At 60.3% G+C, this 56273-nt stretch carries 55 protein-coding genes (1 of these 55 running past the window's edge); 10 read left to right on the top strand and 45 right to left on the bottom strand.

Annotation, left to right across the window (positions count from 1 at the left end):
* From mraZ to tyrS, 10 genes are all read right to left on the bottom strand, one after another.
* On the bottom strand, positions 1-249 hold the 5' portion of the coding sequence (gene mraZ / locus AC07RZ_RS11875; RefSeq protein WP_061534628.1) for a division/cell wall cluster transcriptional repressor MraZ. 180 nt of this gene lie to the left of the window's left edge; the window shows 249 of its 429 coding nt (coding positions 1-249); it begins with the start codon at positions 247-249; its stop codon lies off the left edge, out of view.
* Positions 250-738: 489 nt separating this feature from the next.
* Complete coding sequence (ruvC, locus tag AC07RZ_RS11870) at positions 739-1281, bottom strand: crossover junction endodeoxyribonuclease RuvC (RefSeq protein ID WP_494668057.1); 543 nt, start codon at positions 1279-1281, stop codon at positions 739-741.
* 61 nt (positions 1282-1342) lie between these two features.
* A complete protein-coding gene (purH, locus tag AC07RZ_RS11865) occupies positions 1343-2908 on the bottom strand; it encodes a bifunctional phosphoribosylaminoimidazolecarboxamide formyltransferase/IMP cyclohydrolase (RefSeq protein ID WP_494668056.1) in 1566 nt (521 codons plus the stop codon).
* 118 nt (positions 2909-3026) lie between these two features.
* Positions 3027-3260 carry a Fis family transcriptional regulator gene (locus AC07RZ_RS11860; protein WP_014007929.1) on the bottom strand — a complete coding sequence of 78 codons (234 nt, stop codon included), beginning with the start codon at positions 3258-3260 and terminating at the stop codon, positions 3027-3029.
* Between the two features lie 111 nt (positions 3261-3371).
* Entirely contained in the window at positions 3372-4388 is a 1017-nt protein-coding gene (gene dusB / locus AC07RZ_RS11855; protein ID WP_494668055.1) for a tRNA dihydrouridine synthase DusB, read from the bottom strand.
* An 84-nt stretch (positions 4389-4472) separates the two neighbouring features.
* Positions 4473-5579, bottom strand: a complete 1107-nt coding sequence (locus AC07RZ_RS11850) for a GGDEF domain-containing protein (protein ID WP_494668054.1) — start codon at positions 5577-5579, stop codon at positions 4473-4475.
* Positions 5580-5754: 175 nt separating this feature from the next.
* Positions 5755-6414 (bottom strand): histidine phosphatase family protein, encoded by a 660-nt coding sequence (locus tag AC07RZ_RS11845; protein ID WP_494668053.1) that lies wholly within the window; start codon positions 6412-6414, stop codon positions 5755-5757.
* Between the two features lie 22 nt (positions 6415-6436).
* Entirely contained in the window at positions 6437-7072 is a 636-nt protein-coding gene (locus AC07RZ_RS11840) for a YbhB/YbcL family Raf kinase inhibitor-like protein (protein ID WP_494668052.1), read from the bottom strand.
* Positions 7073-7116: 44 nt separating this feature from the next.
* Positions 7117-7575 carry a D-aminoacyl-tRNA deacylase gene (gene dtd / locus AC07RZ_RS11835; RefSeq protein ID WP_494668051.1) on the bottom strand — a complete coding sequence of 153 codons (459 nt, stop codon included), beginning with the start codon at positions 7573-7575 and terminating at the stop codon, positions 7117-7119.
* Positions 7572-8843 (bottom strand): tyrosine--tRNA ligase, encoded by a 1272-nt coding sequence (gene tyrS, locus AC07RZ_RS11830; RefSeq protein ID WP_494668050.1) that lies wholly within the window; start codon positions 8841-8843, stop codon positions 7572-7574. Before tyrS ends, dtd begins: the two co-directional genes overlap by 4 nt.
* 242 nt (positions 8844-9085) lie before the next feature.
* Between tyrS and AC07RZ_RS11825 the strand changes: the two genes are divergently transcribed.
* Positions 9086-10489 carry a peptidoglycan DD-metalloendopeptidase family protein gene (locus AC07RZ_RS11825; protein ID WP_494668049.1) on the top strand — a complete coding sequence of 468 codons (1404 nt, stop codon included), beginning with the start codon at positions 9086-9088 and terminating at the stop codon, positions 10487-10489.
* A gap of 95 nt (positions 10490-10584) precedes the next feature.
* The gene (locus AC07RZ_RS11820) at positions 10585-11742 is read left to right on the top strand and encodes an anhydro-N-acetylmuramic acid kinase (protein WP_494668048.1); all 1158 of its coding nucleotides are present in this window, start codon (positions 10585-10587) and stop codon (positions 11740-11742) included.
* A gap of 121 nt (positions 11743-11863) precedes the next feature.
* Here AC07RZ_RS11820 and erpA read toward each other — a convergent pair whose 3' ends face one another.
* The 6 genes from erpA to rplM all read right to left on the bottom strand — a co-directional run bounded on the left by erpA (position 11864) and on the right by rplM (position 15659).
* On the bottom strand, positions 11864-12226 hold the full coding sequence (erpA, locus tag AC07RZ_RS11815; RefSeq protein WP_014007938.1) for an iron-sulfur cluster insertion protein ErpA: 363 nt from the start codon (positions 12224-12226) through the stop codon (positions 11864-11866).
* A gap of 74 nt (positions 12227-12300) precedes the next feature.
* Positions 12301-12696: a bactofilin family protein gene (locus AC07RZ_RS11810; protein WP_092397105.1), complete on the bottom strand. Its 396-nt coding sequence runs from the start codon at positions 12694-12696 to the stop codon at positions 12301-12303.
* Between the two features lie 12 nt (positions 12697-12708).
* Positions 12709-13416, bottom strand: a complete 708-nt coding sequence (locus tag AC07RZ_RS11805) for a DUF6776 family protein (protein ID WP_494668047.1) — start codon at positions 13414-13416, stop codon at positions 12709-12711.
* Between the two features lie 75 nt (positions 13417-13491).
* Entirely contained in the window at positions 13492-14529 is a 1038-nt protein-coding gene (gene argC, locus AC07RZ_RS11800; protein WP_494668046.1) for an N-acetyl-gamma-glutamyl-phosphate reductase, read from the bottom strand.
* A gap of 299 nt (positions 14530-14828) precedes the next feature.
* Positions 14829-15221: a 30S ribosomal protein S9 gene (rpsI, locus tag AC07RZ_RS11795; RefSeq protein WP_061534642.1), complete on the bottom strand. Its 393-nt coding sequence runs from the start codon at positions 15219-15221 to the stop codon at positions 14829-14831.
* Between the two features lie 9 nt (positions 15222-15230).
* On the bottom strand, positions 15231-15659 hold the full coding sequence (gene rplM / locus AC07RZ_RS11790) for a 50S ribosomal protein L13 (RefSeq protein WP_061944550.1): 429 nt from the start codon (positions 15657-15659) through the stop codon (positions 15231-15233).
* Between the two features lie 517 nt (positions 15660-16176).
* On the opposite strand from rplM, the gene AC07RZ_RS11785 reads away from it, so the two are divergent.
* A complete protein-coding gene (locus tag AC07RZ_RS11785; RefSeq protein WP_092397109.1) occupies positions 16177-16623 on the top strand; it encodes an OsmC family protein in 447 nt (148 codons plus the stop codon).
* A gap of 2 nt (positions 16624-16625) precedes the next feature.
* Here the strand turns inward: AC07RZ_RS11785 and coq7 are convergent, their stop codons facing one another.
* The 17 genes from coq7 to AC07RZ_RS11700 all read right to left on the bottom strand — a co-directional run bounded on the left by coq7 (position 16626) and on the right by AC07RZ_RS11700 (position 34141).
* Positions 16626-17252, bottom strand: coding sequence for a 2-polyprenyl-3-methyl-6-methoxy-1,4-benzoquinone monooxygenase (gene coq7 / locus AC07RZ_RS11780; RefSeq protein WP_144739452.1), 627 nt, complete (start codon positions 17250-17252; stop codon positions 16626-16628).
* Positions 17253-17301: 49 nt separating this feature from the next.
* On the bottom strand, positions 17302-18111 hold the full coding sequence (locus tag AC07RZ_RS11775; RefSeq protein ID WP_494668045.1) for a DUF3025 domain-containing protein: 810 nt from the start codon (positions 18109-18111) through the stop codon (positions 17302-17304).
* Between the two features lie 32 nt (positions 18112-18143).
* Positions 18144-18914: a uroporphyrinogen-III C-methyltransferase gene (gene cobA, locus AC07RZ_RS11770; RefSeq protein ID WP_494668171.1), complete on the bottom strand. Its 771-nt coding sequence runs from the start codon at positions 18912-18914 to the stop codon at positions 18144-18146.
* A gap of 19 nt (positions 18915-18933) precedes the next feature.
* A complete protein-coding gene (locus AC07RZ_RS11765; RefSeq protein WP_494668044.1) occupies positions 18934-19746 on the bottom strand; it encodes an ABC transporter ATP-binding protein in 813 nt (270 codons plus the stop codon).
* A gap of 23 nt (positions 19747-19769) precedes the next feature.
* The gene (ntrB, locus tag AC07RZ_RS11760; protein ID WP_494668170.1) at positions 19770-20564 is read right to left on the bottom strand and encodes a nitrate ABC transporter permease; all 795 of its coding nucleotides are present in this window, start codon (positions 20562-20564) and stop codon (positions 19770-19772) included.
* A 161-nt stretch (positions 20565-20725) separates the two neighbouring features.
* Positions 20726-22018 carry a CmpA/NrtA family ABC transporter substrate-binding protein gene (locus tag AC07RZ_RS11755; protein ID WP_494668043.1) on the bottom strand — a complete coding sequence of 431 codons (1293 nt, stop codon included), beginning with the start codon at positions 22016-22018 and terminating at the stop codon, positions 20726-20728.
* Between the two features lie 277 nt (positions 22019-22295).
* Positions 22296-22916, bottom strand: coding sequence for an ANTAR domain-containing response regulator (locus AC07RZ_RS11750; RefSeq protein WP_494668042.1), 621 nt, complete (start codon positions 22914-22916; stop codon positions 22296-22298).
* A gap of 142 nt (positions 22917-23058) precedes the next feature.
* A complete protein-coding gene (gene pyrC, locus AC07RZ_RS11745; protein WP_494668041.1) occupies positions 23059-24105 on the bottom strand; it encodes a dihydroorotase in 1047 nt (348 codons plus the stop codon).
* Positions 24098-24847: an AAA family ATPase gene (locus AC07RZ_RS11740; RefSeq protein ID WP_144739464.1), complete on the bottom strand. Its 750-nt coding sequence runs from the start codon at positions 24845-24847 to the stop codon at positions 24098-24100. Before AC07RZ_RS11740 ends, pyrC begins: the two co-directional genes overlap by 8 nt.
* 160 nt (positions 24848-25007) lie before the next feature.
* On the bottom strand, positions 25008-25733 hold the full coding sequence (locus tag AC07RZ_RS11735) for an amino acid ABC transporter ATP-binding protein (RefSeq protein WP_092397125.1): 726 nt from the start codon (positions 25731-25733) through the stop codon (positions 25008-25010).
* Positions 25734-25816: 83 nt separating this feature from the next.
* Positions 25817-26512 carry an amino acid ABC transporter permease gene (locus AC07RZ_RS11730; RefSeq protein ID WP_494668040.1) on the bottom strand — a complete coding sequence of 232 codons (696 nt, stop codon included), beginning with the start codon at positions 26510-26512 and terminating at the stop codon, positions 25817-25819.
* 2 nt (positions 26513-26514) lie between these two features.
* Positions 26515-27267, bottom strand: a complete 753-nt coding sequence (locus AC07RZ_RS11725; protein ID WP_144739468.1) for an amino acid ABC transporter permease — start codon at positions 27265-27267, stop codon at positions 26515-26517.
* 134 nt (positions 27268-27401) lie between these two features.
* A complete protein-coding gene (locus AC07RZ_RS11720) occupies positions 27402-28355 on the bottom strand; it encodes an amino acid ABC transporter substrate-binding protein (RefSeq protein ID WP_494668039.1) in 954 nt (317 codons plus the stop codon).
* A 157-nt stretch (positions 28356-28512) separates the two neighbouring features.
* The gene (locus AC07RZ_RS11715; RefSeq protein WP_494668038.1) at positions 28513-29367 is read right to left on the bottom strand and encodes an amino acid ABC transporter substrate-binding protein; all 855 of its coding nucleotides are present in this window, start codon (positions 29365-29367) and stop codon (positions 28513-28515) included.
* Positions 29368-29671: 304 nt separating this feature from the next.
* Entirely contained in the window at positions 29672-30958 is a 1287-nt protein-coding gene (locus tag AC07RZ_RS11710) for a Glu/Leu/Phe/Val family dehydrogenase (protein WP_144739472.1), read from the bottom strand.
* Positions 30959-31196: 238 nt separating this feature from the next.
* Positions 31197-32177, bottom strand: a complete 981-nt coding sequence (locus AC07RZ_RS11705) for a LysR family transcriptional regulator (RefSeq protein WP_144739474.1) — start codon at positions 32175-32177, stop codon at positions 31197-31199.
* Between the two features lie 83 nt (positions 32178-32260).
* The gene (locus AC07RZ_RS11700; RefSeq protein ID WP_494668037.1) at positions 32261-34141 is read right to left on the bottom strand and encodes an ABCB family ABC transporter ATP-binding protein/permease; all 1881 of its coding nucleotides are present in this window, start codon (positions 34139-34141) and stop codon (positions 32261-32263) included.
* Between the two features lie 72 nt (positions 34142-34213).
* Between AC07RZ_RS11700 and AC07RZ_RS11695 the strand changes: the two genes are divergently transcribed.
* Entirely contained in the window at positions 34214-34621 is a 408-nt protein-coding gene (locus tag AC07RZ_RS11695) for an acyl-CoA thioesterase (protein WP_144739478.1), read from the top strand.
* On the opposite strand, the gene AC07RZ_RS11690 is transcribed toward AC07RZ_RS11695, so the two are convergent.
* Entirely contained in the window at positions 34597-35448 is an 852-nt protein-coding gene (locus AC07RZ_RS11690; RefSeq protein ID WP_494668036.1) for an IclR family transcriptional regulator, read from the bottom strand. The two genes, AC07RZ_RS11695 and AC07RZ_RS11690, sit on opposite strands and share 25 nt — an antisense overlap.
* A gap of 143 nt (positions 35449-35591) precedes the next feature.
* Between AC07RZ_RS11690 and AC07RZ_RS11685 the strand changes: the two genes are divergently transcribed.
* From AC07RZ_RS11685 to dgoD, 3 genes are read left to right on the top strand one after another with little or no spacing between them, the layout of a single operon-like run.
* Positions 35592-36605, top strand: a complete 1014-nt coding sequence (locus tag AC07RZ_RS11685; RefSeq protein WP_494668035.1) for a 2-dehydro-3-deoxygalactonokinase — start codon at positions 35592-35594, stop codon at positions 36603-36605.
* A 24-nt stretch (positions 36606-36629) separates the two neighbouring features.
* Positions 36630-37289, top strand: a complete 660-nt coding sequence (locus AC07RZ_RS11680) for a 2-dehydro-3-deoxy-6-phosphogalactonate aldolase (protein ID WP_494668034.1) — start codon at positions 36630-36632, stop codon at positions 37287-37289.
* A gap of 16 nt (positions 37290-37305) precedes the next feature.
* Positions 37306-38454 carry a galactonate dehydratase gene (gene dgoD / locus AC07RZ_RS11675; protein WP_120234255.1) on the top strand — a complete coding sequence of 383 codons (1149 nt, stop codon included), beginning with the start codon at positions 37306-37308 and terminating at the stop codon, positions 38452-38454.
* A 127-nt stretch (positions 38455-38581) separates the two neighbouring features.
* On the opposite strand, the gene AC07RZ_RS11670 is transcribed toward dgoD, so the two are convergent.
* From AC07RZ_RS11670 to AC07RZ_RS11625, 10 genes are all read right to left on the bottom strand, one after another.
* Positions 38582-40276 carry a long-chain fatty acid--CoA ligase gene (locus AC07RZ_RS11670; protein ID WP_144739488.1) on the bottom strand — a complete coding sequence of 565 codons (1695 nt, stop codon included), beginning with the start codon at positions 40274-40276 and terminating at the stop codon, positions 38582-38584.
* Positions 40277-40373: 97 nt separating this feature from the next.
* Positions 40374-42989, bottom strand: a complete 2616-nt coding sequence (locus AC07RZ_RS11665) for an alpha/beta fold hydrolase (protein ID WP_494668033.1) — start codon at positions 42987-42989, stop codon at positions 40374-40376.
* A 24-nt stretch (positions 42990-43013) separates the two neighbouring features.
* Complete coding sequence (locus tag AC07RZ_RS11660; protein WP_494668032.1) at positions 43014-44066, bottom strand: aminopeptidase; 1053 nt, start codon at positions 44064-44066, stop codon at positions 43014-43016.
* Positions 44063-46150, bottom strand: a complete 2088-nt coding sequence (locus AC07RZ_RS11655) for a molybdopterin-containing oxidoreductase family protein (protein WP_494668031.1) — start codon at positions 46148-46150, stop codon at positions 44063-44065. The genes AC07RZ_RS11660 and AC07RZ_RS11655 overlap by 4 nt, the downstream gene beginning before the upstream one ends.
* A gap of 73 nt (positions 46151-46223) precedes the next feature.
* Complete coding sequence (gene argE / locus AC07RZ_RS11650; protein WP_144739496.1) at positions 46224-47417, bottom strand: acetylornithine deacetylase; 1194 nt, start codon at positions 47415-47417, stop codon at positions 46224-46226.
* A gap of 10 nt (positions 47418-47427) precedes the next feature.
* The gene (locus AC07RZ_RS11645) at positions 47428-48468 is read right to left on the bottom strand and encodes an ABC transporter ATP-binding protein (protein ID WP_494668030.1); all 1041 of its coding nucleotides are present in this window, start codon (positions 48466-48468) and stop codon (positions 47428-47430) included.
* A complete protein-coding gene (locus AC07RZ_RS11640) occupies positions 48465-49448 on the bottom strand; it encodes an ABC transporter ATP-binding protein (RefSeq protein WP_494668029.1) in 984 nt (327 codons plus the stop codon). The genes AC07RZ_RS11645 and AC07RZ_RS11640 overlap by 4 nt, the downstream gene beginning before the upstream one ends.
* Positions 49449-49455: 7 nt before the next feature.
* Positions 49456-50367: an ABC transporter permease gene (locus AC07RZ_RS11635; RefSeq protein ID WP_494668028.1), complete on the bottom strand. Its 912-nt coding sequence runs from the start codon at positions 50365-50367 to the stop codon at positions 49456-49458.
* Position 50368: 1 nt separating this feature from the next.
* Positions 50369-51346 carry an ABC transporter permease gene (locus AC07RZ_RS11630; protein WP_494668027.1) on the bottom strand — a complete coding sequence of 326 codons (978 nt, stop codon included), beginning with the start codon at positions 51344-51346 and terminating at the stop codon, positions 50369-50371.
* A 69-nt stretch (positions 51347-51415) separates the two neighbouring features.
* Positions 51416-52987 carry an ABC transporter substrate-binding protein gene (locus tag AC07RZ_RS11625; RefSeq protein WP_494668169.1) on the bottom strand — a complete coding sequence of 524 codons (1572 nt, stop codon included), beginning with the start codon at positions 52985-52987 and terminating at the stop codon, positions 51416-51418.
* A gap of 141 nt (positions 52988-53128) precedes the next feature.
* Here AC07RZ_RS11625 and AC07RZ_RS11620 point away from each other — a divergent pair, with 141 nt between their 5' ends.
* The 3 genes from AC07RZ_RS11620 to AC07RZ_RS11610 all read left to right on the top strand — a co-directional run bounded on the left by AC07RZ_RS11620 (position 53129) and on the right by AC07RZ_RS11610 (position 56046).
* Complete coding sequence (locus tag AC07RZ_RS11620; RefSeq protein WP_494668026.1) at positions 53129-54322, top strand: M20 aminoacylase family protein; 1194 nt, start codon at positions 53129-53131, stop codon at positions 54320-54322.
* 97 nt (positions 54323-54419) lie between these two features.
* Positions 54420-55307 carry an SMP-30/gluconolactonase/LRE family protein gene (locus AC07RZ_RS11615; protein WP_494668025.1) on the top strand — a complete coding sequence of 296 codons (888 nt, stop codon included), beginning with the start codon at positions 54420-54422 and terminating at the stop codon, positions 55305-55307.
* A 190-nt stretch (positions 55308-55497) separates the two neighbouring features.
* Complete coding sequence (locus AC07RZ_RS11610) at positions 55498-56046, top strand: acyloxyacyl hydrolase (protein ID WP_092397195.1); 549 nt, start codon at positions 55498-55500, stop codon at positions 56044-56046.
* Here AC07RZ_RS11610 and AC07RZ_RS11605 read toward each other — a convergent pair.
* Positions 56043-56273: hypothetical protein (locus AC07RZ_RS11605; protein ID WP_494668024.1), on the bottom strand; the 231-nt coding region annotated here is incomplete at its 5' end. The two genes, AC07RZ_RS11610 and AC07RZ_RS11605, sit on opposite strands and share 4 nt — an antisense overlap.

Here is a 56273-nt window from a genome sequence, read left to right as displayed (position 1 = left end):
GTCAAGCTCGACGTCGGAGGCGTTGCCAAGGAAAATCCGCTGCCAGGCGCGCGCCGACATCGGCCACGCAGCGATCTGTTCGCGGTGGCTCTCCCAGGTCGGACGGGGAAACAGCAGCAGGCAGCCATGCGGGTGCTTGGTGAGCGTCAAGCGCCCCTCGCACTGAACGGTGAGCGCGTCACGATGCTTGGACGGCACTGCCATCCGCCCTTTCGCATCGAGATTTAATGCTGACGCCCCCTGAAACACCGCACACGCTCCTTAATCAATCTTGAAAAAATTCTCTGGCAGCAAGTAAAAATGCCCCACAAAAAAACACTTTTCCACACTTCCACCCACTTTAGAGGATGCACTATTCTAGGTCAAGCCATTTAGCTGCCTGCAATTGCAAGATATCCGAGTAAAGTCAATGACTTAGCGCTGGTACCTCACAATCGGCCGAGAGTGCCCTTATTTTGAATTGCTAAATAAATGAAGGACTTAGCGCTATATGTAAATGTCAGCTCTCAGATATACACATGTGTTTGCCGTAATTTTGCGGAAACAAAGGTTCACAATTGAACGAAGCTTCCGATACGCAAAATGAGACAAATCGCAGATAAAGCGAGGAGTAGGCGGCTTGATAGCGCGGGATAAACGGCTGCGGATGGCGGAATAGAATTAATTCCTATTGTAGCGACAAGAACCAGCATCAAACAATGCACCAGAATCGGGAACAGACGGGACAGCAATAGCGGCTCAACCCACCAGCCGTCCGCCGCGCACCCTTAACCCCTTCTTGGCCAGGCCCGGCGCCAGCGCACTCAGATGCGCCAGTGCCTCGCCGCTGTGGGCATGGCAGATCGCCACCGCCAATGCATCGGCGGCATCGGTGCCAGGCAGCCCGGGCAGCTGCAGCAGCCGCTGCACCATGTCCTGCACCTGCTGCTTTTGCGCCTTGCCATGGCCGGCGACCGCCTGCTTGATCTGCAAGGCGGTATATTCAGCCACCGGCAAATCCGCGCTGACCAAGGCGCAAATCGCTGCGCCGCGGGCTTGGCCGAGCAACAGCGTCGATTGCGGATTGACGTTGACGAAGACTTTTTCGATCGCCGAGCAATCCGGCGCATAGGTGCGGATGACTTCCGAAACGCTGGCCAGGATCACCTTCAGGCGTTGCGGCAGATCGGCATCGGGGGTCTTGACGGTGCCCGAAGCAATATAGCTGAGCTTGCTGCCCTGCTTGTCGATGACGCCAAAACCGGTGGTCCGCAGACCGGGGTCGATACCGAGGATTTTCATATGACCAGACGATGACCGAAGTGTCGCGCGGTGACAAGCGCCGCACCCCGGTCGCTGCTACTTAGTGACGGAAGTGGCGGGTGCCGGTGAGCAGCATGACGACGCCATGTTCGTCGGCGGCGTCGATCACTTCCTGGTCGCGCATCGAACCGCCCGGCTGCACCACGCAGGTGGCGCCGGCGTCAACCACGACATCGAGGCCGTCGCGGAACGGGAAAAACGCATCCGAGGCCACCGCCGAACCAACCAGCGACAAACCGGCATTCTGCGCCTTGATCGAAGCGATGCGGGCGGAATCGACCCGGCTCATCTGGCCGGCGCCGACGCCCAAGGTCATGCCATTGCCGCAAAACACGATGGCGTTCGATTTGACGAACTTGGCGACGCGCCAGGCAAACATCAGGTCCTGCAGCTGTTGCTGGGTCGGCTGCTTCTTGCTTACTACCCTGAGTTCGCTCAGGGCGACGTTGCGCGCATCCGGCGATTGCACCAGCAGGCCGCCGCCGACCCGTTTGAAATCATGCAGGTTGATAGCGTGCGCTAGCGGGATTTCCAGCAAGCGTACATTCTGCTTGGCGGCAAAAACCTGCTTCGCCTGTTCCGTGAAGGACGGCGCGATGATGACTTCGACGAACTGCTTGGCGACGGCTTCGGCGGCATTGCCGTCGAGCTCCTGGTTGAAGGCGATGATGCCGCCAAAGGCTGAAGTCGGATCGGTTTGCAGCGCCTTGCTGTACGCTTCCAGCGGATTGTTGCCGATGGCGACGCCGCAGGGATTGGCGTGCTTGATGATGACGCAGGCGGTTTCGTTGAAAGTCTTGACGCATTCCCACGCCGCATCGGCGTCGGCGATATTATTGTAGGACAGCTCTTTACCCTGCAACTGCTTGTAGTTGGCCAGCGCGCCTTCAACATGGCGGGTATCGCGGTAAAACGCCGCCGACTGGTGCGGGTTTTCGCCGTAACGCATTTCCTGCACCTTTTCGAAATGCAGGTTCAGCGTCGCCGGATAGGCGCTGCGGGTAGTGTGCTGCTTGTCTTCGCCCAGCGAAGTGAAATAGTTGGTGATGGCGCCGTCGTACTGGGCGGTATGGGCAAACACCTTCTTCGCCAGCGCAAATTTGGTGCCGTAGCCGACTTCGCCGTCGTGCGCCTTGAGCTCGGCCAGCACGCCGGCGTAATCGCTGGGATCGCACAGCACGATCACATCCTTATGGTTCTTGGCCGATGAACGCAGCATGGCAGGACCGCCGATATCGATATTCTCGATCGCGTCTTCCAGCGAGCACTGCTCCTTGGCGATGGTCTGCTGGAACGGGTAGAGATTGACCACCACCATGTCGATCACCGGGATCTGGTGCTGCGCCAGGGCCGCGACATGCTCGGGGAAATCACGGCGGGCCAGGATGCCGCCATGCACTTTCGGATGCAGGGTCTTGACGCGGCCGTCGAGCATTTCCGGGAAACCGGTGTAATCCGCCACTTCGGTCACCTTGATGCCGTTATCGGCCAGCAGCTTGGCGGTGCCGCCCGTCGACAGAATGTTCACACCCAGCGCCGACAGCTCTTTTGCGAAATCAAGTATCCCGGTTTTGTCGGATACGGAAATGAGGGCTTGTTTAATCATGATGAAAACTCTGGAAGGGAAGGGGAAACGGATAAATACAGCCTGGGTGCCTGTCTCGGCGAGAACTGCGGCCTGCTGTGGGTTCTGGCTTGGCGCCGCGGATCCTTGGAACTGCCTGTTACAAAAGACCGTGCTGCTGCAATTTCTTGCGCAGGGTGTTGCGATTGATGCCCAGCATTTCGGCTGCATGCGACTGGTTACCTTCGGCGCGCGCGATCACGGCTTCCAGCACCGGTTTTTCAACCGTGGAAATCACCATGTCATACACGTTCGACGGCGGCTGCTCGCCCAGGTCCTTGAAATATTTTTCAAGGCTTTGCTTCACCACGTCTTGGATACTTTCTTTGCTCATTCTTTTTTACTATTCTTTTTTTCAGGATTTCGGCATTCCATCAGCGTTCCGTCGACGGCGTCATGCCCGCCTTGCTGGGGAAATCCTGGTCCTGTTTCTTGTTGATCTGATTCAGGCCGCCAGCATCTGCTCGGCCACCCCGTATTGTAACCGCTCCCCAAACGCAAACTGCGATTCGAAGAAGCTATTTACTGCGGCCAGCTGCTGGCCGCAATCTTCCAGCAGGTTCATGCGTTGCCGGAATGCCTCCCCGCCAGGCAAATCGCGCACATACCAGCCAATATGCTTGCGGGCGGTACGCACCCCCAAGTAGTCGCCATAAAATCCATAATGCGCACGCAGATGTTCATCCATCAGCTGTTGCACTTCCGTCACCAGCGGCGCCGGCAAATATTCCCCGGTGCGCAGATAGTGCTCGATCTCGCGGAAAATCCATGGCCGGCCCTGCGCCGCGCGCCCCACCATGATGGCGTCGGCCTTGGTGTACTCCAGCACTTGCCGTGCTTTTTCGGGCGTCGTGATGTCGCCGTTGGCCACTACCGGGATCGTGACCGCTGCCTTGACTGCGGCAATGGTCTGGTATTCGGCGTCGCCGCTATAACCGTCGGCGCGCGTACGGCCGTGCAAGGTCAGCATGGCGATGCCGCTGGCTTGCGCCAGCCGCGCGATACGCAAGGCGTTCTTGTTGAGACGGTCCCAGCCGGTGCGAAACTTCAACGTGACCGGGACGTCGACCGCGTCCACCACCGCTTCCAGTATCCTTGCCACCAGTTGCTCATCCTGCAATAAAGCCGAACCGCACCAGCTGTTGCACACTTTCTTGACCGGGCATCCCATGTTGATGTCGATGATTTGCGCACCGTGGTCGACATTGTATTTTGCGCATTCCGCCAGCATCAGCGGATCGGCGCCGGCGATCTGCACCGCCCGCGGCTCCATCTCGCCGTCGTGGTTGATGCGGCGCGAAGTCTTCTCGGTCTGCCACAGGCGCGGATTGGAGGCGGCCATTTCCGACACCGCATAGCCGGCGCCCAGCTCTTTGCAGAGCTGCCGGAACGGTCTGTCCGTGACGCCCGCCATGGGCGCCACAAAGACGTTGTTACGAAGGAAATAAGGGCCAATATTCACGGCGGCGTCGCTGACTCGGGATGAAATCGCAAGGGAAAGGCGTCATTTTATCCCGATTGCCGAAGCAAGCGGGGTTTTGCACAATCAAAGTTCGTCTTCGGCGGAGCTGCGCAGGTGCTGGGTGGCGTAATGGATCAGTTCATCCAGGCCGCGGCCGTCGGCGCCGTAAGTGGCCACTCCTATCGACAGCGCGAGCCGGATCGACCAGTTTTCGATGTTCACCGGATGGTGCTTGAAATGGCCGAGAAAAGTCTCGGCGAGGTTGTCGGCATCGACGGTGTCGGTTGCCGGCAACACATACAGGAATTCGGTGGCGTTCCAGCGGCCGCCGCTGTCGGTCTTGCGCAGCTGGCAGCCGGTATCCTTGGCGAATGCCGCCAGGATATTGTCGGCCACTGCCCAGCCGTACAGGTCGTTGATCTTGTGGAAATCGTCCAGCTGGCAATACAGGATGGACAGCGGCGACTCATCGATAGCGGTGGCGGCTACCGCTTCCTCATAGACATGCACGATGCGGCGCCGTGTCAGCAGGCCGGTCAGCGAATCAAGCTGCACCTGGCGCGTGAGCAGGTGCGACAAATTGGATTGCTTCCAGATCACTTCGCACACATGGCCGAAAGCCTGGAACGAAGCAAACCCGGTTTCTGAAAAATAATCCTCGCTATCGGCATAAAACACCATCATGCCGTGCATGCGGGCTTTTTCCGAACGCAGCGGTATGGCCAGCGCCGCCTTGGCGGAGCAGTGCTCAGGGTGCGCTTGCCAGGGTGTAAAGAGCGCATGGAAGTCGCTGTCGTGGCCGGCCTCCCAATCGGCGACCTGGGCAAACGGCGCCACGTAGTCAAAACAATCCTTGGCCAGCTGCCAATGATCCGACTCGCCCCGCGCCGGGCCGACAATCGCCGCCGGCTTGATGGTCGCCTCCGAATCGTCCTGGCAGAATCCCACCCACACCAGCCGGATATGCGGACTGGCAGGCAGGATCATCTGGCACAGGCGCTTCACGCTTTCACGGCCGCTATAGGCTTGCGGCAGGGTTTGCAGCAGCTGGTGCAATACGCCGACCAGCGCCAGCTGCTCATCGTTCAGCGCCGGCGCAGCGGGCGCGCTCTGTTTCCCCGCGGCCGCTTCGACCAACGGTTCAGGCTCTGCGGCACGCTGAGTCCAGGAGGGAAAGAGATTAAGTTTCATGCTGGCAGTCCCGCTGTTGTTTTAATTCTTGTCAGCAAGATTAGCACAAGCACACTGCTTTTATCGCAACTGTTTTTGCAAGAGCTTATACAGATTTATAGCGATTTTCGGGACTTGCCGCCGAAGCCCAACATAAGCGGCAAAACACTGGCTGCATTGGCGCGGCAAGCCGGGCTCATTGATCGATTTCGTCCAGCGACAAGGCGTCCAGGTGCGCCACGTCGCCCCAGCCGTCCACCCGCAATGGCTGCGGCCATTCGGGGTTCCAGCTCAGGCGGTTGATGCTGGCGTTGAATATATCGCAACTGCGCGCCTGCTCCAGCGGCAGCTGATGGGCAAGGCGGTATATGCAGTCGAGTACGCCGCCATGCGTCACTATCGCGATCTGGCGCAGATCGCCCGCCGCCAGCAATGCCGGCAGGACCGCCGCCACCCGTGCGTAGAATTCGCGCATGGTTTCCGCCACGTGCTGGCCGGCCGGATAACGGACATCGATATCGCGCGCCATCAACGCCGCGTAGGCATCAGGAAAGCGTTCGGCTGCTTCCGGGTAACGCAAGCCTTCCAGCGCGCCGTAGCAACGCTCACGCAGTCCGCTTTCGAGGCGCAGGGCCGTGCCGCGCGCCTCGGCCAAGGGCGCCGCGGTTTGTTGCGCGCGCAGCAGGTCGCTGCAAAAAATGGCGTCCAGGGCCAGGCCATCCAGGCTGCGCGCCAACGCCAGCGCCTGGCGCCGGCCGGCCGGATTGAGCGGGATATCCAGGTGGCCCTGCAGGCGGCGCTCCAGGTTCCAGTCGGTTTCGCCGTGGCGTATCAGCAGGATTTCAGTGGTTGGCATGGGCTTTCTGCAGGGGTGCTGCTTACAAGGCGGGATTCAGGGTGTACAGGCCGACGATGAATGTCTCGGCCAGGATGTGTCCGTGCATGGCGGCCAGCGCCTGCTGCCCGGTGAATTTGCCCTCTACGGGCAGGCGCGCGATGTCCAGCGCGTACAGGGTAAAGACATAACGGTGCACGGTCTCGTCGTTCCATGGCGGGCATGGGCCGTCGTAGCCGAAATAATCGCCGCCCATCGCCGTATCGTCGGCAAACCAGCCGGTGTAGTCGTTCAGGCCGTGGCGCGCGCCAGGGATCGGGCTGCCATAGATTTCCGGGCCGGGCTTGCCGCGCGAGATGACGCGGTCGCTGAAGGTTCCGGCTTCTATCGAAGTCGCATGCGGCGGCAGGTCGACCAGCACCCAGTGGAAAAAATCGACGCGCGGCAGGTCGGCCGGCACGATCTTGCCGTCCTGGTTGACGTCGTCGCCGCGCGACGGCACATCGGGATCGTGGCAGATAAGCACCAGCGATTTCGTGCCGGCCGGCGGTTCGTCCCAGCCCAGGTGCGGGTTATGGTTGGCGGACAGCGTGACATGGGTCTCGGGATGCACTACCGCGAAAGCAAATTCGCCGGGGATATATGCACCGTCGTTGAAAGAATGGCTCCAGAGGTTCACGGTAAGCTCCTGTCGTAAAGTTGTCAGGCTACAGCAAAAACGGTTTACGCTTTGGCGGCCGGCGGTTTTACCTGCAGCCAGAAAGTCACCGGGCCGTCATTGGTCAAAGACACTTTCATGTCGGCGCCAAAACGGCCGGTCGCGACCTGCTTGTGCCGGCTTGCCGCCTCGCGGACGAAATAATCGAACAGGCGGCGGCCGTCTTCCGGCGCCGCCGCCGGCGTGAACGAGGGCCGGGTTCCCGACTGGGTGTCCGCCGCCAGCGTGAATTGCGGCACCAGCAGCAAGCCGCCGCCGATGTCGCTCAGGCTGCGGTTCATCTTGCCGGCGTCGTCGGCGAACACGCGATACGCCAGCAGCTTGGCCAGCAGCGCATCGGCTTCCTTTTCGCGGTCGCCGCGCTCGGCGCACAGCAGGACCATCAGGCCGCCCTCGATAGCGCCGACCGTGGCGCCGTCCACCACCACGCTGGCGTGGCTGACCCGTTGCAGCAGGCCGATCATGCCGTCAGGTTGACCCGGGCGAACTTGCGCTTGCCGACCTGTATCACGAAGGTGGCTGCCTCGACTTTCAAACCCTTGTCGCTGACCACGGCGCCATCGATCCGCACGCCGCCCTGCTCCACCATGCGCAGCGCTTCCGAGGTCGACGGACAGAGATTGGCCTGTTTCAGCAACTGGCCGATACCCAGCGGCGCACCGCTCAGGGTCAGCTCGGGAATGTCGTCCGGGATGCCGCCCTTGGCGCGGTTATTGAAATCGCTCAAGGCGTCTTCCGCCGCCTGCTGGTCATGGAAGCGCGCCACGATTTCCTGCGCCAGCGCCACCTTGATGTCGCGCGGATTCTGGCCGCCTTCGACCTGCGCCTTGTAGCCGGCGATCTGCGCCAGCGACTTGAACGACAGCAGCTCGTAATAACGCCACATCATGACGTCGGAAATGCTCATCACCTTGGCGAACATGGTGTTGGCCGGCTCCGTGATGCCGATGTAGTTGCCCTTGGACTTGGACATCTTCTCGACGCCGTCCAGCCCTTCCAGCAAAGGCATGGTCAGGATGCATTGCGGCTCCTGGCCGTAATCCTTCTGCAGCTCGCGGCCGACCAGCAGGTTGAATTTCTGGTCGGTGCCGCCCAGTTCCAGGTCGGACTCCAGCGCCACCGAATCGTAGCCCTGCATCAGCGGGTACAGCAGCTCGTGCACCGAAATCGGCGTACCGGCCTTGAAACGCTTGGTGAAGTCTTCGCGTTCCAGGATCCGCGCCACCGTGTATTTGGCGGACAGCTGGATCATGCCGCGCGCGCCGAGCTTGTCCGACCATTCCGAGTTGTAGCGGATTTCGGTACGGGCCGGGTCCAGCACCAGGCTGGCCTGGGCAAAATAGGTCTTGGCGTTTTCCTCGATCTGCTCACGGGTCAGCGGCGGCCGCGTCGCATTGCGTCCGGACGGATCGCCGATCATCGAGGTAAAGTCGCCGATCAGGAAAATCACGTTGTGGCCGAGGTCCTGCAGCTGCCGCATCTTGTTCAGCACCACCGTGTGGCCAAGGTGCAGGTCAGGCGCGGTCGGGTCCAGGCCCAGCTTGATGCGCAGCGGCTTGCCGCTCTGTTCGGAACGCTGCAGCTTACGCGCAAAGTCGCTCTCGATCAGCAGTTCGTCGACGCCGCGCTTGGTGATCGCCAGCGCCTCCTGGGTCCGGTCCGACAGGACCAGGGGGGTGTTTTCAACAGCAGCGGCTGCCTTCGGTGATGCGTTGTGGGAATCGTGAGCCATATGGGAAATAAAAATCCAGCGAAAATGAAATCTGAAAAGCTGTGCCTCTGCCTGCACGGAACGGAGATTACGGATGTAAAGGGAAACGAATACAAAGGGTTACCATAAAATCGGACCAATCCTGCAGTCGCACAAGGTACCCTAGGGTATAATCCCTGATCCTTTTAACCCGCCGCAAGTCGTTCAATCAAACAAACAACAACACAAGAATCGGTAGCAAACGGCAAATTTTAACGTATTGCATGTCTCTCAAAGATAAAATCATCAACTTGCGGTCCAGTATCAAGCCGTTTTTCAAGCAGATACCCGCGTTGTTTACTGATTCCTCGCGTAAAACCCGTATCGTCTCCGCTTCTGCCGTGGTGCTGACCCTGATTGCGTTTGGCGCAGCCGGCGTTGCTCCGTTGCCAACGGATCCCGACGAAGTCTCGGTGCGGGCGATTTCCGCCGAACTGGAATTGCCCAGCCTCAGCGAGCAGATCGCAAAACTTGAAGCTCAGCAACAACTTTATGTTGCCGAAGACAAAATGCGCGCCGGCGACACCCTGGCAGCTTTGCTGACGCGGCTCGGCGTGGACGACGACGAAGCCAGCAATTTCATCAAGTCGGACAGCCGCGCGCGCGCCATGCTGCGCCTCAAGGCCGGCACCTCGGTGCAGGCGCAGACCAGCAACGACGGCGTGCTGCAGATGCTGCGCGCAACCCTCGTCGACGGCCGCGACGATAATACCCCCACCAACCTGCTGATCCAGCGCGACGGCGATAAATTCACCGTGACGGAAGAAACCGCCACGGTCGAGCGGCGCGTCGAAATGCATACCGGCGTGATCCGCTCCTCGCTGTTCGCCGCCACCGACGCCGCCGATATCCCCGACAGCGTAGCTTCGCAAATCGTCGCCATGTTCGGCACCAACATCAATTTCGCTTCCGACCTGAAGCGCGGCGACCACTTCAATGTCGCCTATGAAACATTTTGGCAAAACGGCCAATTCCTGCGCGCCGGCCGCATCCTGGCCGGCGAATTCGTGAATGGCGGCAAACCGTTCCAGGCAGTATGGTTTGACGAGCCCGGCGGCGGCCAGGGCGGCTACTACGGTTTCGACGGCAAATCGCTGAAAAAGGCTTTCCTGAAATCGCCCCTGACCTTTACCCGCATTTCTTCCGGCTTCTCGATGCGCGTGCACCCGATCCTGGGCAAATGGAAAAAGCACACCGGGGTCGACTTCGCCGCCGCCGCGGGTACGCCTATCCACGCCACTGCTGACGGCGTGATCGACTTTGCCGGCGTTGAAAGCGGCTATGGCAATGTGGTCATCATCAAGCACGATAGCAAATACTCAACGGTGTATGCGCACATGAGCCGCTTTGCGCCGACCTCGCGCAAAGGCGGCAAGGTCAGCCAGGGCGACGTCATCGGCTATGTCGGCATGACCGGCTGGGCTACCGGCCCGCACCTGCATTACGAGTTCCGCGTTGCCAACGAGCCGCGCGACCCGATGTCGGTGGTGGTGCCGACCGCCAGCCCGCTGGCCGGCGCCGAACTCGAACGTTTCAAGGCGGTCGCGGCCGATATCACCCATCGTTTTACGCTGTTGAGCGGCAGCGAAGCAGTGTCCTTGCCGGCCGCCAAACTGGCGTCGAAATAAGCCTCCGGCAAGCCTGGGCCTTGCTGACTTTGGAATTAATTTAGAACCGTTGCCGAGTCGCTAGTAAAATCAGCTGATCTCACAACGGTTTTATTATGTCATCTCCAACTATCCATAGCAGCCTGTTCATTGGCCTGATGTCCGGCACCAGCCTGGACGGCGTCGATGGCGTCATCGCAGCATTTCCCAGCGCCCCGGCCCAGCATCCGGTGGCCACGCTGGCATCGGCCTACATGCCGTTTTCAGCCTCGCTGCGCGCCGAACTGATGGCGCTGCAAACCGCCGGCCAGAATGAAATCGAACGCGAAGCGCTGGTCGCCAATACCTTGACTTCACACTATGCGGCTTGCGTCGAGCGCTTGCTGGCGGACGCCGGTTTGCGGCCCGACCAGATCCGCGCCATCGGCGTCCATGGCCAGACCATCAGGCATCGGCCTGAACTGGGCTTCACGCGCCAGGCCAACAACCCGGCCCTGCTGGCCGAACTGACCGGGATCGACGTCATCGCCGATTTCCGCAGCCGCGACATCGCCGCCGGCGGCCAGGGCGCACCGCTGGTGCCGGCGTTCCACCAGGCCGTCTTCGCCAATCCGGCGCAAACCCGGGTGGTGGTGAATATCGGCGGCATCGCCAACATCAGCGTGCTGCATCACCATGCGACGCCGGGCCAAAGCCGCGACGTCATCGGCTTCGATACCGGGCCAGGCAATGTCCTGATGGATTTATGGATCAAGCGCCATCACGGCAAGGACTACGATGAGAACGGTTTGTGGGCGGCCAGCGGGCAGCCGGCGCCGGCCTTGCTCGACGCCCTGCGCAAGGAAGACTATTTTGCCGCCGCGCCGCCCAAAAGCACCGGGCGCGACCTGTTCCATGAGGCCTGGCTGGCGCGCCACCTCGCCAGCTTGCCCCAGCTTGCCGCAGCTGACGTGCAGGCAACGCTGGCAGTGCTGACCGCCAGCACCATCGCCGATGCGATCGCACAGCATGCGCCGGCAGCGCAAACCGTGTATGTCTGCGGTGGCGGCGCCTACAACCCGTACCTGATGCAACAGCTGGCGCAAGCGCTGCAAAAGCGCCATCTGGCAGCAGCCGTGCAATCCACCGAGGCGCTCGGGATTGCTCCCAACCATGTCGAAGCGGTTGCTTTCGCCTGGCTGGCGCTGCGTTTCGACCAGCGCCTGCCTGGCAACCTGCCGCTGGTGACCGGAGCCCGCGATTTACGGATCCTGGGGGCGCTGTATCCTGCCTGACGGAGTCCTGCCGGAAGCGCAATCAACCATCCGCGCCATGCAATAAAAAAGGACGCCCGAGGATTTCTCCTCGGCGTCCTTTTTTCCAGGAGCCGCGTATCGGGACTGCGTGGTTATTTAATCAGGCTGAGAAAGAAGAACCGCAGCCGCAGGTAGTCGTCGCATTCGGATTCTTGATCACGAATTGCGCGCCTTCCAGGTCGTCCTTGTAGTCGATTTCAGCGCCGACCAGGTATTGATAGCTCATCGAATCGATCAACAGCTGTACACCGTTCTTGCTCATGGTGGTGTCGTCTTCGTTGACGATTTCATCAAAGGTGAATCCATACTGGAAACCGGAGCAACCGCCACCCTGCACGAAAACGCGCAATTTGAGGTCTGGATTGCCTTCTTCTTCGATCAGTTGCGCAACCTTGGCGGCAGCGCTATCGGTAAACACGATCGGAGATGCGACTACATCTTGAATTTCAGCGACAGCATTCATTTTTGGCTCCTGCGGGGTACATACAATACTGCATTATAGGCGCTTGCCCGGATTCATGCAGGCAATGCCCAAATCTAGGCAGATTGCGACATGGCAAGCTTCAGCACCGGCTCGGCCACATTCTGTTCATGGGTCAGTTTGCCGCTTACCAGGGCGCCGCTATGCATTTCCAGCGCCTTGTAATTGACATCACCGGTTATGCGGGCTTTCGGCTGCAATTCAAGCAGTTCGGCGGAGTAGACATTGCCGCAGATCTCGCCGTTGACCACCAGATGGGCAACCCGCACGTCGCCTTCCACCTTGGCGCTCTCGGAAATCACCAGGACGCTGGTTTCGCCAGCCTCGGCCACGACATTGCCCTTCACATTGCCGTCGATGCGCAGACCGCCCTTGAAACGGACATCGCCCTCAATGCTGGTCGACGAACCAATCAAGCTATCGATAGTGCTCTTTGCTTTACGGTTGAACATGATGTTTCCTTTTTACAAATTAGAAGTTTGCTGCGCCCGTATCTGGCCCTTTTCCATGACCTTCGCCTGAATCGCCTTGACCACGGCGCCTTCCGGCAAAGTCAGTTCAGCCTCGACGCGCTGGTAGTACTTGAAATCCAGCTGGGAGGCGGTCTTTTCTGCCGCCGTGGCGCTGGCGCCGGGGAAAATCAGCACCGTGCTTTTGCCTGCCACTGTCGCGGTCACCAATAGTTGCACATTTCCAACAAAATTGGCACCCTTCCCGCCCTGCATGATCAGCATCCGGTAACGCAATTGCGTCGGCGTCAACAGCTCTGCGGTCAGGCGCTGGATCGTGATGCCCTGGCTGCCGGTTGCATTCGGCAACAGGCCCTCGAAAAACGCCAGGTCTTCTTTCAGCTTCGCATTCTGGGTTTCCAGCACCTTGATCTGCTGGCCCAGTTGCTCTTGCGCCGCCTTCTCGATATTGAGCCGGCTTTCGGCCGCATTGACGGTGCTCGAGAAACGGTCGCGCTCCGCCGTCAAGGCGTTCACTTTTTCATTCAGTTCCGCCAGCTGCTGTTTGCTGACCATCGGACTATGCCCGGTAAAATCGCGCCCGAGGTCATATATCCACATTGCAACCGCGCCGCCGAAACCCAGCACCAGCACCAGGAAAAGCGCTTTCAGCGGCCACGGGTAATGGCTCTTCACCGTCATTTTCGGCGCCGAAATCGACATGCGCCGAACCCACAATTTATACTTCATCGCTGCCGGCCCTGTCGCTCAAGGACGGATACGAACGAAACACTGGGATCATGGCATGACCGGCACATGCAGCAGCCCGGTGGTCTCTTCAAGGCCGAACATCAGGTTCATGCATTGCACGGCCTGGCCGGCCGAGCCCTTGACCAGGTTGTCCTGCACTACCAGCACCACCACGGTGTCGCCGTTGTCCGGGCGGTGCAAGGCGATCCGCAACATGTTCGACGCGCGGGTGGAGCGGGTTTCGGGATGCGAGCCGAACGGCATCATGTCGACAAACGGCTCATCCTTGTACGCATCTTCAAACAGCGCCTGCAAGGCCGCATTGTCGATATCCTTGGTCAGGCGCGCGTAGATGGTGGAATGCATGCCGCGGATCATCGGCACCAGGTGCGGCGTAAACAACAGGCCGACTTTCTGATCGGTCAGCTTGCCGAGCTGCTCCAGCGTTTCCGGCGAATGCCGGTGGCCGGATACGCCGTAGGCCTTGAAATTGTCGCTGGCTTCCGAGAACAGCAAGCCGATTTCAGCCTTGCGGCCGGCGCCGGATACGCCCGACTTGCAATCGGCGATCAGGTGCGAAGCATCAACCGCGCCGGCCTTCAGCAACGGCGCCAGGCCGAGCTGCATGGTGGTCGGATAACAGCCGGGATTGCCGATGATGCGCGCTTCCTTGATGGCGGCGCGGTTCAGCTCCGGCAAGCCGTACACGGCTTCCTTCAGCAGCTCGGGGCAGCTGTGCGGCATCTTGTACCATTTCTCGAACACCGCGGTGTCCTGCAGGCGGAAATCGGCAGCCAGGTCGATCACCTTGACGCCGGCGGCCAGCAGCTCAGGCGTCTGCGCCATGGCGACGCCGTGCGGGGTGGCGAAAAACACCACGTCGCACTCGGTCAGCTTGGCTTTTTCCGGAGCAGAAAACGCCAGCGCAACGCGGCCGCGCAAGGACGGGTACATGTCGGCGATCGGCATGCCGTCTTCCTTGCGCGAAGTCACCGCCTGCAATTGCGCATGCGGATGGCTTGCCAGCAAACGCAGCAGCTCGACTCCGGTGTAACCCGTACCACCCACAATCCCGACTTTGATCATTTTTTTTCCTTGCATGGAGCTGTACATCTTTCCCATCCGGTTTTTCAAACCCGATATGGAAACCGTACGATGTTGGACCCGGTGCCTTGGGTAAATTGCCGCCAAGAGCTGGCTATTTTATCAGCCAATGAATCGTTGAGGAGGCTTAACATTGAAATCGGAAATTCCTTGCAGGCACAGGCGCTGCAGTGCTTTTCCCAATGTTACCTTTTGATAAAGAGCGCAACAAACGACCCGGAAAATGGCAAAAAGCCGCCAGGCGCAAACCTGGCGGCTTTTCGATATTCTGAAAGCGTAGATTAGCGCTTGGAGAATTGTTTTGCGCGACGTGCCTTGCGCAGACCGACCTTCTTACGTTCAACTTCACGTGCATCACGTGTAACGAAGCCGGCTTTGGACAGCTCCGATTTCAAAGTTGCATCGTAGTCGATCAGTGCACGAGTGATGCCGTGGCGAACTGCGCCAGCCTGGCCGGATTCACCGCCGCCGCTGACATTGACCTTGATGTCGAAAGTTTCGACATGGTTGGTCAGTTCCAGTGGCTGGCGAATCACCATCAGGCCGGTTTCGCGCGAAAAGTATTCATTCGCTGGCTTGCCGTTGACGACGATCTGGCCGGAGCCGGACTTGATGAAGACGCGAGCCACTGCACTCTTGCGACGGCCGGTTCCGTAATTGTAGTTACCGATCATGTCTATTCCTTAGAGTTCAAGTGCTTTAGGTTGCTGCGCAGTGTGCGGATGGGTGCCATCTGCGTACACTTTGAGCTTCTTGATCATGGCGTAGCCAAGCGGACCCTTAGGCAGCATGCCCTTGACCGCTTTTTCCAGCGCACGACCTGGAAAACGCTGTTGCATTTTCTGGAAATTTGTTTCGTAGATGCCGCCTGGGTAACCGGAGTGACGGAAATATGTCTTGTCGGTTGCCTTGGCGCCAGTGACGCGCAGTTTGCCTGCATTGATGACGACGATGAAATCGCCGGTATCAACGTGTGGAGTAAATTCCGGTTTGTGTTTGCCGCGCAGTCGGAGTGCCACTTCGCTGGCAACACGTCCGAGGACTTTGTCCGTCGCGTCAATCACGAACCAATCGCGCTGGACTTCATGGCCCTTAGCGGAAAAAGTTTTCATGTTGACTTCCTAACTAGTTTAATTCGCTCAAATGGTGGTTCCGCCGCTATCGAAAACCGGCTTTTACACCGGAGCTTCGTCCCGCATCAGCGGCAGACTCTTCCTTGTTATCTTTTCCTGAGCAAACGGAAAAGCCGCAAATTATAGCCTTTTCAAGGACTTGGCGTCAAATTGATTGAAAAAAATCGCCGTTTGCGCTATGCGATGTTGTAAATACGCTTGCCGATGCGCCGGCTGCCGCTCTTGCGGATAAAAGAAAACCCGAACTGCGCACTTGGGCATCGGGTTTAAATCCACTCCTGTGGAGGGTGGAGGAGACATGGCGTCAATTGCCGGAAATCAATTCCGCAACCGTCAGATTGATCTTAGCAAACGGAATTGTGCATCGCAAGGTAAAGAATCGCGGTTTCATCCAAAAACATCGCCCTCGTTTTCTTTTTGCCAACCAGCCCCGTCCAGGCTACATCCGCCAAGAGCAGTTAGAATATTGCGACACAATCACTTCCCACGAGATCATATGGAATGCACAGTTCGCTGGACCGGTTCGTCCGGCATGACATTTTTGGCAGAAACCGGCTCCGGCCATGTATTGGCGATGGACGGCGCTCCTGACGGCGGCGGCCGCAACCTGGCGCCGCGCCCTATGGAAGTGGTGCTGGCAGGCACCGGCGGCTGCACCGCTTACGACGTCGTGCTGATCCTGCGCAAAAGCCGCCAGGATATCCGCGGCTGCGACGTCACGCTGAAATCGGAACGGGCGGAAACCGAACCCAAGGTATTCACCAAGATCCACTTCCATTTCACCGTACGCGGCCGCAACCTGAAGCCCAACCTGGTCGAGCGCGCAATCAAGCTGTCGCACGAAAAATACTGCTCAGCCTCGATCATGCTGGAAAAAACCGCCGCGATCACCCATTCCTTCGAGATCGTCGACGACCTGGCAGAAGCGGCCGCCGAAGCCTAGTTTCAGATGTGGTAAGCGACCGTTGTCATCACTTTCGACATCGCCTGCATCACCTTTTGCACCGGGCGCGGCATTTCAGCTGCGCCCAATGACCGCGCCGCCTCGCCATGGGCGATTTCATCGTCGCGCATCTGTTCGACGATAGCGCGCGACTTGGCGTCCTGCAGCGGCAGCTGTTCCAGGTGGCTGCTGAGATGCGCTTCAACCTGGCGCTCGGTTTCCGACACAAACCCCAGGCTGCGGGCATCGCCCAGGCGCGCCGCCAGCGTTCCTAGCGCATAGGATCCGGCATACCACAGCGGATTGAGCAAGCTGACGTGCGAACCCAGCTCGCGCAGGCGTTCCGCGGTCCAGGCCAGGTGGTCTTCCTCTTCCCTGCCCGCCGCGGCGAATTGCTGCTTGATCGGATCGCCCTGGGCGAAGCGGCCCTGGGCGTCGTACAGCGCCTGCGCGCAGACTTCGCCGACATGATTGACTCGCATCAGGCCGGCGCTGTGGCGCTGCTCGGCCGCATCCAGCACGCCGTCGGCCGCCTGCAACGCCGGATTCGGGCGCGCAGCCGAAGCTTGTCCGGTGATCACCCGCAAGGCGTTGTCGAAATCGGCGATGGCTCTGTCCAGGAATAGCATGCGAAGAATCACTTTTAAAATTGGGTAGGTGGATTTTATCAGGCTGGCTTCATTTGCCGCGCTTGGGGCGGAACACCGCGGCGTCGGCATAAAAAGCCTGGTCCTGTCCCTGGCTCCAGCCCGGCACGCCGAGCACCGGCAGCGGCGTCAGGCGGCCGATCAGCGCGTCTTGCTGCGCCAGCTCGGCGGCGACGTGCCGGTCGATCCATTCGCGCCGCAGGTTATCGCTCAGTCCGAAATAAGATTCCGGCGCACGCAGCAGCAGGGTATGCGCGGTTATCGCCTTGTATGGCTGCACCAGTTTTTCCAGCAAGGCGTGGCCAAACAGCCAGACCTCGGCTGCGCCGCCAAACATGGCGCCGTGTTCGATGAACACCTGCTGCCATTGGTGCTGGCGCAATGCCATGCTAAGCGACTGCCCCGCAGCATTGTCCGGCACCAGCAGCAAGGCGGCATTTTCGTCAAAGATGGTGGCGGCATCGCGCGCCGCGCCGCGCGCCTTGCTGCTGCCGGAGACGGTCCCGGCCTTGGCCAGCTCGGCGGCCTGCAGCGCATTCAGGCGCGCCTTGACGGCCGGGAACGACAGCCAGATCAAGGCGTTCAGGAAATCGTGGAGATTGTCGCGGGTCGGCACCTTGCCGCTGCTGCCGATAAATGACTCGTAGGCGGTCGCCGCCGGCAACTCGGCCTGCGCCACAAAACTGACCGGCAAACCCTGGTAGTTGCGGATGTCGCGCTCCCGGGCGGCCGTATTCAAGGCCTGCCGCCAGTCATCGGCGACGCTCAGCCGCTGGCCAAGCAGGCGAAACGGCTTGAGCCAGGGTTGTGACCAATCGACGAGGGCGGCAGGAGTAGGCATTTGCCGCGCATTTTACCTCGCGCGCACGCGGCTCAGCCCACCGCCCGCTGCAAATTGCCCAGGCCGATATTGGCGAAAGCGTCAGCGCAACGCACCACTTCGCCGATAACGATAATGCTGGGGCTACCGAGCCCGCTGTCATGCAAGGCTTGCGGCAACTGCGCGAGAGTGGTCAGCAGCTGCGCCTGCGTAGCCAAGGTCGCCGACTGGATCACCGCCACCGGCATGGTTGCGGCCATGCCGGCCTGCAGCAGGCTGCGCTGCAACTGCGCGCAGCGGGCGACTCCCATGTACACCACCAGCGTCATGCCGGCCGCCGCCAGCGCCGTCCAGTTCGGCTGGCTACTCTCGCTCTTGCCATGGCCGGTCACGAAAATCACGCCCTGGCTATGGTCGCGATGCGTCGCCGCAATGCCGATGCTGGCAGCGGCCGCCATGCCGCTGGTGATGCCCGGCACCACTTCGACCGCCACCCCTTGCCGCTGCAAATGCGCGCGCTCTTCGCCGCCGCGGCCGAACAGATAAGGATCGCCGCCTTTCAGGCGCACCACGCAATGGCCCGCTTGCGCTTCCAGCACCATCAGGCGTTCGATGAATTCCTGCGAGGTCGACTGGCAGCCGCCGCGCTTGCCGACATGGATCACCCGTGCGCTGTCTTGCGCATGCACCAGCACCTCGGGATTGACCAGGTCGTCCACCAGCAGCACATCGGCTTGCGCGATGGCCTTGGCAGCCTTCAATGTCAGCAGGTCCGGATCGCCTGGCCCGGCGCCGACCAGCATCACTTTGCCTTGCGGTTTCATCATAGGTTCTTGGTTTCCCTCAAGCCGCCTGCGCGGCCGGATGGACTTGTTTGCGATATAGGAATTCCAGCACCGAGGTCCGGTACTCGGCATACAGAGGATCCTGCGCCAGCGCCACGCGTTCACGCGGCCGCGCCAGCCTCACCTGTACGATATCGCCGATGGTGGCGGCCGGACCGTTGGTCATCATCACGATGCGATCGGACAGCAGCACCGCTTCGTCGACATCGTGGGTCACCATCACCACCGTCGATCCGGTCTTGGCGACGATCTTCAGCAGCTCGTCCTGCAAATGAGCGCGGGTCAAGGCGTCCAGCGCGCCGAACGGTTCGTCCATCAGCAGCACCTTGGGCTCCATCGCCAAAGCGCGGGCAATGCCGACCCGCTGTTTCATGCCGCCGGAAATTTCATGCGGGCGTTTTTGCCCGGCCGCCGTCAATCCCACCATCGCCAGCGCGGCCTTGGTGCGCTCCTTCAAGGCACTCTTGTTTTCGGTGGCGGCAAACACGCGCTCCACGCCAAGATAGATATTTTCGTGGCAGGTGAGCCAGGGCAGCAGCGAATGGTTCTGGAACACTACCGCCCGTTCCGGCGACGGTCCGCCGATTTCACGGCCGGCGCAAATCAGCACGCCGTCGCTCGGCAGCAGCAAACCGGCGATCAGGTTCAGCAGGGTCGACTTGCCGCAGCCAGAATGGCCGATCAAGGTCACGAACTCGCCCTTGCGCACGGTCAGGTTGATGTCGCGCAGTGCGTGGAACTGGCCTTTGCTGGTGCTGAACACCATTTCGGCCTGGTGGATATCGATGAATTTGGCGTCGCGCTGTTCCATGTTTTCCTCGATGTCGATGTCAGTTAGTTCGATACTTGCTCATAGGTAAACGCCTTGGCCAGGGCCACCAGCAATTGCTCCAGCAGCAGCCCGACCACGCCGATCACGACAATCGCGATGATGATGTGCGGCACGTTGAGGTTGTTCCATTCATCCCAGACCCAGAAACCGATGCCGACGCCGCCGGTCAGCATTTCGGCGGCGACGATCACCAGCCAGGCAGTGCCGATCGCCAGCCGCACGCCGGTCAGCATGTACGGCAATACCGAAGGAAACAGGATCCTGGTGATGATTTTCCATTCCGACAGGTTCAGCACGCGCGCCACGTTCATGTAATCCTGCGGCACCCGCTGCACGCCGACTGCGGTGTTGATGATCATCGGCCAGATCGAGCAAATGAAGATGGACCAGATCGCCGCCGGATTGGCCGACTTGAACACCAGCAGGCCGATCGGCAGCCAAGCCAGCGGCGATACCGGTTTCAGCAGGCTGATGATGGGGCCGAACATGCTGGAGAGGAATTTGAAGCGGCCGATCATGAAGCCCAGGGGAATCCCCACCAGCGCCGCCAGGCCGAAGCCGATGCCGACCCGCTGCAGCGAAGCCAGGATATTCCAGCCTATGCCCTGGTCGTTAGGGCTGGTCCGGTAGAACGGATCGGCAAACAGCTTGAGCGCTTCCTGCAAGGTCAGCAGCGGCGTCGGGAACTGGCTGTTGCTCATCGCGATGAGCTGCCACACCAGCACCAGGAACGCCAGGCCCAGCAGCGGCGCAACGATGCTCATCAACCAGGTCGGCATGCTGCTGCGGCGGTTCATTTTCGACGGCGTGCGCGGGACGGCGACCGCGGCTTCGGCCACAGCCTCGCTTGCCTTGTTATCCATTGCCGCCGCCTGGCGATGGGCATTTGCCGCCGTGTCCATGATTGCGCTCATAGTGACTCTCCAATAAATCGCGGTTCATAAACGTCTGGATTTATTTATGCGTGGATCTTGAAAGATGCGGCATAGGCTTGCGGATTCTTGCCGTCCCATACCGTGCCGTCCATCAGCTTCGAGCTCCGCAGCGGGTCTTTCGGCACCGGCGTGCTTGTCATCGCCGCCGCGTCCTTGTAGAGCGCGATCTGGCTGACCGACTTGGCCACCGCCAGGTAGTCCGGGTCGCTTTTCAGCAAACCCCAGCGCCGGTGCTGCGTCATGAACCACATGCCATCCGACAGGTACGGGAAATTGACCAGGCCGTCGTTGTAAAACTTCATGTAGTTCGGATCGTCCCAGGTCTTGCCCAGGCCGTTCTGGTAACGCCCCATGATGCGCTGGTCGATCACGTCCTTGCTGGTGTTGACATAGGATTTGTCGGCGATCGCTTCGGCCATCTTGTTCTTGTTGGCAAGCGAGGCATCGATCCATTTCCCCGCTTCCAGCACGGCAGCGATCAGGGCGCGGCAGGTGTTCGGATTCTTGGCGGCAAACTCGGCGGTGGTGCCCAGCACTTTTTCCGGATGGTCTTTCCAGATTTCCTGGGTCGTGATGGCGGTAATGCCGATGCCATCGACGATCGCCCGGTGGCCCCAAGGCTCGCCGACGCAAAAGCCGTCCATGTTGCCGACCCGCATATTGGCCACCATCTGCGGCGGCGGCACGGTAATTACTTTGGCGTCCTTGAGCGGATTGACGCCGTTGACGGCCAGCCAGTAGTACAGCCACATGGCGTGGGTGCCGGTCGGGAAAGTCTGGGCAAACGTATATTCGCGCTTGTCGCTGGCCATCAGCCTGGCTAGCGATGGTCCGTCGACAGCGCCCTTGTCGGCCAGCTTCCGCGACAGCGTGATCGCCTGCCCGTTATTGTTGAGCCCCATCAGGATCGCCATGTCTTTCTTCTGGCCGCCTATGCCCATCTGCACGCCGTAGATCAGGCCCGACAGCACATGCGCGGCATCGAGCTCGCCGTTGGCCAGCTTGTCGCGCACGCCGGCCCAGGAGGTTTCCTTGCTGAGGATGATCTTGATGCCGTATTTTTTGTCGAAACCGAGCAGCGATGCCATCACCACCGACGCGCAATCGGTCAGGGGGATGAAGCCTATCTTGACCTCGGTTTTTTCCGGCTTGTCCGAGCCTGCGGCCCAAACACCGGTGCTGGAAAGTCCTAGCATGCTGGCTCCTGCCGCGAGAGTCGCGGTTTGTAATAGTTGACGGCGCTTGCCGTCGACAAGCGTGTTCGGCGTTTGCTCGGTGCCTAGGGTGTCTAGCTGCAGTGCATTGCTTGGTTCCATCGCATGGCTCCAGATTGTTTCCGGCAACAAAAAAGGCGTCGTCCCGCGCTGGACAAGCCATGCGGGAAGACACCTTTGTCTTATGCGGAAACGGCCGCCGTTAGCCGATTCCAGCAGCGCCAGCGTTGGCGCCTGGAATGGACTATGCAAACCACGTGCCAGGAATTTTTATCGGGAAAATGCAGGAACGTGCCGGTTTTTCGCTCAAAAAGCGCACCGGCCTTGTGCAACGCACCAAACCAGATCGTGGCGACCGCGCGCCCGCTCGACGGCTTGATCAGCCCAGCAGGTCGGCAGCGTCGATAATGCGTTGCGCCACTTCGGACAGCTTGAGGTTCTTGTCCATCGCCAGCCGCCGCAGCTTTTGATACGCCTCCTGCTCCGTCAGCTTATGGTGATCCATCAGCAAACCCTTGGCCCGGTCCAGCAACTTGCGTTCAGCCAGCTTCAGCTTGGTGTCGGACAGCTCCGCCAGCAGCTTCTGCTCTTGCCGGAAGCGCGCCAGCGCGACCTCCAGCACCGGCTTGATGCGCGCCGTCTGCAGGCCGGCCACGACATATGCAGAGACGCCCGCCGCCATCGCCGCATCCATGCTGGAAGTTTTTGCATCCTCGGTAAACAGGACGATCGGGCGGCGCGCATCGCGCGTGGCGATCACCACATGCTCAAGCACGTCGCGCGCATCGGATTCGGCGTCGATGATGACCATGTCTGGTTGTAACTGGGCAATTCTCTCAGGCAGGTACAGGTCGGCCGGAAGTGAAGCAACGATGTTGTAGCCGGCCTCCAGCAAGCCGATGCGCAAAGCCTTGCCGCGCGCGGCCTGCGCCTCGAACGCGGGATCGTCGTCACCCTCGATGGCGACCGGATTGACAACAACGATACGTAGACTTTGCATGCTTGAACCTGGATCCGAAGACGAATCGGTGAGCTACGGTTAGACAGGATGGAAGGCCGGTTTTATCCTTTCCTGCCATTCAAGCAAGCAAAAATCGCACCATGTCGATGCAAAAGGTAAAGAGCGGAGGTGCTAAATCACCCTACGCCAGTTGCCAGTCTATCGTCTCGCCGCCGTTCAGCGGCACCACGGTAGTCTCGCCCAGCGGCAGTTCCGCCGGCAGGGTCCACGACTGGCGCTTCAGCGTGACCGTGCCCTGGTTGCGCGGCAGATTGTAGAAATCGGGGCCGTTGAAGCTGGCGAACGCCTCCAGCTTGTCCAGCGCGCCGGCCTGGTCGAATGCCTGCGCATACAGCTCCATCGCATGCAGCGCGGTATAACAGCCGGCGCAGCCGCAAGCGTGCTCTTTCAAACCCTTCGGATGCGGCGCTGAATCGGTGCCGAGGAAGAACCGCGTGCTGCCCGACGCCACTGCCTGCACCAATGCTTGCCGGTGCTCTTCTCGCTTCAGTACCGGCAGGCAATAATAATGCGGCCGGATGCCGCCCTTGAAGATTTCGTTGCGGTTATACAGCAGGTGATGCGCCGTGATGGTGGCCGCCACCGGCCCGCTTGCGCTCTCGACGTATTGGGCGGCGTCCTTGGTGGTGATGTGCTCGAACACCACTTTCAGTTCCGGCATGTCGCGCCGCAATGGCTGCATCACGCGGTCGATGAAAACCGCTTCGCGGTCGAAGATGTCGACCGCCGGATCGGTCACTTCGCCGTGCACCAGGAATGGCATGCCCAGTTCCTGCATGACTTCCAGCGTCTTGTAGCACTTGCTCAGGTCCGTTACGCCGGCATCGGAATTGGTGGTGGCGCCGGCCGGATACAGCTTGACCGCGTGCACGAAGCCGCTGTCCTTGGCGCGCCGGATCTCGTCGGGCGGCGTATTGTTGGTCAGGTACAGGGTCATCAGCGGCTCAAACGCCAGCTCCTGCGGCAAGGCTGCCAGGATGCGCTCGCGGTAGGCCGCCGCCTGCGCCGTGGTGGTAACCGGCGGCTTCAGGTTAGGCATCACGATGGCGCGGGCGAACTGGCGCGCACTATGCGGCAAGACGGCAGCCAGCGCCACGCCGTCGCGCAGGTGCAAGTGCCAGTCGTCGGGGCGGGTGATGGTCAGTGTATCGGTCAAGGCATCAGTCATGTTCATTCTCTTCTGCAAAAAGTCGCTCCAGCATGGCTGCCGGATTGTTCAGGAAATGGCGCGTGGTCGTATAGTGTTCGGTATCTTCGTAGCGGGTCTCGGCCAGGCCGCTCTGGTCCAGCAGGTAAATCCTGGCGTGCGGATAAGCCAGCAGGATAGGCGAATGGGTGGCGATGATGAACTGGCTGCGATTTTGCGCCAGCTTGTGGATAATCGCCAGCGCCGCCAGCTGGCGGTTGGGCGATAACGCGGCTTCCGGTTCATCCAGCATGTAAAAACCGTCGGGCTGGAACTTGTTTTGCAGCAGCGCCAGGAAAGACTCCCCATGCGATTGCCGGTGCAGACCTTTGTCGCCATAGGACGGATGCTGCCCATCATCCATGTTTTCCTCGTAGGTGGCGAGGTTGAAGAAACTTTCGGCGCGCAAAAAATAGCCGGTCCTGGGCCGCTTGAAGCTCTTCACTGTCCGTATGTAACGGTGCAGGTCGGAATGCGCTTGCGCGGTCGAGAAATTTGCATTCCTGGTGCCGCCTTCCGCATTAAACCCCCAGGCAACCGCGATCGCTTCCAGCAAGGTCGATTTGCCTGCGCCGTTTTCACCGACCAGGAACGTGACGTCAGGATGAAAATCGATCTGCTCCAGTTCGCGCACGGCCGGGATGCTGAAGGGATACGCATCAAAATCGATCGCCAGCTCGGGATTGAGTTTCAGGCTGCGCAGGTAAGGTTTGGTGGCTAGCATGGTGCGGCGGGGGTTCGGATGACCGTCATTTTACCGCAGGCCGGAGGCGGCGCCGCGCCGGATGCTCCCGGCCTGCCCTTCCGCGCCCGACAACCAGGCAACAAAAAAGCCGCCCGGATAGGCTCCGGAGCGGCTTCTTGCCTCGCGCAAAACGCAGCGGTCAGTGAATGATCTTGGCCAGGAAATCGCGGGCGCGGTCGGAACGCGGCGCGCCAAAGAACTCGTCCTTGGTGCAGTCTTCCACTACCAGGCCCTTGTCCATGAACACCACACGGTTGGCGACCTTCTTGGCGAAGCCCATTTCATGCGTCACCACCATCATGGTCATGCCTTCTTGCGCCAGGCCGACCATCACGTCCAGCACTTCATTGATCATTTCCGGATCGAGCGCTGAAGTCGGTTCGTCGAACAGCATCGCAATCGGATCCATCGACAACGCACGGGCAATCGCCACGCGCTGCTGCTGGCCGCCGGACAGCTGGCCAGGGAACTTGTCTTTCTGTGCGATCAGGCCTACGCGGTCCAGGTACTTCAAGCCTTTTTCATTGGCTTCGTCCTGGCTGCGGCCCAGCACCTTGACCTGGCCGATGGTCAGGTTCTCGCGGATCGACATGTGCGGGAACAGTTCGAAGTTCTGGAACACCATGCCGATGCGCGCGCGCAGTTTCGACAGGTTGGTCTTGGGATCGCCGACCGAAACGCCGTCGACCGTGATCTCGCCCTTCTGGAACGGCTCCAGGCCGTTGACGGTCTTGATCAGCGTCGACTTACCGGAACCCGACGGCCCGCACACCACCACCACGTCGCCTTTGGCCACTTGCGTGGTGCAATCGGTCAGGACTTGAAATTGGCCGTACCATTTGCTGACGTTGTTAAGCTTAATCATGAGTATTTCTCCTAATTCCTGAATTCTGTTTTGCAGTCCAGGCCCAATCCTTCCTTGGATCGGGCCTGGATCTTATCGAACAATTATCGAATAATCGCAACCCTTTGCTGCAGCTTCTTGACCAGCGACGACAAACCGAAGCTCATCACGAAGTACACCACGGCGACAAACATGTACATCTCCACCAGGCGGCCGTCGCGCTGCGCGATCTTGGATGCGACAGTAACGAAATCCGGCACCGAGCCCAGCACATAGACCAGCGAAACGTCCTGGAACAAGACGATGGTCTGGGTCAGCAGGATCGGGATCATGTTGCGGAACGCTTGCGGCAGCACCACATTGCCCATCATCTGCCAGTAATTCATGCCCAGCGCGTAGCCGGCAGAAACCTGGCCGCGCGGGATCGACTGGATCCCGGAACGCATGATTTCGCAATAATAAGCTGCTTCAAACAAGATGAACGTGATCAATGCCGACGAGAATGCGCCGACCTGCACCGGCTGCGATGCGCCGATAATCCAGGCGCCGATGTACGGCACCAGGAAGTAGAACCAGAAAATCACCAGCACCAGCGGCACCGAGCGAATCAGGTTGACGTAGCTGGTGGCGACCAGTGAAATCGTCTTGTTGTGCGACAGGCGCATCATGGCCAGCACGGTGCCGAACAGGATGCCGCCTATCATCGCCACCAAGGTCAGCGTCAGCGTGAACTTCATGCCGGTGGTGAACAGGTAGAGCCAGGAGCGCTGGATGACGTCAAAATCGAAATTCGAAAACATGATTAATGACCTCCCGTATTAGCGCTGCCGGCAGCAATGAAACCTGGAATCGCAATCGCTTTTTCAAGCCAGCGCGCCAGCAGCAAGGCAATCGCCGAGATGATCACGTAGATCACGGTAGCGCCGGTGAGGGCTTCGAAAGTCTGGAAGGTAAATTCACGCATCGAATAAGTAGCGGCGGTCAGTTCCACCAGGCCGATCGTCAGTGCGACCGAGCTGTTCTTGATGATTGCTGCGAATTCGTTGGTCAGGGACGGGATGATGATCCGGAACGACATCGGCAGCAAAACGTAGCGATATGTTTGTGGCAACGTCAGACCAAGTGCAGTACCCGCCAGCTTTTGGCCACGGGGCAATGCATTAATGCCAGCGGAGACTTGTACGGCAATCCGCGACGACGTAAAAAAACCCAGCGCCAGGAAGGCGGTGATGAATGATGCGTTCGGCAGGCTCTTGAGCCAGCCGCCGATGCTCGCAGGGACGATTTCCGGCATCACGAAATACCAGAGAAACATCTGCACGATCAGCGGGATGTTGCGGAATAATTCAACATAGCCGTTGGCTACGCGTACTGCCCATTTGTTCGGCATGGTACGGATCGTACCGATCACCGTACCGATGATCAATGCCATGATCCAGGCCGATGCGGACAGCGCAAGCGTCCACTTCAGGCCGGCCAGCAAGGTGTCCATGTAAGTGCTGACACCGTCGGGAGACTCTTGCCAGAAGATGCCCCAGTTCCAGTTGTAATGCATATTAAGTCCCCTCTATTACTCAAATCTCCATTGCTGCGCCAGCCGTCGGCAAGCGCCGATTGTGCGGCGCAGCAATTCAATTTCAGAAACAAAACGGGAGGCTTGCGCCTCCCGTTCCGTTCTTATCGCCTATCTTATTTTTTCTTCATCTTCAGCGATTGCTTTTGTGCTTCAGGGACGGCAGCATAGGCAGCCGGATCACCCGAATCGGTTGGCTTGGCGAACGCAGCCTTCAGCTCTGGGCTGACTGGCACGTTCAGGTTGATGCCCTTCGGCGGAATCGGCTTCAGGAACCATTTTGCGTAGATGTCGTTGATCTGGCCCGAGGTGTAGACATTGCTCAGCGCAGTATCGACCGCTTTCTTGAAGGGCAGGTCGTCCTTGCGTTCGATAATGCCGTACGGCTCAACCGACAAGGCTTCCTTGGTGATTTCGTAGTCGGCGGGCGCTCTGGAGCTTGCCGCCAGCGACGCCAGCAGGATGTCGTCCATGACAAACGCTGTAGCGCGGCCGGTTTCCACCATCAGGAACGCTTCAGCATGGTCTTTGGCGGCCAGGATGTTCATGCCGAGGCTGCGCTCGCCATTGAGGATCGTGACTTGCTTCAGGTTCGACGTGCCGGAAGTGGAAACGATGGTCTTGCCCTTGAGGTCGTCCAGCGTCTTGATGTTGGACGATTTCTTGGCCAGGATACGGTTCGCGGTCACGTACATGGTCGGCGCAAAGGAAACAACCTTTTGACGCTCTGCATTGTTGGTGGCGGAATCGCAGGACAGGTCGATGGTGCCGTTCGAGATCAGCGGGATGCGGGTCGCCGAAGTCACTGGAACCATCTTGACGTTCAAGGCAGTCATGCCGAGCTGTTTCTGAACGGCGGTCGCAGCTTTCAGGCACAAGTCGATCGAGTAACCCTGATACGATTGTTTGTCATCAAGGTAAGAGAATGGAATGGACGAATCGCGCACGCCCAGGGTGATGGTGCCGGTATCCTTGATTTTCTTGAGTGTTCCGGTCAGTTCTTGCGCTTGTACGGAGCCAACCATTACTCCCAAGCCAACCAAAGCGACAACTAATTTCGATGACATCATAACAACTCCCGTAAAAAAATTATCTGTATAGTTTAACAAACTCACTGCCTCAGCAGCAGACTTAAACTCATGCTTATTTATTATTCTTACTTCTCCTCCGAAAATGCCTGTCCCCACCTTTGCATAAATTAAAAATTACAGTCAATTCTGATTACTTTCAGTTGCCAACCTGGTCCGACGGGAAACGTAAAGACTCCCTGAAAAGATAGCCCATGGGCATGTTCAGCACGAGATTATTTTTTGCCGGAATCGGACTCAGGAACCACTTGGTGTACAGCTTGTTGATTTCGCCATCGTGGATAATGCGGCCCATTTCACGGTCGACCACAGCCTTGTAGTTTGTGTCGCCTTTCGGCAACATGATAGCGTAAGGTTCGGTTGTCAAAGGCTCGCCGACAATCGCGTACGCTGCGGGATCCTTGGCGGTAGCCTTCAATCCGTACAGCAGCACGTCATCCATCACAAATGCATCGGCCGCTTTGTCTTCCACCATCTTGAACGATTCGTTGTGGTCGCGTCCTTCCAGTATGGTCATGTTCAGGGAGCGGACCTGGCCCCGGTCGACCAGGGATTTGACGCTGGTCGTACCCTTGGTCGTCACCACCTTCTTGTCGCGCAGGTCCGGCCAGTTCTTGATCTTGTCCTCGGTCCGCACCAGCATCCGCGACGACGCCATGAAATGCGCAATGGTAAAGCTGACCTGCTTGCGCCGCTCTGCATTGTTGGTGGTTGACCCGCACTCCAGGTCGATTTTTCCGCTTGCGATCATGTCAATGCGATTAGATGACGTCACTGGAACATACGCGATATTCAATTGCTGCAGTTTCAATTGCTGCTTCACCGCGTCGGCTATCTTGAGGCACAGGTCGACCGCATAGCCAACCGGTTTTTTATCCTGGTCCACAAAAGAAAACGGGAACGACGCTTCCCGGTAACCGATCGTGATGGTCTTGCTGTCGCGGATTTTCGCCAGCACATCTTCCGCATGCGCGGCTGCCGCTGCGATACTCAACGTTACCGCTAACACAACTCCCAGACCTGCATTGCACCGCGCGGCCGCATTGCTGCCCTGGCCGCCCTTACCGTCCTTGATTCCCACGCTGCTCTCCCCTTGATGTGCGCTGTCGATAATGTTTTTATGCAATGAATATGCTTAATGCAATATTCAAGCCAGCTGTTTGCTTGTCGGCGGCGACTGCTATAGCGTCGCTCTTTTGCAGACAAGTCCCCGGATACGCCCAGGGCCAGATGACACGCGCTCAGCCGGCCAGCAGCTTGAGCGCGCGCAAAACATCCCGACTATAACGCAACATCAATCAAGGATACAAACCACGCATTTCACGCGCTTGCAGGACACGGGTACAGGCAACGATAAATGCAGCGGTGCGCAGCGATACTTTCTTCTCTTCAGCCAGCTGCCAGACCGCGGTAAACGCTTCGCGCATGATGCGGGTCAGGCGCAGGTTGATTTCATCTTCGGTCCAGAAGAAGCTGGAGAAATCCTGCACCCACTCGAAATAACTCACCGTCACACCGCCGGCATTGGCGATCACATCGGGCACTACCAGCACGCCCTTTTCATGCAGGATGTCGTCCGCAGCCGGGCTGGTCGGACCGTTGGCGCCTTCCAGGATGATCTTGGCGCGGATGGTCGGCGCATTCTCCACGGTGATTTGTTGCTCCAAAGCAGCAGGCACCAAAATATCGCAATCGACAGCCCAAAACTGCGCACGGTCGCTGATTTCTTCGCCGCCCTTGAAACCGGCAACGCTGCCGGTTTCATTGACGTGGGCTTGCAGCGCCGCCACGTCCAGGCCGCTGGAACGCACCACGGTCGAGATATGGTCTTGCACCGCCACCACTTTTGCGCCGGCTTCCGAGAACAGGCGCGCGGCAATGCCGCCGACGTTACCGAAACCCTGCACCGCAACCTTGGCGCCGTGGATGTCCAGGCCGCGCTTGACCGCTGCTTCGCAACCCACCACGAACACGCCGCGGCCGGTGGCTTCGCGCCGTCCAAGGCTGCCGCCCAGTGAAATCGGCTTGCCGGTGACGACGCCCGATGCGGTGCTGCCCTGGTTCATGGAATAGGTATCCATCATCCAGGCCATGATTTGTTCGTTGGTGTTGACGTCCGGCGCCGGGATATCCTTGTTAGGGCCGATGATGATGCCGATCTCGCTGGTATAGCGGCGCGTCATGCGTTGCAGTTCGCCTTGCGACAAGGTCTTCGGGTCAACCCGGATACCGCCCTTGGCGCCGCCGTACGGCACGTTGACGGCGGCGTTCTTGACCGTCATCCAGGCCGACAGGGCCATCACTTCGGACAGGGTCACGTCCTGGTGGAAACGCACGCCGCCCTTGCCTGGGCCGCGCGAGGTGTTGTGCTGCACGCGATAGCCTTCGAAGTGGGCAATGGTGCCGTCATCGCGCTCGATTGGGACGTCGACGATCAGCATCCGCTTCGGACGCTTCATGGTTTCGACCCAGCGGGCCAGATTGCCGAGATAAGGTGTTACGCGATCGATTTGTTCGAGATAGTCGCCCCATGGGCCGATGCCATGTTGCGAGAGATAGGATGGAACTTCGTGCTTGATAGTCATATTTTTGCGCGCTCCTGGAAGTTGCAGACCGGCCCCCTGGATAAGGACGACAGGGGTACTGACAGCGGGGGCGAAATCGATCTAGTGGCGAATCGTAGGACAACGGCATGGGGCAAAGCCAATGCTTTGTGCGCATGTAACTATGCATTTTTTGCATTGATATCAAAAAATACAATTACCTTGTGGCAACATGATTTTCACGCGGCTTCCGGCGCCAGGAACCTGGCGGTTCCGGGTTTTATGCGAGCGCCGCCGGCGTTTTGCGTTTGGCGTTTTTGGCTGCTTCCTTGGCGGCGTTTTCCTGCTGTTGCAGCAGGTAAGCCCACAGCCGCGCGACCACCGGCTTGCCCGGCCTTTGCACGGTAGGACGTTCACGGTACAGGCGGATTTCCATGGTGGCTTCCCATTCCGGCGCGTTGTGGTCGACGCTGGCCAGCTGTTTCAACTTGACTTCGCGGGTTACCGCGGACTCCGGCAGGAACGCCACGCCGTGTCCTTCCAGCGCCATCATTTTCAAGCCTTCCGCCATATCCGTCTCATAGCGTTTTTCCAGGTAAAGCGGCTTCTTGGCGTCGGCCAGGATCAGCTCCACCATGCGCCCGAGGTAGGCGTTGCTGGTATAGGACAAGAACGGCAAAGGCGCGCTGGCGCTGCCGGGAAAGACATAATCCGGCACCCCGGCCTTGTTGCAATGGGCATAGGCGCGCAGCACCTCGCTGCCCAAGGTGATCAGGTCGTAGCGGCCGGTGTCGAGCTGCACCGGCTGGCGCGGATGGTGATAGCACAGCAGCAGGTCGCAGCCGCCATCCACCATGGCCATCACGGCGTCATGCACATTCAAGGCCAGCAGGCGCGTATTGAGCGGGCCGAAGCCGCCTTCCAGCAAACGGATCCAGCGCGGCACATAGGTCAGCGACAAGGTATGCGGCACGGCAAAATCGACCGTGCTCAATGCTGTCGGGCGCTTGCCGCGCATCAGCGCACGGGCGTTGTTGATCTGGCCCAGCATCTCCAGCGCCTGCTCGTAAAAGACCTCGCCGGCCGCCGTCAGCCGCGTCGGATAGGAGGTGCGGTCGATCAGGTCGGCGCCCAGCCATGCCTCCAGCGACTGGATGCGGCGCGAGAAGGCCGGCTGCGTGACATGACGCAATTCTGCAGAGCGGCTGAAACTATGGGTTTCCGCCAACGAAATGAAGTCTTCTAACCATTTGCTTTCCATGCCGCTATCGTAACGCGAGTCGGCAGTGGCGGCATAGGAAATTGGCGCACCCGCGGCCGACAATCTGCATGAGCGTTGTACTCCTACACCATGCGCACCACGTTTTCAGGGTAGCCGTCGCCGGCTTCCGGCGACGGGCTTTCCACCTCGTCCGGATGCGCCTGCTGGCGCTGCCACATCTGCGCATATGCGCCATCCGCCGCCAGCAGCTGCGCATGCGTGCCGCGCTCAATGATGTGGCCGTGGTCCAGCACCAGGATCTGCGCCGCATCGGCAATGGTCGACAAGCGATGGGCGATCACCAGCGTAGTGCGGTCCTTGGCGATTTCTTTCAGCTGCGCCTGGATCGCCTGCTCTGATTTCGAATCGAGCGCCGAAGTGGCCTCGTCGAAAATCAGCACTGCGGGATTTTTCAGCAAGGTGCGGGCGATCGCCACCCGCTGCTTTTCTCCGCCCGACAATTTCAAGCCGCGCTCGCCCACCATCGAATCGTAGCCGTCCGGCAGCGATTCGATGAAATCATGGATATGCGCTGCCTTGGCGACCGCGATGATTTCCGCCTTGCTGGCGCCCGGCTTGCCATAAGCGATGTTGTACTCGATGCTGTCGTTGAACAGCACGGTGTCCTGCGGCACGATGCCGATCGCCTGGCGTAGCGAAGCCTGTGTGATGTCGCGCAAATCCTGGCCGTCGATCGTGATGCGGCCGGCGTTGATATCGTAAAAACGGAACAGCAGCCGCGACAAGGTCGACTTGCCGGAACCGCTATGGCCGACTACCGCGGTGGTAGTGCCGGCGGCTATCGTGAAATCGACGTCGAACAAGATCTGGCGCTTGCTCTCGTAGCTGAAATCGACATGCGCAAAACGCACCTGCGCGCCGCCGGTCAGCAGCGGCCGCGCCTCCGCGGCGTCGGCGATCTCGCGGTTCTCGTCGAGCAGATGGAACAGCCTTTCCATGTCGGCCAGGCTTTGCTTGATTTCGCGATAGATGACGCCGAGGAAATTGAGCGGGATGTACAGCTGGATCATGAAGGAATTGACCAGCACCAGGTCGCCCAGCGTCATCTTGCCGTCGATCACGCCCTGCGTGGCGCGCCACAGGATCAGCGTCACCGCGATGGCGATGATCAGCGACTGGCCGGTATTCAGCAAGGACAGCGAGGTCTGCGATTTCACCGCGGCGGTTTCATAACGCATCAGGCCGTCGTCGTAGCGCCGCGCTTCGTATTCCTCATTGCCGAAATACTTGACGGTTTCGTAGTTGATCAGCGAATCGATGGCTTTGGTGTTGGCGCTCGAATCGAGCGTATTCATGGTGCGCCGGAAATGGGTGCGCCATTCGGTCACGGTCACCGTAAAAAAGATGTAGCTGACCAGCGCCACCACGGTGATGCCGGCGAACCAGATGTCGTAGTGCAGCACCAGGTAACCGAGCACCAGCGAGATTTCGATCAAGGTCGGCAAGATGCTGAACAGCGCGTACGACACCAGCGACGAAATGCCGCGCGTACCGCGCTCGATGTCGCGCGTCATGCCGCCGGTCTGGCGGTTCAGGTGAAAGCGCAGCGACAGCGAATGCAGGTGGCGGAACACCTGCAGGGCGATGGTGCGCACCGCGCGCTGCGTCACGCGGGCAAACACGAACTCGCGCAATTCCGTGAACAAGGTGGTGCTCAGGCGCAGCGCGCCGTAAGCCACCAGTATTCCCAGCGGCAGCACCAGCATCGCCTGCGGATGGCTGGCCGTGATGGTCATGCTGTCGACCAGCTTCTTCAGCACCAGCGGCACGCCGACATTGGCCAGCTTGGCGCCCAGCATGAACAGCAGCGCCAGCGAGACGCGCCACTTGTAGGTCCAGAGATAGGGCAGCAAGGTCTTGAGCGTAGCCCAGTCGCTGCGCTTTGGCTGGCCGCTGGCGGCGGCTGCGGCGGGCTCTGGCGACGTCGAAGAATGGTGGCGCATAGGGTGACAATCTTAAAGAATGGTTTAAGCTACGGATACAAAACCAATTGTAGCTCTCAGGGGAAATAACCGATGACTGATCAAAACAACAATCAATTGCCACCCGACACCATGCCGCAGCTGCGGGTGATGCCGATGCCATCCGACGCCAACGTGCACGGCGACGTCTTCGGCGGCTGGATCATGGCACAGGTCGACATTGCCGGCTCGCTGCCGGCCACGCGCCGCGCCAACGGCCGGGTCGCCACGATTGCCGTGAACTCCTTCCTGTTCAAGCAGCCGGTGTTTGTCGGCGACCTGCTGTCGTTTTATGCCGTGATCGTCAAGGTCGGCAATACCTCGATCACCGTCAACGTCGAGGTGTATGCCGAACGCAACCGGCTGCAGACAGAAGTCGTGAAGGTGACGGAAGCGACGCTGACCTATGTCGCCACGGATGCGCAGCGCAAGCCGCGTCAGCTGCCGCCGCTCGCTTCCTGACTCGCTTCCTTGCTTGAGCCAAGCTCGCTGGAAATGCCGGCCGCCGCGGCCTGCACGACAGCGATCAATGACTGCATCCGCTCCAGCGGCATATAAGGCAGCGTGCTGGAAACACTGATGGCGGCGACGATCGCGTGGGTAGCGTCGTAGATCGGCGCCGCCACGCAGCGTATCGACGGCTCGTTGTCTTCCAGGTCGAAGGCGTAACCGCCTTTGACGTATTCGCGCATCTGGTCGCGAAACTCGGTCCAGCTCCGCTTCGGCAACAAGCCGGCAGCATGGCTGGCGGCAGCTGTGCTGCGCTTCTGGTACAGGCTCTTCCACTCCTCTTCGTCCATGCCCAGCATCAATGCCTTGCCGACGCCGGTAGTGGCGATCGGCATCCGGTGCCCCACGCGCGAACGCATTTCCAGCCCCTTCTTGCCAGGAATCTTGTCCAGGTAAAGCACGTCGTCGCCGTCCTGCAGCGCCAGGTGGATGGTGTCGCCCGATTGTTCGGCCAGCTGCTCCAGGTAGGGCCGCGCCACTATGCTCAGCGAGACTTCTTCGCGCGCCTGGAAACCCAGTTCAATCAATTTGGGCCCCAGCACATAACCCGCGTTCGGCGTAAAGCGCAGATAGCGCTCCTGCACCAGGCAGTTCGCCAGCCTGTGGGTAGTGCTGCGGGTGGTGCCCAGCATCTGCGCAATCTGCTTCAGATCGCGCGCGCCGCCGGCTACCGCCTGCAATACGGCCAGCCCGCGCGTCAGGGTCTGGGTGCCCGTCGGTGCGGCGGCCTGCTCGCCCGCGTGGCCATGCAACTCTGCCGAGTCCTGTAATTTGCGCATGATTGGAACCTGTCAAAAAATAACCTACATCCCATATGTTGGTACATAATATCATATATTGACAGAAAATTGCGACAGGAATAAAGTACGCCACATCGCGGGATGCTCAGTCCCTGCCCGCAATTTTTGAAGTTAACCGACCCATGCCGCCTGCACCGCATCCAACGCACTTGATCGCCCTCGACTGGGGGACTTCATCGCTACGCGCCTACCGGCTCGGAGCGCATGGCCAGACGCTGGAATTGCGCGCCCTCCCCTGCGGCGTAATGCAATTGCCGCAAACCGGCGGCGACGGCGAAAGCGGTTTCGAAGCCGCTTTCGAGCAAGCCTGCGGCGATTGGCTGCGCGCAGCTCCAGGTACGCCGGTGATCGCAGCCGGCATGGTCGGCAGCCGCCAGGGATGGCGCGAAGTTCCGTACCTGGAGGTGCCGATTGCCGTCGACCGCATCGGCGGCAGTTTGAGCACGCTGCGCAATCGCCACGGACAGCTGATTCACCTGGTGCCGGGCCTGATCGAAAATTCCATGCTGCCGAATGTCATGCGCGGCGAGGAGACCCAGGTGGTCGGCGTGCTCAATGCCCTTGCCGGCAACGACAAATCCGGCGCCTCCGACCAGGATATCCTGGTCGGCCTGCCCGGCACGCATTCCAAGTGGGTACAGATACGGCGCTCGGGCGCGCAAAGCCAGCTGGCGCATTTTGATACGTTCATGACCGGCGAAGTTTTTGCCGCCTTGTCTGGGCATACCATTCTTGGACGCGGCATGCAGGTCGACGGCGGCGATGCGGAAGCCGGACAGCGTGCCTTCGAGCGCGGCGCCCTGGTGGCGCAAACCGCGGCCGGCCAGGCTGGCGTATTGTCGACCATATTCAGTACGCGCACGCTGGGGCTGACCGGGGTGCTGGACGGTCCCGGCCAGCGCGAATACCTGTCGGGACTGCTGATCGGCCATGAAATCGCAGCATTGCAAGCCATGCTGCGGAGCCGGGGACGGCAGCCTTCCCAAGTGATGCTGGTCGGCGAAGCCGGCTTGTGCGCACGTTATACGCAAGTGCTGCACGCCTATGGCTTTGGCGCAGTCGAGGTGGCGGCCGAAGCCACCGAACGCGGCCTGTGGCAGCTGGCGCTGACGGCGGGATTATTGAAACATGCTTAGCAGCGAGAATATCGGGAAACCACCATGTTGATAAATGCAATGAAACAATGCGGGCTGATCGCCATCCTGCGCGGCGTCGAGCCGCATGAAGTGGCGGCGATCGGCGTGAAACTCTACGAAGCCGGCTTCAGGATCATTGAAGTGCCGCTCAATTCGCCCCAGCCCTTCGACAGCATCCACATCTTGCGCAACGCCTTGCCGGCCGATTGCGTGGTCGGCGCCGGCACCGTCTTGCGCACCGGCCAGGTGGCGGAAGTCAAGCGCGCCGGCGGCGAGATCATCGTCATGCCGCACAGCGACCCGGCGGTGATCGCTGCCGCCAAGCAGGCCGGACTGGCTTGCGCGCCGGGCGTCGCCACGGTAACTGAAGCATTCGCCGCGCTGGCTGCCGGCGCCGACGTCTTGAAAATGTTCCCCGCCGAGCAGCTGGGACCGAATGTAGTCAAGGCATGGCGCGCGGTGATCCCGCGCGAAGTAGCGTTATTGCCGGTAGGCGGCATCACGCCGGAAAATCTGGCAACATTTGCCAGCGCCGGCGCTTCCGGATTCGGCCTGGGGTCGGCGCTGTACAAACCGGGCCTGAGCGCCGAGCAGGTCGGCCAGAACGGCAACAGGTTTGTCGCGGCATGGTGCGCGATACAAGCGGCTTCGGCAACATCGCAAACGCCGGAAATAAAAAATTGAACAGGAGACGATATTAATGAAGATTACCAAACTGACCACTTACATCGTACCGCCGCGTTGGTGTTTCCTGAAGATAGAAACCGACGAAGGCGTGGTCGGCTGGGGCGAACCGGTGGTCGAAGGCCGCGTGCATAGCGTGGCGGCGGCCGTCGAAGAACTGTCGGACTACCTGATCGGCAAGGATCCGCGCCATATCGAGGACCATTGGACCGTGCTGTACCGCGGCGGCTTCTACCGCGGCGGCGCCATCCACATGAGTGCCCTGGCCGGCATCGACCAGGCGCTGTGGGATATCAAGGGCAAGGCGCTCGGCGTCTCGGTCAGCCAGTTGCTGGGCGGCCCGGTGCGCGACAGCATCCGCGTCTATTCTTGGATCGGCGGCGACCGCCCGGCCGACACCGCGGCGGCAGCCAAGGACGCCGTGGCGCGCGGCTTCACCGCGGTGAAGATGAATGGCACCGAAGAATTGCAATTCGTCGATTCCTATGAAAAAGTGGAAGCGACATTGGCCAACGTCGCCGCGGTGCGCGCGGCGGTCGGTCCGCACATCGGCATCGGCGTCGATTTCCACGGCCGCGTGCACAAGCCGATGGCGAAGATCCTGATCAAGGAGCTGGAGCCTTACAAGCTGATGTTTATCGAAGAGCCCGTGCTCAGCGAAAACTACGAAGCGCTGAAAGAACTGGCGCCGCTGACCAGCACCCCGATCGCGCTGGGCGAACGGCTGTATTCACGCTGGGATTTCAAGCGCGTCCTGAGCGAAGGTTATGTCGATATCATCCAGCCTGATGTCTCGCACGCCGGCGGCATCACCGAAACGCGCAAGATCGCCACCATGGCCGAAGCCTATGACGTCGCCGTGGCGCTGCACTGCCCGCTCGGCCCGATTGCCCTGGCCGCCTGCCTGCAGGTGGACGCGGTGTCGTATAACGCGTTCATCCAGGAACAGAGCCTGGGGATCCACTACAACAAGAGCAACGACTTGCTCGACTACGTGAAGAACCCTGAAGTCTTTGCCTACGACAAAGGCTATGTGACCATTCCCCAAGGGCCGGGACTGGGCATCGAAATCAATGAGGAATATGTCAAGGAACGGGCCGCCGTCGGCCATCGCTGGCGCAATCCGATCTGGCGCCATAAGGACGGCAGCTTCGCCGAGTGGTAAGCGGAGACTGAAGGCACGCCCCATCGCCGCCTGTTCCAAAAAAACAAACCCCGGATGCGCTTCTCGCACATCCGGGGTTTTCACTTTAGAACCGTGGCCTCCGGCAAGACGCCACTTATTCCAAATCTCAGGCCGCTTGTTTTTGCTCGGCCGGTTTTTCGTCGCGCAGCTCGCGCCGCAGGATCTTGCCGACGTTAGTCTTCGGCAAGTCGGTACGGAACTCGATGTATTTCGGCCGCTTGTAGCCGGTCAGCTGTTCACGGCAATAGGCCATCAGCTGTTCCGCGGTCAGCGACGGATCCTTGCGCACCACAAAAATCTTCACCACTTCGCCGGCATGTTCGTCCGGCACGCCGACGCAAGCGCATTCCAGTACGCCTGGATGCTGCACTACCACGCCTTCGACCTCGTTCGGATACACATTGAAGCCGGACACCAGGATCATGTCTTTCTTGCGGTCGACGATCTTGGTGTAGCCGCGTTCGTCCATGACGCCGATATCGCCGGACTTGAAAAAGCCGTCGGCGGTCATGACCTTGGCGGTTTCGTCGTCGCGGTTCCAATAGCCGCGCATGACCTGCGGGCCGCGGATCGCGATTTCGCCAGGCTGGCCCAGGGCGACCGGATTGCCGGCGTCGTCCAGGATAGCGATTTCAGTCGACGGCAAAGGCAAGCCGATGGTGCCGCTGTATTCCTTGATGTCGCATGGATTGGCGCAAGCGATAGGCGACGTTTCCGACAAGCCGTAACCTTCGATGATCGGGCAGCCGGTGATTTCTTTCCACTTGTCCGCCACCGCTTTTTGCACCGCCATGCCGCCGCCGACGCAGACCCGGTAGCCGGAAAAATCCAGCTTGGCGAAATCGGGATGGTTCAGCAAGGCGTTGTACAGCGTATTGACTGCCGGGAATGTGTTGATCTGGTATTTCGACATTTCCTTGATCAAACCGGCGATGTCGCGCGGATTCGGGATCAGCAGGTTCAGGGCGCCCTCGCGCATGCCGAGCATGCCGCACACCGTCAACGCGAAGATATGGTACAGCGGCAAGGCGCAGACAAACACCAGCTGTTCGATTTTCGGGCCGTTGGTCAAGCCGGGAGTCAGCCAGGCTTCAGCCTGCAGCACGTTGGCCACCACGTTGCGATGCGACAGCGTCGCTCCCTTGGAGACGCCGGTAGTGCCGCCCGTGTATTGCAGGAAGGCGATGTCGTCCGGCGTCAGCGTCACCGGCTTCAGCTGCAGCGAAGACGCCTGCGACAAGACGCTGTTGAACGGCACCGAACCAGGCAGGGAAAAACTCGGCACCATTTTCTTGACGTGGCGCACCACCAGGTTGACCACCAGGCCCTTGACGCCCATCAGGTCGCCCATGCTGGCGACCACCACATGCTTGACCTTGGTGCGGGCGACGACCTGCTGCAAGGTAGTGGCGAAATTTTCGAGGATGAAGATGGCTTCCGCGCCCGAATCGTTCAGCTGATGCTCGAGCTCGCGCGGCGTGTACAAAGGATTGACATTGACCACGACATAACCGGCGCGCAGGATGGCGGCGATCGCCACCGGATATTGCAGCACGTTAGGCATCATGATGGCGACCCGCGCGCCCTTTTCCAGGCCCTTGCCCTGCAGCCAGGCGCCGACCTTGCGGGACAGCTGGTCAACCTCGGCATACGTCAGGTATTTGCCCATGCAGGCGTAGGCGTTGCGCGGCGCGTATTTCTGGAACGCCTCTTCCAGCAGCTGCGCCAGCGACTGGTACTGGGAGTAGTCAATCTCGGGAGCTACGCCTTCAGGATACGATTTGAGCCAAAATTTATCCATGTTCTGCCTTTAGTCTCTGCTTGTTATAAATGCATTGTTTTTTTGGCTTGTTTCAATGGAAGAAAACACGCCGATAGGGGATAACACTGGTGACCCGCTAAAAAAGCACGGTTGTATTTTTTTGTTCTACCGCGATGCTATCGGGCAAAGCGCTGGCATGCAAGCGTTTTGATGCATATTTGAGCAAATCATCGGCGCCAAGCTTCATGTTGTGATGCAACAGAACCTCGGCCCGCAGGTGCTGGACGCCCTCCTCGTCCGGACTCCATTTCACATGGGCAACCGCCACCGCGGGATGCTCGAACAGGACCTCTTCGATCTGCCGCGGAAACACGCGCTGCCCGCCCCGTATCCCCATATTACTCTTGCGGTCGATGATGGAAACAAAACCGTCTTCGTCGATGCTGGCGACATCGCCGGTGGCCAGCCAGCCGTCGTGCAGGCGTTCCTTGCTTATCTTCCTGGCAATCAGGTTCAAGGCCGATGCGCCCTGTCCGGCGGCGCCGGCAGGACCATGGTCGTAGCCCGAGAACAGCTGCGGCCCGCGCACCCATAACTCTCCCAGGGTATCGCTGGGCAACTCGGCGCCGGTATCCAGGTCGACCACTTTCACTTCCGTGTCCGGCAACGGTATGCCGACCACTCCCTGGATGCGCCGCGCCGCCAGCGGCATGGCCAGCACCGCCGGCGATGCTTCGGTAAGGCCATAGGCTTCGACCAGGCGGCCGCGCGTCAGCTTTTCAAATTCTTCGCGGATTTCCTGGGCCAGCGGCGAACCGCTGACCGCGCACACCCGGATCGACGCCAGGCCGTAACGCCGTATGCCCGGCGTGTGCGCCAGTTCGCGCACCATGCGCGGCGTGGTGGGGAAATAGGTCGGCCGCATCTTCTTGACCGTCTTTAACAAGGGCTCCAGCTCCGGCCCCGGCAGCAGGATCAGGGTCGCCCCCAGATAAACGCCAAGGTGCAGCAAGCCGGTCAGCCCATAGGCGCTGGCCAAGGATTGCTGCGCCAGGAAGCGTTCGTCGCCCGGCCGCGATTCCGGCAGCCAATGGCGCAGCTGCAAGGCGTTCGACGCCAGGTTGCGGTGCGACAGCGCGACCGGCAGCGGCGTGCCGCTGGCGCCGTAGGTGTAAACCACCACCGCGATATCGCCGGCATCCTGCGCCAGCTCGGTCGGCGCGACCGAGCTGCGCCCCAGCACCTGCTTGAATTTCAGGTAGCGCCGCTCATGCCGGCGATGCTGCTTGTCCTGGCGGAACCAGGGCAGCCAATGCCCTTCCTGCACATGATGCAAGGCGGCGAATTTCAGTTTTTCGCGCCAGCCCATGTGGTCGATCATCGATGCGAATATCACGCGCCGCAAGCCGGCTGCGCGGCGGTCGCCTTGCAGTTCGTCGCGCAATTCATCATAGCGGTCGGTGGTGGTCACCAGCATGACGGCGCCGGCATCCGCGATCCGCGTCAGCAGGATTTCCTTGGGCGTGGCGGCGTCGCTGAGCACCGCGACAGCGCCGGCCTTGAGGATGCCGAAATAGGCGATCACCAAAGACGGCATGTTCGGCAAGGCCAGCAAGACCCGCTCGCCGGGCTTGATGCGCATGTCGAGCAAGCCATGGGCAAACCGGTTGGCTTGCCGGTCCAGTTCGCGCCAGTCGATCTTGCCGCCGCGGTAAGACAGCGCCGTGGTCTTGCCGAAGCGCCTGGCGGTCGCTTCCAGCAAGCGCGGCAGAGCCACGGTCGGCATCTTGATGCGGTACGGCGTGCGGGCATCGTAGAATTTCAGCCACGGGCGTTCCGCCTCAAGCTGCTTGCGGGCGGCGCGCCGTTCGGCTTTTTGCCGCGCCCGCCGCTCCGCCAGCTCGGACGGATCGGACTGCATCTGCAGGAAGCGCTGGATGGCGCGGTTGACCGCATCGGGCCGCTCTACCATCACCTGGTGCGCGGATACCGGCACCACCAGCTCTTCCGCGCCAGGGATCAGGCGCGCCACTTCCTTGTAGGCGGCTTCGTCGAACAGGATGTCGCGGTGGCCGAGGATCACCAGCGTCGGCACCGCGATCGCGCGCAGGTATTCGCTGCCGTCCCACGGTAACAAGGCATTGCGGTTTTGCAGGTAGACCACGTGCGACGGCGGATAAATGCGGGCCGCGGTGATGCCGGCATACGGCATCAGCTTGCGCACCATATCGAATATGCGCGGCGGCATGCGCAGCACAATGCGGCCGGCCAGGCGCAGGCGAAAACGCGCTGCCGAGGCGATCATGACCAGCGCCGACACGCGCTGCGGAAACTGCTTCAGGAAATAGGCCGACAGCGCGCCGCCGAACGAGTGGCACACCAGGATGAAACGCTGCGGCACTTCCAGCTGGTCCAGCGCGGCGGCGATGTCGGCGACCAGTTCCGGCACATCGTAGCTGGCGCCTTCAGCCGCCGTCGGCGCATCGCTGTAGCCGTGGCCGCGCAGGTCGAGCGCAATCACCCGGTAGTCAAGCTGGAACTGTTCCAGCTGGTATTCCCAGTATGCCGCGCGGCCGCCGAAGCCGTGGATGAAGACCATGGTGGGCTGCTGGTCGCGCGGTCCGCGGCCGTATTCCGGGCCGGCATCCAGCACGCTCATTTCCAGCGCACCGTCATATACCCCGTTGCCGTTGCGCGCCAGGCGGTTCGGCAGTTTCAGCGTGCTGCGGTGCAGGTCGGCGTTAAATGTCATCTTGGCATTGTAACCAAGATGCAATTATGTGGGCCGAGATTTTGCCAGCTCTTCCAGCCGGCGATGCCTTTCTTCCTTGTTGAGCGCCGCCAGTTCGGCGACCGCTGCATAGAATTTCTTCAGGGTCTGCTGCTGGGCCAGCAAAGCCTTGAAACCGGGCACCAGGTCGTAATAGGTCGCCACCAGCGCCAGATGGGCGTTCGACAACGGTTCGGCGAACCAGTGGTCGTAGCCGGCGTAGCCGCCCCACTTTACCTTGAGCACCCGGTAATCCGCTTGCAGGGCGAGGAAAAGCGCCGCCTTCTGCTGCAGCTTTTGCGCATCGCTGAGCCCGCTCGCGTAGTTGCTTGCCAGCCGTTGCCGGTACTGCAGCAGAAGCGCCAGGAACTGTTCCTTGCGTCCTTCAAACTGGACGTAGGCGTCGCGCGTCTTTTGGCTGCCAACCGCCGCCAGCCAGCGCTCGACGCCGACTTGCTCGACCGTGGTGGCAAACGATTCGTTGAATTGCGTATCGTCCTTGGCGTACACCGTCTGGTGCGCCAGCTCGTGGAAAACCAGGCGCGCCAGCTCGCCGTCGGGATAGCGGATAAAGGTCGACAGCAGCGGGTCGTTAAACCAGCCGAGCGTGGAGTAGGCCGGCACGCCGCTGACTTGGACGTCGTAGCCTTGCTGGCGCAGGCTGGCGGCAAACTTCTGCGCCGCTTCCTGGCTGAAATAACCGCGGTAGTTGACGCAGCCGGCAATCGGGAAACACCACTGCTTGGGCTCCAGCGACAAGGCCGGCGCCGCAATCACATTCCACAAGGCGAAGCGCCGCTGCAGGTCGGCATATTCGGTATAGCTGCGGTTGTCCGGCAGGTCCAGGTCGGTTACCGCGAAGCGGCGGATCTGCTTGGTGAGCCTGAGCTTGGCCTTGAGGCCGGCATCGACGCTCGGATCGGCCAGCCATTCGTCAACCGGATGGGCCCGGTCCAGCAGGGAGAACTGGCCGTTCGCCGCCTGCCCGTAATAGGCAAGCTGGGCGCAACCGGCTGCCAGCACGGCGAGCAGCAGGACCGTGGGCAGCCGCGCATTCATGCGAGCGCTTTTTCCACTTCCACCAGGACATCGTAGAAGGTCGGCGCCCGGCCCATGTCGGTCAGGCGCTGGCTGGTCACCTCGTTGGCGTTCTTGCCGTCGCTGGCCATTTTTTTCCACCAGATCGACAAGCCCACCACCAGTCCGATCCGCGCCTTGTCGGTCACTCTCAGCCTGGCGTTGAAACTGCCGCGGTCGTTGTAGATGCGCACGGTATCGCCGCTGGCCAGGGCTCTTGCTTCGGCGTCGGCCGGATGCATGTCCAGGTGCGGCTCGCCTTCGGTGTCGCGCAGGCTCTTCACGTTGACGAAACTGGAGTTGAGGAAATTGCGCGCGGGCGGCGAAATCATCGCCAGCGGGTACTTCCTGGCCAGCTCCGGATTGCTGGCCAGCGATTCATACGGCGCGATATAAGCCGGCAACGGATCGAGCCCGTCTTTCAGCATTTGCGCGCTATAGAATTCGCATTTGCCGGACGGCGTCGGAAAGCCGCCGTTGGCGAACGGCGCATCCGGCACGTTCAGTTTTTGCCAGCCTTTTTGTTTCAAGGCGTCCCAATCGAAATGGATCGCCCGCTCATTTTTCCGGTCGAATGCCTGTGCTGCGATTTCATCGTCGCTTTCGCGGAAGCAGGCGTCGTCGAAACCCATGCGTGCCGCCAGCAGGCGGAATATTTCGGTATTCGGCTTGGCTTCGCCCAGCGGCGCGATGGCAGCATTATTCGCCAGCATGTACAAGTGGCCGTATGCCGAGTGGGCGTCCACGTGTTCCAGCTGGGTGGTCGCCGGCAGCACGATATCGGCATAGTCGGCGGTATCGGTCTGGAAATGCTCCAGCACCACGGTGAACAAATCTTCCCGCGCAAAACCGCGGGCGACGGCGCCGGATTCGGGCGCGATGGCTACCGGATTCGAGTTGTACACGATCAGCGCTTCGATTTTCGGCCCGAACTCCGGCGATGCTTCGCGCAGCAGATCGTCGCCGATGGTGCTCATGTTGATGGTGCGCGGCGCCAGTCCTTGCCGGGTCAGGAAATCGGGACGCTGCAGGAACTGGTTATTCTTTGGAAAGCTGTCCGAGGTCGACAGCTGCACGCCGCCTGCCGCATGGCGCCAGGCGCCGACCAGCGCCGGCAGGCAAGTGATGTTGCGTACCGCCATGCCGCCGCCGTGCACGCGCTGCAAACCGTAGTTGACGCGAATCGCCGCCGCCTCGCCGCGCAGCGCGGCGCCGCCGTAGTCGCGCGCCAGTCCCAGCACTTCGTCGGCGCTGATGCCGCACACTTCGGCAGTCTTCTGCGGCGTCCAGCTCGACACCTGCTGTTTCAGCTGCTCGAAACCCAGCGTGTATTGCGCGATGTAGTCATGGTCCAGCAAGTCTTCCGCGATCAGCACGTGCATCATGCCGAGCGCCAGGGCCGAATCCGTCCCAGGCAGCAAGGCGATGTGCTGATGGCATTTGTCGGCGCTCAGGGAGCGGTAGGGATCGATCGCGATCAGCTTGGCGCCGCGCCGCTTGGCTTCCTGCGCGCGCATCCAGAAATGCAGGTTGGAAGCAATCGGGTTGCCGCCCCAGATCAGGATCAGCCTGGCGTTCTGGAACTGTTCGAGATCGGTGCCGATCCTGGCGCCTATCGTATATTTGTAGCCGGTGCCGCCGGCCGAGGCGCAGATGGTGCGGTCCAGCAGCGAAGCGCCGATGCGGTTGAAAAAACGCATCGCCATCGACTCGCCCTGCACCAGGCCCATGGTGCCGGCGTAGCTGTACGGCAGGATGGCTTGCGGATTGCGCGCAGCGATCTGGCCCAGCCGCCCGGCAATCGTCGTGATCGCTTCGTCCCAGCTGATCTGTACGAATTTCCCTTCGCCCTTGTTGCCGACCCGCTTGAGCGGATGCAGCAGGCGGTCCTTGTGGTAAGTCCGTTCGGTATAGCGCGCGACCTTGGTGCACAGCACGCCGGCGGTGGTCGGGTGATCCGGATCGCCGCGCACTTCGGTGGCGACGCCATCGGTGACGGTCACCAGCAGCGCGCAGGTATCGGGGCAATCGTGCGGGCAAGCGGCACGGACGGTAGCAGTAGTCATAATGTCATTGGAACCAAGGTGCTTCAATCCGCTACTTTAGCAAAATCCGCCCAAACAAGCTGCATTTGACGGCTTAGGCCTGCTTTGCGGCGGGCAACTGCATCTCTGGATCCATCAGGCGCAGCATGAAGGCTTCGCATTGCACCAGCTGCTCCAGCGCCACGAACTCGTTCGGCCGGTGCGCCTGCTCGATGCTGCCGGGGCCGCAGATCACGGTAGGAATGCCCGCGCGCTGGAACAGGCCGGCCTCGGTGCCGTAGGAAACCGCGCCGTTGGGCTTGTTGCGCGCCAGCGCCGCCGCCAGCTGCACCACGGCGTCGCTCTCCTGCATGTTCAGGCCGGGGGCGGAAGCCAGCCATTCAAAGTCGATGGCGGCGTTCGGCTCCACCTTTTGCATTTCAGGCAGCAGCGTGGCGGCGAAATCCTGGATTTCCCGGTACAGGCGTTCAACATCGATGCCCGGCATGGTGCGCGCCTCGAAGTCGAATTTGCAGTCCTTGGGCACGATATTCGCTGCCAGGCCGCCCTGGATCAGGCCGGTCTGCATGGTGGTGTAGGGCACGGTGAAACCGTAGTCGCGCGTTTCCAGCTGGGCAAACCTGTCTGCCATCTGGCGGATGTAGACGATGATGCGCGCCGCATACTCGATCGCGTTGACGCCCATGGTGGTGTAACTGGAATGCGCTTCGCGGCCGCGGACGCAGCAGCGGAAACGATGCGTGCCCTTGTGCGCAATGATCGGCTGCATCGTGGTCGGTTCGCCGACGATGCAGGCCGCCGGCTTCAGCCCCAGCTCCTGCAAATCCTTGATCAAGCCTTGCACGCCGATGCAGCCCACTTCTTCGTCATACGACAGCGCAAAATGCAAGGGCGCCGCCATGTTCGCAGCCAGGAATTGCGGCGCCAGCGCCAAGGCCGTGGCAATATAGCTTTTCATGTCGGCGGAGCCGCGGCCGTACAGCAGGCCGTCCTTGATGGTCGCCTTGAATGGATCGCTGTCCCAGGCCTGGCCTTCGACCGGCACCACGTCGGTGTGGCCGGACAAGATCAAACCAGGTTTCGGGCCTTCGCCCAGGGTTGCAAACAGGTTGGCTTTCTTGCCGCTGGCGTCGTAGGTCAGGCGCGACTTGACGCCAAGGCCAGCCAGGTAATCGCGAGTCCATTCGATCAATCCCAGGTTGGAATCGCGCGATACGGTCTGGAATGCAATCAGGCGTTCTATCATGGCCATGACTTCAGCCGAAGGAGTCGATCCGGTAGTGTTCATATCCTGTCCTCTATGCCAGGCCATCATTGAGATGGCAGGCGGAAAAATGTTTGGCGCCGACTTCTTTCAAGGCCGGCTTTTCTACTTTACAGCGCGGCATCGCATGCGGGCAGCGCGGATGGAAATGGCAGCCCGGAGGCGGGTGCAGCGGCGACGGGATTTCTCCCTTTACCGCAAAAAATTCCGTGCGGCGGACTTCCAGCTTGGGCGCCGATGCCAGCAGCGCCTGGGTATACGGATGATTGGCGCGGGCAAATACCGTATCAGCGGAAGCCGATTCAACGATACGCCCAAGATACATGATCACCACCCTGTCTGACAAATGGCGCACCACGCCGAGGTCATGACTGATGAACAAGTATGTCAGGTCCAGCTCGTCGCGCAGCTTGATGAACAGATTCAGCACCTGGGCCTGGATCGATACGTCCAGCGCCGCCACCGCCTCGTCGCAAACCAGGAATTCCGGCTTGACGGCAAGTGCGCGCGCAATGCCCACGCGGGCGCGCTGGCCGCCGGAAAACTGGTGCGGGAAACGACGCAGCATGGCGCCGTCCAGGCCTACCCGCTGCAACAGGTTTTCCACGTAGTCGCGCTGCTGCGATGCATCGACCATGCCATGCACCAGCGGCGCTTCACCGACGATGTCCTGCACCCGCATGCGCGGATTGAGCGAGGCGTAGGGGTCCTGGAAAATCATCTGGATCGCCAGCTGCTTCTTGCGCCTTTCAGCAACGTCCAGCTGTTCCAATGACTGGCCTTTCCATAACCGCGTGCCGGCAGTGAGGCTGTGCAAGCCGACCGCCATCCGCCCCAACGTCGACTTGCCGCAACCGGATTCGCCGACCAGCCCGACCACCTCGCCGCGCTTGATGCCCAGGCTCACCTCATCCACCGCATGCACCACTTCCTGCTGCATGCCGGCGCCGAACAGGTTGGCGATCCTGGCCCCGCTGTCGAGCGTCTTGACGAACTGCTTGCTGACCGCCTGCAGTTCCAGCAGGTTGGCAGCCGGCGCCGGCTGCCCCATGTTTTTTTCTGCGGCCTGGCTCATGTCACGGCCTCCGCCACGCTATCCCGCAATGGATGCCAGCAGCGCAGCATGCGCTGCTCGACTTCGCGCAATTGCGGCGTCTGCGCGCATTCAACGGTGGCATGTGCGCAGCGCGTGCGGAATGCGCAGCCTTCCGGCAGGTTCAGCAGCGACGGCGTCATGCCGGGGATCTGCTGCAGCGGCTGGCCGCGCGGATTGCGCGACGGCGCCGAGGCGATCAGGCCGTGGGTGTAAGGATGGCGCGGATGTTCCAGCACTTGCTGCACCGTGCCGCTTTCGACGATGCGGCCGGCGTACATCACCGATACGGTATCGGCCAACCCGGCCACCACCGATAGATCGTGGGTGATCCAGATCAGGGCCGTGCCGGATTCGCGGCACAGTTTCTGCATCTCGTACAGGATCTGCCCCTGTATCGTCACATCCAGCGCCGTGGTCGGCTCGTCGCAGATAATCAGGTCAGGCTGGTTGAGCAGGGCAATCGCAATCGCCACCCGTTGCCGCATGCCGCCTGAAAACTGGTGGGGATATGCCTGCAGGCGTTCATCCGGCGACGGAATGCCGACCCGCACCAGCGCTTCGCGCGACATCTCGCGCGCCACCATCCGGCTGACGTCCTGGTGCGCGCGCACCGCTTCCATCATCTGGGTGTCGATGCGCAGCACCGGGTTCAATGTCATCATCGGATCCTGGAAAATCATGGCGATCCGGTTGCCGCGGATCTTGCGCATGGCTTCCGCCGACAAGCTGCGCAGGTCGCGGCCTTGCAGCAGGATTTCACCGGCGACGATTTTTCCCGGCGCATCGATCAGGCCCATGATGGAATAACCTGTCATCGATTTCCCGGATCCGGATTCGCCGACCAGGCCCATGATCTCGCCGCGCTTGACGGAAAACGAAACCTGGTCGACCGCCTTCACCAGGCCGGCGCGGGTGGCAAACTGGGTCTGCAGGTTATTGACTGTCAGTGTCGTGTCCATATCGATCCTATTGCGTCTGCAGGCGCGGATTGAGGACATCGCGCAACTGGTCCGCCACCAGGTTGATGGTCATCACAGTCACTAGCAGGGCAATGCCGGGAAACACGCTGATCCAGTATTTTCCGGACAGCAGGTACTGGAAGCCGTTGGCGATCAGCAAGCCAAGCGAGGGTTCGGTGATCGGCAAGCCGAGGCCGAGGAAAGACAGGGTCGCTTCCAGCGAAATCGCAGACGCCACCTGCAGGGCGGCCACCACGATCAGCGGCGGCAGGCAATTTGGCAGCAGATGGCGGAACATGATGCGTAACGGCGACAGGCCAAGCGCGGTCGCGGCTTCGATGTATTCCTTCTTCCGTTCCACCAGCGCCGCACTGCGTGCGGTGCGTGCGTAATAGGCCCACTGCACCGCCACCAGCGCGATGATGATCTTGTCGATGCCGCGTCCGGTCAATGCCAGCAGGATCAATGCGATCAGAATGGGCGGGAACGATAGCTGGATATCCGCGACCCGCATGATGAATGCTTCGATGCGGCCTCCGGCGTAGCCGGCAAGCAGTCCTAGCGTCAAGCCCAGCGACAGGGCAATGATGGTGCTGACCACGCCCACCATCACCGAGATGCGTATCCCGTACAAGATCGCCGACAGCATGTCGCGGCCCTGGTCATCAGTGCCGAGCAGGTAGGTCATGCTGCCGTCGACCGACGCCTGCCCCGGCTCCAGGCGCGAGTCCATCACATCCAGCTTGGCCAGGTCGTAAGGATTCTGGGGCGAGATGACGGGCGCGAATATCGCCGCCAGCACGATCAGCGCCAGCAGCACGAAACCAGCAGTGGCGATCCTGCTGCCAAAAAAATTGCGCAGAAAACGTTGCCAGGGTGTTTCCGCCATGTTGCGTGTTGGTATTGGTGTCGGTTCCATCTCAGCCTTTGCTTTCTGCCAGGCGCACGCGTGGATCGAGCAAGGAATACAGCATGTCCACCACCAGGTTGATCAGGATGAAAATGGTGACGATCAGCAGCAGGTAAGCGACGATCACCGGCCGGTCCAGCACGCGGATCGAATCGATGATCAGCTTGCCCATGCCAGGCCAGGCAAACACTGTTTCGGTGACGATCGAAAAGGCGATGATCGATCCGAACTGCAGCGCCACCACGGTGACGATCGGGATCAGGATATTCTTCAAGACATGGACACCGATGATGCGGCTGTTGCGCAAGCCTTTGGCGCGGGCAAATTTCACGTAGTCCTGCATCAGCGCTTCCTGGGCGCCGGAGCGCGTCAGCCGGATCACCAGGGCGATGTTGAACAGCGCCAGGTTGAAGGCCGGCATCAGCAGATGGCGCAGGCCGTCCCAGCTGAGAAAGCTGACCGGCACGCCGAACAGCAATTGCGTCTCGCCGCGGCCGCTGGTCGGCAGCCAGCCCAGCTGCACTGCGAACACCATGATCAGCATCAGGCCGACCCAGAACGTCGGCAATGAAAAACCGAGGATGGACACCGCCATGATGGCTTTACCGACCAGGCCGTTCGGCCGCAAGCCGGCGAGCAGGCCCAAGGGCAAGCCCAGCACGACCGACAGCAGGATCGCTGCCGACGACAGTTCCAGCGTGGCCGGCATGCGCTCGAAAATCAGGCTCAGCGCCGGCGTCGAATAGGCGAACGAGCGCCCCAGGTCGCCGCCGGCAGCGTTCTTCAGGAAGATGAAATACTGCAGCCAGAGCGGCTTGTCGAGACCGAAGGCGACGATCACCTTGGCGCGTTCGATCTGGTCGGCGTCGGGACTGATCAGCACATCGATCGGATTGCCGATCGCATACACTCCGACAAACACCAGCAATGACATCACCAGCAGCACGACCAGGCTTTGCAATACGCGGCGGATAATAAAAGCCAGCATCGTTTATCCTAGATTCATCCATAAAAAAATCCGCTCGCCACCTCGCGTGAGCGGATATGCGCATCGTTCTTATTGCGGGTAGAACTGATAAGCGTGGGTACGCTCGTCGGTGCGCGGGATATATACGATACCTTTTTTTGCGGCCCATGTGGTCACTTGCTGGTGGATCGGGATCACGCCGCCGTCGTCGATGACCATTGCCGTGGCTTGCTGCAACAGGCTGGAGCGCTCTTTGTCGTCCACGCTGTTGAGGGCCTTGGCCAGCACCGCGTCCATTTTCGGGTTGCAGTATTTCAGCCAGTTGACCGCTCCCATGCCCTTGGCCGGATTGTCGCAAGCTACCATCGCCCGCAGCGGCGACGATGCTTCGCCGGTCTGGGCGCCCCAGCCCAGCAGGCCGATCGAGTATTCGCTCTTGGCGCCGCGCGCCGCATATACCGACATCGGCGCACCCTCGACCTTGGTGGCGATGCCGATGCGCGACCACATCTGGGCGATGGTCTGCGCGATTTTCTCGTCGTTGATGTAGCGGTTGTTCGGCGTATGCAAGGTCAAGCCAAAACCGTTGGGATAACCGGCTTCGGCCAGCAGTTTTTTGGCTGCGTCAGGATCGTACTTGGGTGGTTTGAGATTCGGATTGTGGCCAAACAAGGCGGCCGGCACCAGGTTGATGGTCGGTTCCGACAAACCTTCCATGACCCGGTCGCGAATCGCGTCGCGGTTGATGGCGATCGACAAGGCCCGGCGCACCCGCACATCCATCAGCGGGTTCTTGTCGAGCGGCTTGCCGTCCTTGTCGGTGACAAATGGCGACTTTTCGCGGCGGGTGTCGGGATACAGATAGATCACCCGGTGCGATACCTTGGAGTAAAAGCTTAGGTTTTTATCTGCCCGGACTTTCGCCAGGTCCGGCGTCGGCACGTTTTCGATGGCTTGCACGTCGCCGGCCAGCAGCGCCGCCAGGCGGGTCGCATCGTTCGGGATGAAACGCAGGGTGACCTTGCTCCAGGCCGGCTTCTTGCCCCAGTAGTCGTCATTGCGCTCCAGCTCTATCCTGTCGTCGCGCTGGAATCTGACGAACTTGAATGGCCCGGTGCCCACCATGCCCTTGCCGCTGGCGAAATCGTCGCTGCTCAAGCCTTGGGTCGCTTTCTTGGAGACGATATAGATCGAAGTCAGGTCGGCCAGCAACAGCGGATACGGCTCCCTGGTGGTGAGCTGGATCGTGTACGGATCGATGATTTTCTTGTTGATGATGGCTTTGGTGTAGGTATCGAATTTCCCCGGGCTGCCGACGATGGTGGCCGGCCGGTCCAGCGACCAGGCTACGTCCTCGGCGGTCAGCGGACTGCCGTCGTGGAACTTGGCGCCTTTGCGCAGCTTGAATTCCCAGGTCAGCTTGTTCACCAGGGTCCAGGACTCGGCCAGCGCGGGAATGATATGGCTGTCGGCATCCATTGCGACCAGCTGCTCGAAAATGTGGTCGGAAACGTTGATGTTAGGAAATAAATTATAGAAGTGAGGATCCATCGAGGTCGGCGGCGAACTCATCGCCAGCCTGAATTCCTGCGCCGCGGCTGGAGGGCCTAACGGCGCCAGCAACAGCAGGCAGGAAGCCAGCTGCAATACACGCAATCCCATTCCTGGCCATGACATCAGACGCATAATGCTCTCCTGTGAGTGAACACCGATGGACCGTGTAGGCGTAATATACACATTCTGGACGTTACGCCATGCACCATTTTTGTAGGCAAAAGGCGTGCCACATATCAGGAGCACAACATGAATTTGATTGACCCCATCATCGCCTTCCAGGCCGAACTGCAGGCAATCCGACGAGATTTGCATGCGCATCCCGAACTCAACTACGAAGAAAAGCGAACCTCTGACGTAGTCGCCCGCAAACTCACCGAATGGCAGATTCCGATAGTACGCGGCCTGGGCGTCACTGGCGTGGTCGGCATCGTGAAGAATGGCAGCAGCAACCGCGCCATCGGCCTGCGCGCCGACATGGACGCCTTGCCCATGCAAGAATTGAATACCTTTCCGCATGCCTCCCGACATCAGGGCAAGATGCACGCTTGTGGACATGACGGCCACACGGCGATGCTGCTTGGCGCCGCCCACCACCTGGCGCAGCATCGCAATTTCGATGGCACCGTATATCTGATTTTCCAGCCGGCGGAGGAAGGCGGCGGCGGCGCGCAGCGCATGATCGACGACGGCCTGTTCGAACAATATCCGATGGAAGCGGTGTTCGGCATGCATAACTGGCCAGGCATGCCGGCCGGCAGTTTTGGCGTGACGCCGGGTCCGATGATGGCGTCCAGCAACGAGTTCGAGGTAATCGTCAAAGGCAAGGGCTCGCATGCCGCGCAGCCGCATAAAAGCATAGACCCGGTCATGGTCGCGGTGCAGATTGCGCAAAGCTGGCAGACCATCGTCTCGCGCAATACCAATCCGAACGATCCGGCGGTCCTGTCTGTGACGCAGATCCACAGCGGCAGCGCCACCAATGTGATTCCCGACGAAGCAACGCTGATCGGCACCGTGCGGACTTTTTCGGTGGCGGTGCTGGACGTGATCGAAGCGCGCATGCGGGAAATCGCGCAGCATACCGCGGCCGCCTTTGGCGCTGAAGTCGAGTTCAAGTTCCACCGCAATTATCCGCCGCTGGTCAATCATGCCAGGGAGACTGCGTTTGTAGTCGAAGTGCTGCAGGCGATGGTCGGCAACGGCAATGTCAATCCGCAGGTGGAGCCAACCATGGGCGCGGAGGATTTTGCCTTCATGCTGCAGAACAAGCCTGGCTGTTACGTCTTCATCGGCAACGGCGAGGGCGCGCACAGGGATGGCGGCCACGGCCTCGGCCCCTGCAACCTGCACAACGCCAGCTACGACTTCAACGACGACCTGCTGCCGATCGGCGCCAGCTACTGGGTCAACCTGGCGGAAACGTACCTGAAGAAAATGTAATGAGCGCGCTGCCCTGGCCTTGCACCGGGGCAGCGCCAGGACGACCGTCCTCGCATTGCATGCCCGATCCATCTGCTCCTCCTCATTGACCATACTCATGAACCAAATTGAAATCGCCTTCGACCAGCCTATGCAATTGGGCGAATGCCCGCTGTGGCACGCCGGCGAAGCTGCGCTTTACTGGGTCGACATTTCAGCCATGCAAGTGCATCGGCTGCGGCCCACGGATGGCGTCCACGCGATGTGGCAGCTCCCAGCCGAACCCGGCTGCATCGGCCGTCATGCAGGCGGCGGCCTGATCGTCGCCATGCGTACCGGCGTAGTCCATTTGAATACCGACAATGGCGAGCTCACACACATCGCCGATGCTCCTTACAACACAGCCACCGCCCGCTTTAACGATGGCCGCTGCGACGCCGCCGGCCGTTTCTGGGCCGGCACCATTTACGAACCGCGCGACCACGCCGGCGCTCAGCTCTACGCCGTTGAAAAGGGGCGCGTGCGGCCTGCCGGCAATCCGGTGACCGTGTCCAATGGCCTTGGCTTCAGCGGCGACAGCCGTACGCTTTATCACAGCGACACTACGGCGCACCGGATCTGCAGCTATGAATTTGATTTGGCCAGCGGGAACATCGGCGCGGGCCGGGTGCTGAAACAGTTTGCCATGGATAAGAGCGCCCTCGACTACGGCGGCCGCCCTGACGGCGCGGCGGTGGATAGTGAAGATGCCTATTGGTGCGCAATGTATGAGGGCGGCAGGCTGCTGCGCTTGTCGCCCGCTGGCGAAGTATTGCAGGAAGTGATCCTGCCGGTACGCTGCCCGACCATGATGGCGTTCGGCGGTGCTGACCTGCGTACGCTGTATATCACCAGCGTGAGTGAAAAACGCAGTGCTGCGGAACTGGAGAAATATCCCGCATCCGGCTGCATCCTGTCGCTGCGGGTCGAGGTGCCGGGCAGGATCGAACCGGCTTACCTTGGCTGATTCGCGGCGGGCATTCACAGTTTTACGACAAGATTTACCCGTAGTTCGGCAACAATCCCGGTTTTCGACTATTCTTTAGGGCTGTAGCCGCGCGCCGCGGCAAGTTGGATAAGCGGCCTGCGCGGCCTTCCCTATGAATACGGCGACGACTTGTTTCGCTTTTTTTATTTTTTACGTTCGAAAGTCTTTCATGCAAAAAAAACAAACCGGACTCAAACTCCTCGCCGCGGCCGGCCTGCTGGCCGGCGTTCACTCAACCAGCTTCGCCGTGGACTCCGCGTCCTTCGAACTCGGCACCGGGAACAAGAGCCAGCTGGCCCGGGTTGCTGCGCAATGGAATTGGAACACGGCCTTGTGGCAAGGCAGCAGCACGCAAGTCGGCGGCTATTGGGATTTGAGCCTGGCTGAATTCCGCCAGAACCAGTACCAGAATATTCCCGGCCAGAAGAAAAACCTGACTGATATCGGCTTCACGCCGGTGTTCCGTTTCCAGTCCAACGATAAAAAGGGCTTGTATGGGGAAGCCGGCATCGGCGTGCACCTGATGTCGCATCTGTATGACAACAATAGCCGCCGCTTTTCTACCGCTTTTGAGTTTGGCGATCACATCGGCACCGGCTACGTGTTCAGCAATGGCCTCGATGTCGGCCTCAAGCTGCAGCATTTCTCCAATGGCGGCATCAAGAAACCGAATAGCGGTGCAAACTTCGCAGTGCTGCGGGTAGCTTATCCGTTCTAAGCCCAGTCTTTAGTCCAGATACAGGAAAGCCGGTCGCGCAAGCTGACCGGCTTTTTTTCGTTCAATGATTGGCAGTACAAAGAGCAAACCTGCGATGCGACTACCACGCGAGCCGTAAACCGTTTGCGCAAAGCAAAAACCCTCTGCACATTGAATGCAGAGGGTTTTTTAATAAAAGCCTGACGATGACCTACTTTCACACTGGTTGCAGCACTATCATCGGCGCA

Source organism: Collimonas sp. GW821-FHT07E08 (genome assembly GCF_059418905.1).
The sequence above is the reverse complement of the archived record's forward strand: the minus strand, read 5'-3'. Positions and strand labels throughout refer to the sequence as shown.

Coding starts and splice junctions, on each gene's coding strand:
- ruvC (WP_494668057.1), bottom strand. CDS start 1,281: ATGAAAATCCTCGGTATCGACCCCGGTCTGCGGACCACCGGTTTTGGC.
- purH (WP_494668056.1), bottom strand. CDS start 2,908: ATGATTAAACAAGCCCTCATTTCCGTATCCGACAAAACCGGGATACTT.
- AC07RZ_RS11860 (WP_014007929.1), bottom strand. CDS start 3,260: ATGAGCAAAGAAAGTATCCAAGACGTGGTGAAGCAAAGCCTTGAAAAA.
- AC07RZ_RS11850 (WP_494668054.1), bottom strand. CDS start 5,579: ATGAAACTTAATCTCTTTCCCTCCTGGACTCAGCGTGCCGCAGAGCCT.
- AC07RZ_RS11845 (WP_494668053.1), bottom strand. CDS start 6,414: ATGCCAACCACTGAAATCCTGCTGATACGCCACGGCGAAACCGACTGG.
- dtd (WP_494668051.1), bottom strand. CDS start 7,575: ATGATCGGCCTGCTGCAACGGGTCAGCCACGCCAGCGTGGTGGTGGAC.
- tyrS (WP_494668050.1), bottom strand. CDS start 8,843: ATGGCTCACGATTCCCACAACGCATCACCGAAGGCAGCCGCTGCTGTT.
- AC07RZ_RS11825 (WP_494668049.1), top strand. CDS start 9,086: ATGTCTCTCAAAGATAAAATCATCAACTTGCGGTCCAGTATCAAGCCG.
- AC07RZ_RS11820 (WP_494668048.1), top strand. CDS start 10,585: ATGTCATCTCCAACTATCCATAGCAGCCTGTTCATTGGCCTGATGTCC.
- erpA (WP_014007938.1), bottom strand. CDS start 12,226: ATGAATGCTGTCGCTGAAATTCAAGATGTAGTCGCATCTCCGATCGTG.
- AC07RZ_RS11810 (WP_092397105.1), bottom strand. CDS start 12,696: ATGTTCAACCGTAAAGCAAAGAGCACTATCGATAGCTTGATTGGTTCG.
- AC07RZ_RS11805 (WP_494668047.1), bottom strand. CDS start 13,416: ATGTCGATTTCGGCGCCGAAAATGACGGTGAAGAGCCATTACCCGTGG.
- argC (WP_494668046.1), bottom strand. CDS start 14,529: ATGATCAAAGTCGGGATTGTGGGTGGTACGGGTTACACCGGAGTCGAG.
- rpsI (WP_061534642.1), bottom strand. CDS start 15,221: ATGATCGGTAACTACAATTACGGAACCGGCCGTCGCAAGAGTGCAGTG.
- rplM (WP_061944550.1), bottom strand. CDS start 15,659: ATGAAAACTTTTTCCGCTAAGGGCCATGAAGTCCAGCGCGATTGGTTC.
- AC07RZ_RS11785 (WP_092397109.1), top strand. CDS start 16,177: ATGGAATGCACAGTTCGCTGGACCGGTTCGTCCGGCATGACATTTTTG.
- coq7 (WP_144739452.1), bottom strand. CDS start 17,252: ATGCTATTCCTGGACAGAGCCATCGCCGATTTCGACAACGCCTTGCGG.
- AC07RZ_RS11775 (WP_494668045.1), bottom strand. CDS start 18,111: ATGCCTACTCCTGCCGCCCTCGTCGATTGGTCACAACCCTGGCTCAAG.
- cobA (WP_494668171.1), bottom strand. CDS start 18,914: ATGAAACCGCAAGGCAAAGTGATGCTGGTCGGCGCCGGGCCAGGCGAT.
- AC07RZ_RS11765 (WP_494668044.1), bottom strand. CDS start 19,746: ATGGAACAGCGCGACGCCAAATTCATCGATATCCACCAGGCCGAAATG.
- ntrB (WP_494668170.1), bottom strand. CDS start 20,564: ATGAACCGCCGCAGCAGCATGCCGACCTGGTTGATGAGCATCGTTGCG.
- AC07RZ_RS11755 (WP_494668043.1), bottom strand. CDS start 22,018: ATGGAACCAAGCAATGCACTGCAGCTAGACACCCTAGGCACCGAGCAA.
- AC07RZ_RS11750 (WP_494668042.1), bottom strand. CDS start 22,916: ATGCAAAGTCTACGTATCGTTGTTGTCAATCCGGTCGCCATCGAGGGT.
- pyrC (WP_494668041.1), bottom strand. CDS start 24,105: ATGACTGATGCCTTGACCGATACACTGACCATCACCCGCCCCGACGAC.
- AC07RZ_RS11740 (WP_144739464.1), bottom strand. CDS start 24,847: ATGCTAGCCACCAAACCTTACCTGCGCAGCCTGAAACTCAATCCCGAG.
- AC07RZ_RS11735 (WP_092397125.1), bottom strand. CDS start 25,733: ATGATTAAGCTTAACAACGTCAGCAAATGGTACGGCCAATTTCAAGTC.
- AC07RZ_RS11730 (WP_494668040.1), bottom strand. CDS start 26,512: ATGTTTTCGAATTTCGATTTTGACGTCATCCAGCGCTCCTGGCTCTAC.
- AC07RZ_RS11725 (WP_144739468.1), bottom strand. CDS start 27,267: ATGCATTACAACTGGAACTGGGGCATCTTCTGGCAAGAGTCTCCCGAC.
- AC07RZ_RS11720 (WP_494668039.1), bottom strand. CDS start 28,355: ATGATGTCATCGAAATTAGTTGTCGCTTTGGTTGGCTTGGGAGTAATG.
- AC07RZ_RS11710 (WP_144739472.1), bottom strand. CDS start 30,958: ATGACTATCAAGCACGAAGTTCCATCCTATCTCTCGCAACATGGCATC.
- AC07RZ_RS11705 (WP_144739474.1), bottom strand. CDS start 32,177: ATGGAAAGCAAATGGTTAGAAGACTTCATTTCGTTGGCGGAAACCCAT.
- AC07RZ_RS11700 (WP_494668037.1), bottom strand. CDS start 34,141: ATGCGCCACCATTCTTCGACGTCGCCAGAGCCCGCCGCAGCCGCCGCC.
- AC07RZ_RS11695 (WP_144739478.1), top strand. CDS start 34,214: ATGACTGATCAAAACAACAATCAATTGCCACCCGACACCATGCCGCAG.
- AC07RZ_RS11690 (WP_494668036.1), bottom strand. CDS start 35,448: ATGCGCAAATTACAGGACTCGGCAGAGTTGCATGGCCACGCGGGCGAG.
- AC07RZ_RS11685 (WP_494668035.1), top strand. CDS start 35,592: ATGCCGCCTGCACCGCATCCAACGCACTTGATCGCCCTCGACTGGGGG.
- AC07RZ_RS11680 (WP_494668034.1), top strand. CDS start 36,630: ATGTTGATAAATGCAATGAAACAATGCGGGCTGATCGCCATCCTGCGC.
- dgoD (WP_120234255.1), top strand. CDS start 37,306: ATGAAGATTACCAAACTGACCACTTACATCGTACCGCCGCGTTGGTGT.
- AC07RZ_RS11670 (WP_144739488.1), bottom strand. CDS start 40,276: ATGGATAAATTTTGGCTCAAATCGTATCCTGAAGGCGTAGCTCCCGAG.
- AC07RZ_RS11665 (WP_494668033.1), bottom strand. CDS start 42,989: ATGACATTTAACGCCGACCTGCACCGCAGCACGCTGAAACTGCCGAAC.
- AC07RZ_RS11660 (WP_494668032.1), bottom strand. CDS start 44,066: ATGAATGCGCGGCTGCCCACGGTCCTGCTGCTCGCCGTGCTGGCAGCC.
- AC07RZ_RS11655 (WP_494668031.1), bottom strand. CDS start 46,150: ATGACTACTGCTACCGTCCGTGCCGCTTGCCCGCACGATTGCCCCGAT.
- argE (WP_144739496.1), bottom strand. CDS start 47,417: ATGAACACTACCGGATCGACTCCTTCGGCTGAAGTCATGGCCATGATA.
- AC07RZ_RS11645 (WP_494668030.1), bottom strand. CDS start 48,468: ATGAGCCAGGCCGCAGAAAAAAACATGGGGCAGCCGGCGCCGGCTGCC.
- AC07RZ_RS11640 (WP_494668029.1), bottom strand. CDS start 49,448: ATGGACACGACACTGACAGTCAATAACCTGCAGACCCAGTTTGCCACC.
- AC07RZ_RS11635 (WP_494668028.1), bottom strand. CDS start 50,367: ATGGAACCGACACCAATACCAACACGCAACATGGCGGAAACACCCTGG.
- AC07RZ_RS11630 (WP_494668027.1), bottom strand. CDS start 51,346: ATGCTGGCTTTTATTATCCGCCGCGTATTGCAAAGCCTGGTCGTGCTG.
- AC07RZ_RS11625 (WP_494668169.1), bottom strand. CDS start 52,987: ATGGGATTGCGTGTATTGCAGCTGGCTTCCTGCCTGCTGTTGCTGGCG.
- AC07RZ_RS11620 (WP_494668026.1), top strand. CDS start 53,129: ATGAATTTGATTGACCCCATCATCGCCTTCCAGGCCGAACTGCAGGCA.
- AC07RZ_RS11615 (WP_494668025.1), top strand. CDS start 54,420: ATGAACCAAATTGAAATCGCCTTCGACCAGCCTATGCAATTGGGCGAA.
- AC07RZ_RS11610 (WP_092397195.1), top strand. CDS start 55,498: ATGCAAAAAAAACAAACCGGACTCAAACTCCTCGCCGCGGCCGGCCTG.